Source organism: Enterobacter sp. Bisph1, assembly GCF_000814905.1.
Taxonomy (GTDB): Bacteria; Pseudomonadota; Gammaproteobacteria; order Enterobacterales; family Enterobacteriaceae; genus Kosakonia.
Genome location: NZ_JXAG01000035.1, coordinates 1 through 57,671, shown reverse-complemented (window position 1 = coordinate 57,671; position 57,671 = coordinate 1). Strand labels below are relative to the sequence as shown.

The following is a 57,671-nucleotide window of genomic DNA, read 5'->3' as shown; positions in this document are numbered from 1 at the left end:
TGCTGCGACGGCCATTTCCAGTTCTGAACCTCTGGCAAGTCTTCGCCATATTCGCGGACATACTGATGGTGAGCGGCAATTTTTTGCTGCAAATCTTCCAGAATGTTATCTGCTTTACCCTGTAAAGTGGGCAGGTGCAAAATAGCCGACTGCGCCAGGTGAAAACGATCCAGCTCGTTAAGCACCGTCATGTCGAAAGGCGTGGTGGTGGTACCTTCCTCCATAAAGCCATGAACATGAAAGTTACGTTGATTTTGGCGTGACCAGGTGAGCCGGTGAATCAAACTTGGGTAGCCGTGGAAGGCAAATATCACCGGCTTATCGGCGGTGAAGAGGGCGTCGAATGCCTCATCGCTCAGGCCATGTGGGTGCTGGTGATGCGTTTGTAGTGCCATTAAATCCACCACGTTGACGACCTGAATTCGTAAATCGGGCAGGTAATGACGCAACAAATCGACCGCCGCGAGGGTCTCCATCGTCGGAACATCGCCCGCGCAGGCCATCACCACATCCGGCGTTTCGTTGGGCTTCACGCTACCGGCCCAATACCAGATGCCCAGACCGTCGGCGCAGTGTTGTGCCGCATCAGCGAGATTGAGCCACTGCGGCGCAGGCTGCTTGCCCGCCACGATAACGTTAATGCGATCCCAGGTTTTCAGGCAATGGTCGGCGACACACAGTAGCGTGTTGGCATCCGGAGGCAGGTAAATGCGCACAATATCCGCTTTTTTATTGGCAACATGATCGATAAAACCGGGATCCTGATGGCTATAGCCATTGTGATCCTGACGCCAGACATGAGAAGAGAGCAGATAGTTGAGTGAGGAGATTGGCGCGCGCCAAGGCAGCTTGCGCGTCACCTTGAGCCACTTCGCATGTTGATTAAACATCGAGTCGACAATATGGATAAACGCTTCATAACAGTTAAACAGACCGTGTCGGCCGGTGAGTAGATACCCCTCAAGCCAGCCCTGACACTGATGTTCACTCAAAATCTCCATTACCCGGCCATCGCGAGCCAACTGCTCATCATAGGGCATAAGCGGCTCTTGCCATGTGCGGCTGGTCACTTCAAACACTTTGCTCAACCTGTTCGATGCGGTTTCGTCGGGACCAAAGAGACGGAAATTATCGCGGTTGCGCTGGAAAATCCCCGCCAGGTAATTCCCCAGCGCGGCGGTGGATTCGGCCTGCGTTTCGCCCGCTAAGCGAACTTCCACGGCATAGTGTTGCAGCTCTGGGGTTATCAGCTCTTTTCGCAATCGACCGCCGTTTGCCCACGGCGATGCGCCCATCCGTTTGTCGCCCTTTGGTGCCAGTGCCTGGAGCTCCGCTTTCAGTTGCCCGGATTCATCAAACAGATCTTCCGGCTGATAGCTGCGCATCCACCGTTCCAGCAGTTGCCGGTGTTCCTCGTTTTCGCGACAAGAGAAGACCGGCACCTGGTGGGCGCGCCAGAAATCTTCCACTTTTTTACCGTCTACGGTTTGTGGGCCTGTCCAGCCCTTCGGGCTGCGTAAAATGATCATCGGCCAGCGCGGCAAGGAAGTTTGTGCATTACCGCTACGTGCATGTTGCTGATAAACACCGATGGCGTTCAGGGCCTGCTCCAGGGTTTGCGCCATTTGTCGGTGCATATCGACCGGTTCATGGCCGCTGACAAACAGCGGCTCGTAGCCATAACCGCGAAACAGTTGTTGCAGGTTCTCTTCGCTTGCGCGCCCGAGAATCGTTGGATTGGCAATTTTATATCCGTTGAGGTGCAGGATCGGTAGCACCGCGCCATCGCGGGCGGCATTAAGAAATTTTATGCCATGCCAGCTGGAGGCCAGCGGGCCGGTTTCCGCTTCGCCATCGCCAATCACGCAGGCGGCGATCAGCGACGGGTTGTCAAATACCGCGCCAAAGGCATGAGAAAGGGAATAGCCCAGCTCGCCGCCTTCATTAATCGAACCCGGGGTTTCCGGTGCCGCATGGCTGGGTATGCCGCCGGGGAAGGAGAACTGGCGAAACAGCTTTTTCATGCCCTCGGCATTCTGCGCTATCTGCGGATAAATTTCGCTATAGCTCCCCTCAAGCCAGGTATTCGCCACCATTCCTGGTCCGCCATGACCGGGGCCGCAGATATAAATCATGTCGAGATCGCGCAGGCGAATAGCGCGGTTTAGGTGGGCATAAATGAAGTTTAACCCCGGCGTGGTGCCCCAATGCCCCAGCAGACGCGGCTTGATATGTTCCGCTCTGAGAGGCTCGCGCAGCAAAGGGTTATCCATCAGGTAGATTTGCCCGACCGAGAGATAGTTGGCCGCGCGCCAGTAGCGATCGAGTAGCCCAATGTCGTGGTCAGTAAAAGACGATATCTGTGTCATGCATTCCTCGCGTCGTCAGAAATGGCTTTCGCAGGCCAAAAAATTCCCTTTAAGCCTGGCACATAATATTTTGTGATGACGAAATGAGCGTTGCTGATGTTCTCTATGGGGAAAGGCAAAGCTAAGCGTTGTTCTTCTAGCAGGATCAGCTTACGGATGCGGTGGCGACTGAAGCATACAATTTTGTATAAGCGGTCATGTTTTGCTAACAACTGACTGAGCATGGCACCCGCAGGGAGTAAACTTAAGGTGGCTATGACTCAAGAAAAGGAAGTTTTATATGAAATGGGATAATGTTGCCATACTCATCCTTGATGAAATAGATTCAACGATCGAGTCTACGGTTTTAAGTTGTTTGAGGAGATACCCGAATAGCTACCTGGTCAGTAAATATGAACCCAAAAAAACGTCTCCTTTAAACCATGCCAAAGCAGCAAGTGCAAATATTTTAGAAGCACATCTAACTCTGTTTTCGAAATTAATTATTATTGGACATGGGGCACCACACAGTTGCGCTCGCTATTATCCCGATCGTCTGGCTTACTATCTGCGATGTTTAGGCGTAAGAACGGTGGGTTTAATCTCATTCAAATCATGTGATATTGGTAATAGTATTTTTCTTGAGAACTTCGCTTTTGAATGCGTGAAAGTAAATATCCAACTTGGCTGGTGTATTGGCTATAAAGGAACAGTACATCCTTTCATGGGGCATTTCGTCATTGGTGAAATACCTTTTGATATGTTTTTGCGTTTCGCCACCTGCGGCTGGCTGAAACTACCGGATGCGATGAGAGTAAAAGTGGTTCGCGGTTCAGCAGCAATCCCCAACCCTTTTTACACGAAACTGGGCAAACGTTTTTGAGTCATTGAGTACCGCTTAAGATGGCAGTGATAACCCGCCACACGGCTTCGATCCTTTGTTCAAAAAGAGATGAACGCTACCGATGTCAACTCTTCGCACCCTGCGTCGAGGCGATTTAGACAGTGCCATCGCTTCGTTGGTGACGCGGGCATTGTCTGCCTGGCGATGCCGGGCTGCGTGGTCGGGCATCTTCACTACGGTAACCTTAACGCTGAAGCGATAAAGCCCACATAATTTGTATCAGCGATCATGTTTTGTTCGCGCAATAAATGAAGGTGGGAAAAGGAGAGGCTAGACTTAAAGTCGCTATTTCTTTTGTTCAAAAGGAGATTTGACATGAAATGGAACAGAGTAGTCATACTTATTATTGATATAATAGATAGGGTAATTGAGACGACGGTATTAAACAGTCGAATGAAATATCCTGACAGTTATGTCGTTTGCAAACACGCTCCGGGAGATGAATCGTCATTAGATAATTACGAAGTTGCGAATAAAAAGTGCCTTTCTGAGAGTTTGGATATATATTCAAAGCTCATTATTGTGGCGCATGGAAAACCCTATCGATGTGGTTCATACTCAGCTTCTCGGTTGGCTATTTATCTGAAGTATTTAGGGGTTAAAAATGTAGGGCTTATTTCCTTTAAGTCATGCCATATTGGGGTGGGTAATTTTCTTGAAGAGTTTGAGGCAGAATGTCGAAGGATGTTTATTTTTATTGGATGGTGTTTAGGTTATAAAGGAAGTATGACGCCGTTCAGAGGTCATTTGGTTATAGATGAATTTCCGCTTGATAAACTTTTGCGTTACTCAAGTTGCGATTTGCTAAAATTACCAGACTCCTCAAGGATAAAGGTGATTCGCGGTGCAGCAATTATCCCCAACTGCTTTAGGATAGGCTTGGGCAGGCGTTTTCCTCAAAAGTAACCTGATTTCTTTGCCATATAGTTATGTTTGGTAACTCATAGCTTCTCTCAAGCGCCCTTCCTGATGGGGTCATATCCCCAGTTGAAGGGCACTTTGTTTACTCAGTGCCACAGCGTATTTCCCGCAGGTGCAGAAAGCGTGCTTGCCTGTCTCAGCCCGGTCCTTCGCTGCCTGCCGCAGTAGCGAAACCACCACGTCGCCGACAGGCGTGGCGATGCCGGGCTGCGTGGTCGGGCATCTTCACTACGGTAACCTTAACGCTGAAGCGAAAAAGTGCTTTTATTTTGTCTTAGCGAACTTTTTCTGAATAAAAGTGAGCCTCGAAGAGAGTTCGTCTAAACTTAATGTCGCTATTCATATCGGTGAAAAGGGAGCTTTGACATGAAATGGAATAACGTCGCCATACTTGTGCTCAGTAAAATAGATTTTGCCGTTGAAACTACCGTATTCAATTGCCTGAGAAATTACCCAAGCAGTTATTTGGTAAGCAAATATCCGCCTGAAAAAGGGTCGGCTTTAAAAAATGTTGAGCTGGCCGTTGGCGGTATTTTAACATCAAAACTTACGCTATTCTCCAAGCTGATTATTGTGGCTCATGGCACGCATGATACCTGTGGACTCTATTTTCCGGGCCTGTTAGCTGTTTATCTAAATTATCTGGGTGTCAGGAAGGTGGGTCTGATTTCTTTCAAAGTGTGCAGTATTGGCGAGGGGTTGTTTCTTGAAACCTTTGCTCATGAATGCATAAAATACAATATTGAATTTGGCTGGTGTCTTGGATATCGCGGCTCAGTTCACTCTTACCGCAATCATTTAGCCCTTTGCGATTCCACGATGGATAATATTTTGCGTCTCGTCAGCTTCGGCCAGCTAAAATTATCTGATGATCAGAGAGTAAAGGTGGTTCGCGGTGCTGCTCTGCTCCCGGACCCGTTTTGTGCAAAACTCGGCAGGCGTTTCGCCAATAAATAGCTTATTTCCAGCAGCCTGTCAGGGGGAGGGCATCCCCGCCTGACAGGGCGATCTTTTACTCAATGCCGTAACGCATTTCCCGCAGGTGCAGAAAGCGTGCTTGCCTGTCTCAACCCGGTCCTTCGCTGCCTGCCGCCAGCAGCGGAACCACCACGTCGCTGACAGGCGTGGCGATGCCGTGCCGACGCCCGTAGCGCTGAATCACGCCGTTGCGGATATCCCATTCCAGCGGGCGGTTCGCCTGGCGGTCGGCGAGAATCGAGGTGCCTAAATCTGCCGGCGCACGGTGAAACACCTCCACAATCTCCTGCGCGACGCTATCCGCCAGCTGCGCTCCTTCGGCGCGGGCGACCGTCAGGCATTCACGCAGATAGGCCAGCGCCAGTTCGCTGATATCCGGGCGGGAAAAGATCCCGGCGCGACGATTGGCCAGCACCATCAATCCGGCGACCGCATTTTGCAGCAGCTTGCGCCATGCAACAGTGGTGAAATCCTGTGATAGTTCAACGGCGCAGCGTGTCCCGCTCAGGGCCGCGACAACCTGTTGTGCCTGCGGCACATCCGGCAGCGTCAGGCGCGGGCTGGCGCGTAACCAGACCGATGCGTCCGGTTCACGCTGCGCAGGAAACCACACCACGGACGGCAGCACCGTTGCGCCATTGACCCAGCGCGCAAGCTGATCTTTCTGCTCGACGCCGTTTTGCAGCGCACACACGACAGTGTTGGTATTACACAATGCCGAAAGCCAGGCGGCGCACTCATCCACCTGGGTGGTTTTCACCGCCACAAACAGCAGATCGCACGGTTGGGTAAGGGTATGAGGATCGTTTAACACCGGTCCCGGTACCACAATTTCACCGTCATCATAGCGTAGCGTCAGCTGTGGATGGGCCGTACGCCCACACAGCAGCGGCGTACGGCCAGCCTCATGCAGCACAGCCGCAATGGTGGTGCCGATAGCACCGGGACCCAGAAGTGCAATGGTGGGCGAGTGGGGCATAGCATTCTCCTGATTCTGTAAATGAAAGACAGCCTGGCAAAAATGCGCGAGTTGTTGAATTAGCACCCGCACAATAACGCCAGGTTATTCACGCAGTAAAGTAATCCATTGTACGGCGATAGCGCTCAACAACGGCGCTTCCTGCATTGGTGTGCAGGTAGCGCCTTGACCCGGTGGCTGCGACCAGTATCGGTAGTTTTTGCGGGCAGTGTTTAAATGTTAAGTTCTTACCGCGCCACTTTTTAGACCAGCGATGACTACACTGTTTTTCTCACCCGCGCGGTGAAGGTTGAACGATAAACGTGTGCAGAACGGCGCCGTGACCGCGCTGTTTAGCCGGCAATATTGAGGAGTACGATGGCTAACGTTAACCCTCCGCTGTTAGCGACACCGCTGGCAGCGGGCGACACCATAGGTTTTTTCTCTGCCTCCGCCCCGGCAACCGTCACCGCGGCAAACCGCTTTCAGCGCGGGAAACGCTTTCTTGAACAGAAGGGATTCAGGCTTAAAGCGGGTCAACTGACCGGCAAAACGGATTTCTACCGTTCGGGTTCGATTAAGGAGAGGGCGCAAGAGTTCAATGCGCTGATCCGCGATCCGCAGGTGCGCTGTGTGATGTCAACCATCGGCGGCAGCAACAGCAATGCGCTACTGCCCTATATCGACTATGACGCGTTAATCGCTGATCCCAAAATCATCGTTGGCTACTCCGATACCACCGCCTTGCTGGCGGGGATTTACGCAAAAACGGGGTTAATTACCTTTTATGGGCCTGCGCTGGTGGCCTCTTTAGGTGAATTTCCTCCGCTGGTGGATATCACCTGGACCAGCTTTAGCGATATCGTCACCAAACGCCAGTCGGGGCATTACGCCTATACGCTGCCGGAAAAATGGACCGATGAGCGGCTCAACTGGGATGATACAGAGCCCGTGCGCCCGAAAGTCCTGTACGACAATCAATGTCGGTTTATCGGCAAAGGCATCATTCAGGGCCGGGTAATAGGCGGTAACTTGAATACCTTATCGGGCATTTGGGGCAGCGTTTGGATGCCGGAAATACGTCCGGGCGATATTTTGTTTATCGAAGACAGTTTAAAAGATATTGCCACGGTGGAACGTTCGTTGGTGATGCTGAAATTGAACGGTATTTTCGACAAGGTCTCGGCGATTCTGTTGGGTAAGCACGAGTTGTTCAACGATGCCGGGAGCGGGCGCACGCCCTATGAGGTATTGCGAGAAGTGTTAGACGATACAGACCTTCCTATTGTCGACGGTTTCGACTGCTGCCATACCCATCCCATGCTGACGCTGCCCCTTGGCGCAACGCTCGCCATCGATTTTGACAACTCCACCGTCACACTGGTCGAACCCTGGCTGGCCGCCGACCCGCATCGTCCTTAAGCAAACGGCGCTTATCGCGCCCGTTATGTTATGCGTTTAAACGCCGCGCGGGATGCGCGGCGTAGTACCGGGGCGTTAAGCTTCGTCCACCCAGATGCGCATTTCGCCCTCGCCGCGGTTGGCCCAGCTAAACCACGGGATAAAGGTCAGGGTTTGCGCCTCATGCGTAACAGGCGACCGATCGTACTGCCACAGGGATTGACCGTCGGCGCTGGCGCTGCGCCTTACCCCTTGTGCCTGCAGCAACACCTTATGGGCGAAAATGCCGCTGCCTTCAAAGGTCTTAAACGCGCTTTCAACGGGCAGTAGCAGGTTATGCAACCCGTTGCCGTTATCCGCCTCTTCCAGGCAGTAAACCAACGGCCCGCGCTGGATGGCGACCTTCCCGGCCTGCTGGCGCACCTGCGGGTTGCCATAGACGCGGCGTACCGGCATCGGCAGCGTTAACACCAGCGAATCGCCCTCCTGCCAGTGACGGGACAGATAGAGATAACCTTTACGCACTTCTGCGTTGACCGCTTCGCCATTCAGCGTCAGCTGCGGGCTATCGCACCAGTCCGGCAGGCGCAGCGCCAGGGTATGCGATACGGAAACCGGGGAGGTGATATCGATAATGACCTGTTCCTGCCACGGGTAATTGCCGCTGATCCGCAGCTGTAGCGTGTTATCTCCAACCGGAATGGAGACGCTATTGCCGACATAGAGATTGATAAACAGCGTCTCGGGCTGAGCGGTGTAGATATAATGGCCGAGAGACGTCAGTACGCGGGCGATATTGGGCGGGCAGCAGGCGCAGCCGAACCAGCGCTGGCGCACCGGCTTAACATGATCGTAGATATGATTAAACTTAAGTGCTTTCGGCTGCACTTCCAGCGGATTCACGTAGAAGAAGTGTTTACCATCCAGCGCCATGCCGCCCAACACGGTGTTATATAACGCGCGCTCCATCACGTCGGCATACTGGCTATCCGCTTCCATTTCCAGCATGCGCCGGGCGAACATCATCAGGCCAATCGAGGCGCAGCTCTCGGCATATACCGTATCATTTGGCAGATCGTAGTCGCTACTGAAGGCTTCGCCGCTGCTTTGTGAACCAATGCCGCCGGTAATATAGAGCTGGCGCTGGGCCATGTTTTGCCACAGCCGCAGGCAATCCTGGCGTTTACCTTCGTCATTGCTCAGGCGCGCAAGATGGGCAACGCCGGTCATCAGGTAGACAAAACGCACTGCATGGCCGACGGCAGCGGGCTGCTCTGCCAGCGGCACATGGGCCTGACTGTAGGCTTTGTCTTTCACCATCCATGCCGGACCGTAAGTGTTCCAGTAAGAGGTTCTGCCGCGCTTCTCATATTCGATATCGTAGAAATGCGGCTGCTTGCCCCGCTCCTCCACAAAGTAGTTCGCCAGCGCCAGATAGCGCGGCTCCTGGGTGACATCAAACAGTCGCATCAGCGCCAGTTCAATCTCCGGGTGGCCCGGATAACCCTTGAGCTGCTCCGCACCCGGCCCGAATACGCTATCGATATGGTCCGCCAGCTTGCGCACCACCTCCAGCAGACGACGTTTACCGGTCCCCTGGAACCAGGCCACGCCCGCCTCAATCATATGCCCGGCGCAGTAAAGCTCATGGCACTCCGCCAGATTAGTCCAGCGTTCAGCGGGGGCTTTGAGGGTGAAATAGGTATTTAAATAGCCATCGCTGCACTGGGCTTTGGCAATGATTTCAATAACTTCATCTGCGGTCTTTTCCAGCGCCGCATCGGGCTGTTGGCACAGGGACCAGGCCACCGCCTCCAGCCATTTGGCAACATCGCTATCCTGAAAAACCATGCCGTAAAATTCACCGTGCTCAAGGCCGGCGGCGATACGGAAGTTAGCGATGGCATGGCTCGGCTCGGCTTCGCTAATGCGGTCATTAAGGGCATCCCACTGATAGGGGATCACCACATCACGCACCAGGCGCTGATACTGGCCGAGAAAGGGATCGCTGATTTTAAGCTGATGCAGGTCGGTTTCCATAACGGTCATTCTTTTCTCCTCAGGACTGAACGTGACGCTGACGCAGGTCGGTAGCGATGCGCGCCATCATAGGATTATTAAGTCTGCACCAGCGCAAAGAGACGGCCAGCAGCAGATGAAAAAGGGCAGGCAGCAGAGTTTCCATAGCACCGATCCCCTGTAACGACGCGGGCGTCTGATTCTCGATGCCGGGCTGATAGGCAACGAAAATAAACAGCAGGCTGATAATGCCGGCGCTGGAAGCCCATGCCAGCTTGATAAAAAACAGGTTGAAGGCGAAATTCATGCCTGACGAACGCACGCCGTTTTTCCACTCGCCGTAGTCATCGGCGAAGGCCATTAATGAGAAGTGCAGCGGTAAGGTAAAGCCGAGGATCACACCGTTACCGAGTATCACCGCCAGCCACAACATTTGATGCTGGAGCCCGGCGGGTAAAAACCACATGCCTGCAGCCAGCACTGCCAGCACCAGGTTGGTATATAAGTAGAGTTTTACGGTATCGAGGCGGCGCGACAACGGGTTAACGATCACCGCACCGAGAATAGCCGCAAAGGTCACCATAGTGAAAAACAGCGAGGTGTACGCGGTGCTGCCTTGCAGCACGTAGGTAATAAAGTACATATAACCGCCGCCGCGAATGTTAAAGACATTAATCAGCAGGAACGACATCACCAGCATCAGTAACAGCTGATCGTTTTTACGTAGCCCCTGAAAATGTTCGCGCAGGGTGAATTTGCCCAGCAGCGCCAGCGGTACCCGCTCACGTACCCAGAAAAAACAGCATAAAAACATCGCCACGGCGAGGGTACACAACACGCCGACGCCCATTTGGTAGCCCTGCGCGGTATTCCCTTTTCCAAGCACCACCACCAGCCACGGCAGGCCGACGGAAACCAGAAATCCGGCGATACCGCACAGCACAAAGCGCCACGACTGACAGGAGAGCACCTCCGTATGGCGCGTGGTCATAGTGTTAATCAGCGCGCAATAGGGCACATTGATCGCCGTATAACCGATAGAGAGCAGCAGGTAGGTGCCAAACGCCCAGGCAATTTTCACCCCCATTCCCGCATCGGGAACCGTAAAGGTAAGCACGCCGATAATGCCGATCGGTAGGGCAATCCATAACTGCCACGGCCGGAAGCGCCCCCAGCGGCTTTGCGTGCGGTCGGCAATCACGCCCATTATCGGATCGGAAATCGCATCAAATACCCGCAGCGCGATAAAAAGCGTACCGACCAGCGCGGGCGTGAGGCCGAAAACGTCGGTGTAGAAAAAGGTTAAAAAGTTCATGATAAGGCAGGTGATTACCGTACCGCCCGCGTCGCCCAGCCCATAACCGATCTTTTCGCGAATCGACAGGCGAGCATCTGTTGCTGGTTGTGCAATATCTTGTGTAATCGGAGTTGCAGTCATCGGGTAACTCTCCGTCATTGTTTTTTATAGCGTCATGAAGGTACGTGATTAATTCTGCGCGCAATCCCGATGGCGACAAGGGTAGAGAAAAGTATAAAAAGATAACGATTCCGACCTGATAATCAAAGTGTGATTCCGATCGGGAAAGATGAGTTAAAATCATTAATAATCAATAAGAAGAGCATAAATAGCGGGATTAAATAAGCGAATAACACATGTCGATGCTTGAATTATCCATAACGTTTCCGATCAGAGTGCAAAATGGCGGACTGTTTATTTCCCGCGGCAAGGGGCGGCATCCGGGGCGGAAACTCGACTCATGGGAAATCATCTTTGTTGAAAAAGGGACTTTAACGCTGCGGGAAGAGGAGAAGGAATTTACGGTCAATGCCGGCGAAACGCTGCTGCTTTGGCCGCAGCGTTATCATGTTGGCAGCGAGGATTTCCCGCCGGATTTGCGCTTTTACTGGCTGCATTTCGACATCACCGAGGGCGCTAATGCCCGGCAGGATGCAAAGCCGCTGGCGTTAATACAGCATTGTCGTACTGTCGATCCGCAATATCTCACCTCGCTGTTTCGCCAGTTTCTCACCGAGCAAGAAAAAATAGAGCGCAGCGCGGCGCTTGAATTAATTGTGCTATTGATTCTGCAACAAATGACCCAGGCCGCACGTCAGGAGAAACAGGGTAACGAGGCGGGAATTGCGCTGGCGTGGAAAGCGCAGCAGCTGATTCGCACCCGCTTTCATCTGGCCATCACCACCTCACAGTTGGCGCAGGAGCTGCACTGCAATGCGGACTATCTGGGCCGGGTCTATCGGCGGGTATTCCATTTAACCCTGACGGAAGCCATCCAGCGCCAGCGCGTGCGCGCCGCGGAGAAAATGCTGGTAAGTCACGCCGTCTCCCTCAAAGAGGTCGCCGTCGCCTGCGGATTCAATAACGTGAGTTATTTTCGCCAGATCTTTCGCAGGCATACCGGCTTGACGCCTGCCGTCTGGAAACAGCGATACTGCAAAGAGCATATTAATACGGCGTAACGGCCCTTACTGCTGCGCGGCAGTCAACGAGAAGGGGAAGCCCTGACGGATAAAACGTTGTGCCCTGCCAGCCGCGACAGGGCACGTTTAACCTGTCAGAACGATTCCCAGTCGGCCCCGGTGGTCGCGGCGGCGGCAGGTCTGAGTTTACCCATGCTTTTCATTACCGGTTTTTTCACCGGCGAGGCCCGGTCGTTGCTCAGTTTGAATATTGAAACCAGCTGCGACAGCTGTTCGGCCTGCTGTTCCAGCGACGAGGAGGCCGCAGACGACTCCTGCACCAGCGCCGCGTTCTGCTGGGTCGTCGAATCCAGTTCCGTCACCGCTTTGCCTATCTGATCGATGCCCCGGCTCTGCTCGTCCGACGCATCGGAGATCTCATTCATGATGCCGCTGACGTTGGTCACGGACGAGACAATCTGCTCCATGGTGCTGCCCGCTTTGTTGGCCATTTCTGCACCCGTCAGCACGCGCTGTACGGACTCGTTAATTAAGCCTTCGATCTCTTTTGCCGCCTGCGCGCTGCGCTGGGCCAGGCTTCTCACCTCGCTCGCCACCACGGCAAAGCCGCGGCCTTGTTCACCGGCCCGCGCCGCCTCAACGGCGGCGTTGAGCGCCAGAATATTGGTCTGGAAGGAGATCCCGTTAATCACGCTGATGATTTCGGTGATTTTGTTCGAACTGTCGGTAATATTTTGCATCGTGCTGACCACCTCCCCGACTATCTTACCGCCGGTACGCGCATGTTCAGCGGCCACGCCGGCAAGCTGGCTCGCTTCGCGGGCGTTTTCGGCATTACGCTTCACGGTAGAGGTGAGCTCTTCCATACTGGCCGCCGTTTCGACCACCGCCGCCGACTGCTCTTCGGTTCGCGAGGCCAGGTCGGTATTGCCGGCGGAAATATCAGAAGAGGCACTGGCGACATGGATAACCGACTCTTTAATTTGCGCGATCATCTCACGCAGCTTATCGTTCATCATTCCCATCGCCATGGTCAAACGTCCCAGCTCATCGGTCGACTGCGGTTCGATGACGGCGGTCAGATCTCCCCCGGCAATGCGTTCCGCCAGGGTCAGGTTGTGTTTGATCTGCCGGGTCATCTGGCGGGTCAGCAGCCAGGCGACGAGTAACCCTGTCAGCACGGCGCAGGCGGCAACCAGCGCCATTATCAGCATTACCCGCTGGATAATATCGATATTTTTTTGCGTCTGGCTGTTCACCAGGTTATTGGTCAGGGTATTAATTTTTTCCGCCACCACGGTCAGATCCATAGAGGCTTTTTGCGACGCTTGTAGCCCTGTAGTGTAAGCGTCAATGTTCGCCTGGATACCGTTAAGAAAACCGAGCGCCATCGCTTTATCTTCAGGGGTAATAGTGAGGTTACCGGCCTGCAGGATCTGTAGTGCGTCGCGTCGCTCACGGGCAAAAATCTCTATACCCTGTTTGCCGTTCGTTGATTGGATCTCATACACCGTTATCCAGAGATTATTCAAACGATTCAGTAAAACGAGCTCATCTTTTGTAATACTATCCTGATGGGCTAAACGGTCAGTGAACTGATCCAGCAGCGCTTTTAGCTGTGGGTCGGTTAAGCGATTAAAATTCTCCACGGTGAAGGTTTCCAGCTTAATAAAGTTATCGCGCGAGCTGGCATACAGCGGAATCGTCGTGCGCAATTCATCAAACATCACCTGCGCATCGCTATCCCAGCTAAAATTCATCCCTTCCGTTGCTTTTAGATCCATTTGGGCAATCGCATCGCGGTTCGCCTGCAGCGCCTTTTCATCATGATTAAGCTGGTAGGTCAACCGGTTGCGCCGTGCGGTATTGAGATCGTAACTGATATCACCGATCAATTTGCCTTTTAAGGCGTGATCGCGAATGGTTGACGACTGCTGAATACTGATCAGCGAAGATAAGACGATAATAACTATCAATACTGCAAAACCGCCAAATAACTTGGCGGCAACCGGCAGGTTTTTAATAGCGGGTAATACCTGTGCCATAGAGGAATCCTCAGTAACCGTGACTGGAATTTAAAAAATATTTTTTATTGCCTGTTGAATTGCCGCAATGTGCTTTATTTTCACAAACGCAGGGGCAGCAGTTATCAGGATCCTTATCGTCAGGGTGCATAGTTAATTTAATTTAATCGGTGAGAAAGGTGATCTGTGTAAATATTTTCTCGATTACGCAATTAATATGATATATTCTCCGTTCGTTTATTTCACAAGCCGGATAATAGTTAACCTGTTAATGATATTCAGGCGAAATAAAAAGTCGGCACAAATAAAAATAGTCCGCTTAAACCACGTTTATTCACAATAAAACTCAACCGCAAGCAAACAGTGCCGATACTCTCTTCACCGCAACAATCGATGCTGGAAAGGTGATGAACGCCTCTTTATCACTCGCCCGGCTGATGACGCTGGAAAGAAACGGCGGCACGTAACCCGATGAGACGTCACGCCGGTAGAAACCGTGCGGGCGGCACGATGTTTAAAATGTAATTGTACCCTTCGGGAGCTACCGATTCTTGAAAAGAACCTTTAAAAAACTCTCGTCACCGCTGATGCGCTCTTCACTGGGGCGTAACCTGACGCTATTTTTGTGCATTATTACTTTTGCCGTGGCGGGGTTTAACGCCTGGCTGCTATGGAATAACTGGCAGATAAAGCTGGCGGAGCGCGAGCGCGATGCGGCTAACCTGTCGTTGTCGCTGGCAAAGCAGGCTGAAGGGACCTTTTTGCAGGTCGACATTACCCTTAGCAATGTGGTGCGACAGCTGACGCTACACGGGCAGGCTTACAGCCTGGTGCCCGCCTTTAGCGACGAGCTAAAGCTGCATCAGACTAAGCTGCCTCAACTGCACGGTCTGTTTATTTATGATGCGCGGGGTAACTGGGTTGCCGCGTCGGACAGTAACGTGCTGCCAAACGCCAACGCCGCCGAACCGGAGTACTTTGTCTGGCACAGCAAGCATGAGGATTTGGGCCTGCATATCAGTAAAGTAATGCACAGCCACTCCACCGGCGAGCTGGTGATACCGGTGTCGATGCGATTAAATGATGCGGCAGGTAATTTTGCCGGCGTGGCGCTTGCCACCGTCAAAGTCGATTATTTCCGCCAGTTTTACAATTACTACATGCTGGATAAACGGGATGCGCTGGCGCTGATTCTCGACGACGCGACCATACTCTATACCCGCCCGTATCCTGACGCCTTTATTAACCACACCCTTTCTAACAGCCCGTTATTCCAGACGATGCTGAAAAAATCCGACAGTGGCAACGCCGCGTGGCGCTCAAGTCTTGATGGTGTTGAACGTATTTATGGGTATGCCCGGCTAAAGCAGTATCCGCTGATCGTGACCGCCGGCTATGACCGCGAGGCGATTCGTTCGGAATGGCTCGCAGAAAACATTCTTATTATGCTGCTCAATACCCTGCTGCTGATGGTGATAGCCGGTATGGGCCTCGTTATGCTGCGGCAGGTAAAATCGAACCTGAAAAATCAGTTGGCGGTAATAGCGATGCGGGATGAGTTGACCAGCATCAACCATACGCTGCAGTCGCTGGCGATGGTGGACGGGCTGACGGGGCTTGCCAACCGCAGGCAGTTTGATGCGCTGCTGGAGAAAAACCTTGAGCGCTCAATGAAGTTAAATAAGCCGTTGTCGCTGATTATGCTCGATGTCGATTATTTCAAGCGCTACAACGACACTTACGGTCATGTCGCCGGCGACCGATGTCTGAAAAAAGTGGGCAACGCCCTTAAAAGCCTGCCGCTGCGCAGCGACGATCTGGTGGCGCGCTACGGTGGGGAAGAGTTCGCGATTATTTTGCCCGCCACCGACGCGGACGAGGCGATAAACCTGGCAAGCCTCGCGGTTCAGGCCGTCGTCAATGCCGGGCTGGCGCATAAGAGTACCGACGTGCCCGGCGGCGTGGTGACGATCAGCGCGGGTTGCGCGACGCTGGTGGCGACCGGGCAGGCAGGGGAAGCGGAGATGTTGGAAAAGCGCGCTGACCGTGCCCTGTACAGCGCCAAGCAGAGTGGGCGAAACCAGGCAAAAAGCAGCGCGTGAGCCTTTTGCCGGGCAGCGCATTAAGCAGGTAAGCGCTGGCTGCTTACCTGCGTTTAATGCCACAACGCGGTATTCTACAACGCCTTCTTCGCTATCAACGTCGTGATGACAACGCGGCGGCATCGCTGATGGCGTTAACAAAATCATCGGGGGCTTCTGCGGGGGGATTGTGACCGATATTGCCGCTAAAGATGCGGTGTTGATATGGGCCGCTGAATTTCCCCCGGTAGCTTTCTGCTGCCGGATGCGGCGCACCGTTATTATCGCCCTCGATAGTTATCGTCGGCACCGGGATAACCGGCAGCGTGGCGAGTTTTTGCTCCCAGGCATCATATTTGCGCTCGCCTTTTTCCAGCCCCAGCCGCCAGCGGTAGTTGCTGAGAGTAATTGCCACCTGATCCGGGTTATCCAGCGCCTTAACCGCCTGCTTAAAGGTCGCTTCGCTAAACGTCCAGCCGGGAGACGCCTGCTGCCAGATCAGGCGGGCAAACGCATCCCGGTTCTCTGTATACCCCTGGCGCCCGCGCTCGGTGGCGAAATAGAACTGATACCACCACTGCAGCTCCGCTTTCGGCGGCAGCGGCTTCTGGCCTAACTGTTGGCTGCTAATTAAGTAGCCGCTGACGGAGACCAGCGATTTCACCCGCTCCGGCCACAGTGCGGCGACAATATCCGCGGTGCGTGCGCCCCAGTCGAATCCGCCAATGACCGCCTGTTTGATTTTCAGCGCATCCATCAGCGCCACGACATCCGCCGCCATGGCCGAAGGCTGACCGTTGCGCGGCGTGCTTGCCGATAAAAAGCGCGTGCTGCCGTAGCCGCGAAGATAGGGCACGATAACGCGAAAGCCTTTGGCGGCAAGCTTTGGTGCGACTGCGGCGTAGCTGTGAATATCATAGGGCCAGCCGTGCAGCAGAATGACCACCTGCCCGTCGCGGGGGCCAATATCGGCATACCCGACGTTCAGCACGCCGGCGTTAACGTGCTGAATCTGGTTAAAGGCGGCGGCATAGTCGCTTTCCGACGGCGCGGCAAATGCAGGCGTGGCCGCGCTCAGCGCCAGCACAGCCAGCAGTGACTTACGAAAGAGCCTGGTCATAACGGTTTCCCTGTAGGTTAGTGGCTACCGGCTGCGGCCGGCACGGTGAAGGTAACGGTTTTACTGTCCAGCGGCTTATGGGTGGGGTCGGCGAGAATAATCGTCACCTCATGTTTACCGGCAGGCAGCCCGACCAGAATTACCGGCTCGCCGCTGGCATCCGCCCAGTGCCACGGATTGCCATCGACGCTAACGTGGATATGACCAATGCGCGGCGTCACTTTCAGCGCCTCGGGGCCAAATACCGGCTCAATGCGCAGGTTCTCGGCGCGATACTGAATAAACACCGCCCCTTTACGCAGCGGGCCTGCCAGCGGCGCGTCGACAATCAATTTCGCCGCCGGCTGAGGCGCCTCAAGTGGCGCAACGGCCGCCGGTCCCAGCACCTCAGCGGCGCTTAAATTATCAAGCCTCTCGGCCCAGGCGCAGGTCGCCGAAGCGCCCATCAGTAATGTTGAAATTAACAGTCGTAACATTGCATCGTCTCCGTACAGTGGGTAAGTACGTACAGAAGAACACGGTAATGTAGCGGGGATATGTTGAAAATGACGGGTTATGCAACGGGGTGTATGCGTCGCAGCGGCAGATACATTGGCATACAAAGCGTTAAAATTACCCGCGAAGGGTAAGCGACGATTGATTTTTTTTGTAGGCTGAGCGTAATTGAGAGTGGCGACTTCGCAGGCATATTTAATCAGGCTGGCTGGCGGAGCCTCTTTTATTAATGTCTTGCTTTATCATCAACGTTTAATAACAGCCGCGCGTTATGTCCGTTTAGTTTGCTTGCGGTGTTGGGGAATAAAGTTACCGGCAGGTTTGCCCAACGCGATTCTGCGATGTTGCCCCCTGCAGACATCCATCGCAGAACGCGGGCCAAATACTATTACGGCCCTGTGGCTTCTCTCTCTTTGGCGGAGATTTTCTTATTCGCCTCACCGCTTTCACTCAATGCCTGGCTGGCGGCCTTCTCAGCATGGGCCGCGCTATAGGCCGCCAGATGTGAAATGACGATAGCGTAAATACTCATCAGCGACACCCAGAGTATACTGTTCTTCCACCATATCAGGGTTGGAATAGTCAGAACCGCCCAGACCAGTGCCAGAAACAGATGTAGCCTGGCCATCAGTCGTGCTGTCAGTTTCACTTTCATATTCATTCCTTCATTTTTATACAACAGGGATTAGATCATGATGGTTATGTATAGCAGCTGAATAAAGGGCGGCGGGGTTATTTTGTTACAGTATGTACGGTTGTCTGAAAAACAAACAAATACCTTTAAGTCAAGGGAATTAATATTATCTTAAAGGGGTAGTGAAGGGCGACATACGGTAAAAGGTTGCTGGTGACGTCTACAAAAGCGATGGCGAAGTATCAGCCAAACTTGGTTCAGGAGTGGTTTTAATGACACGGTCAGTCAACGGATAAGAAAGGCATGTGAATATCACGCTTTTTGACAGGGTGCAGCATTAATGAAAAAACTGGTTACCGGGCAGTTGAGTCTGCCGATGACATTTTGGGGATGGGGATTCTGCGGCGGTATTGCCATCGGCGCCATCGGCATGGCGGGCGTTACCGCCGGATATGTTTTATTTGTGCCGCTGGCATGGATATTAAAAACCCTTCTTTTTTGCGCGGTATTATCCGGTATCATTTTTATTCTGCGTAGAAAAATTACGCTTCTGGGCTCACTGGCTTTTTTTGTCATACTGACGCAGGTTATTGCCAGCATTTATATGGTAATAAAAATAGCGGTTCTTTTTGTCGAATAATTATATCAGCGCACGCTGTGAGCAGCGTTTTTAATATCGTGAGGTAATGATGGCCTTGAGGATCCTGTCGGCAGCGCAGGATGGCTAGTTTACTTCCCTGACACGCCTGCCATTACGGCTGCGCAGGGCAGGGTTTCACAGGCCAGTAAATCAGCTCCCGCGCTTAACAGCGCCGCAATGCGCGGCCGATGGAAGGCTTTAAACGCCTCGCGGCTGCAGTGGTAATCTCCCCGGTATTCAGACCCATCGGCCAGATACGCGCCATAAGGCCCGACGGAGCCGGCAATCAGCCGCGCCCCGGCATGGGGATTTTCCCTGCGATACCTCTCTCGCGCCTCTTTTGCCAGTTCGACACTGCGCGCAATCAGCGTTTTCCCTTGCTCCTCATTAAACCACAGGCAGCAAAACCTGCCGCCGTCGCCTGATGGCTCGCAGTAATGGCGATCTGTGCTCCCGCACGGAAGTAGTCGAGATGCACCCTGATATGATCATTTATCCCACACAGTGGAAGGATAAAGTGACTAGTATAAATAAGATGATACGAGTTTGTTATATTTACATAATGGATTGCTTTATAGTAAAACTGATCATTACGAAAATGTATCAACTATAGATAAGTGGAAATGGGTGTGGAAGTAATAAAAATTGATGGTGTTCAAATAAACAGTAAGGCTGATTTTCACCGAATTATAGGCGAAAAGTTAGATTTTGGTCCCTATTATGGGCATAATGCTGATGCGCTTTGGGATATGTTAAGTTCGGGAATGGCTGGTGGGATGGTTATTGTCTGGGAAAATTCTGAACGATCAAAGCAGGTAATGGGTGACGATTTCTACATAATCATCAGAGTTTTTGAGAAAACGAAACAACGATACTTAGGGAAAAGCGACGATCTGGCTTTTGACTATGTTCTCAACTAACCAAGATGATATATTTCGGCTTTTGCAGATTCAACCTATCACTATACCCCGTAACTCAACCCGGAGTGACATTGTTATTCCCAAATTGCTTACCAAAAATCATAATAGCAACTCTACGCTCTACTGATACTCCGGGCCAATCTTGATTGTACTTTTCGTTATTGTTTACCGCCACTAAGTCATTATTATGCCAGGCTCTTTACAACATCCGCTCCTGGCACTTAGCTGCCATAAGATGGTCGAGCAACTCACAGGTCATTTCTTTCTCACAATGAAGGTGCCTTTTCTGCCTTGCGTTAACAGATTTGCCGGTGCCTGGTTTATTACAGCCAGGCACCCAGGATTTGCGTTATTTAACGATGCCGTAACGTTAACCCGCTTTTAGCATTCGTCGAAGTTCATGATCCATATAATCATCTACAGCATTGGCATCAATTCCACCGGCTTTGTACCATACATGGAGTTCTTTAATCGCCAGAGTTCCAAACCTCGCCCAGCCGATGAGGTTCGTTCTCAGGAGGAACTGAATCATTTCTCCTCCTGAACGAAGTGCCGCATCTCCTGCATCCATCAAACACAAGGTCCCATGCGCAACCAGCAACATTCGCCTGAGTTCAGGATTATTTGCAGAAGGTATGCATTCACCCCAGGCCTTTTTATGGTAGCAACGTTGTTTAACCGACCAGGTAATTCGCACAAGCAGCTCAGTAATCAGGACGGGGATCGCCATCGCTAATCCATGCCGTAAGTCGTATCCTTTCTCAAAAACCTGGACGGCAACGGTGGCGAAAGACTGGCGATGCTGACCAAATTCGCCCACGTTAATAAACTGAAGCAATGAAAAGAAAGGAATTGGGATGCCGGAGCCTCTCCCTGCTGCACCGGAAGAACCCGCCATATCAGAGAAAAGGTGGCCCAGCCAGTTTACAAACCCACTGAATACCTTAGAGACGACGTTATTCCCCTTCAGCTCAAAAGTTTCGGTATCTACGGAAACCAGTTTTCCATCTGCCACAAAATGTGCCGTGCTGGTAAATTGGTCAAGGATCGAGAAAAATAAACCGACTAAGTCCGGGGAGTGGGCGAGACTTTTAATATGGTGATTCTTCGTGTTCATCCTGAATAGACCGTCAACATCTCCACCATGCCGATGGTCATAGTTGACCTTGAATTTTCTCTCCAGAAAACCGATAGCGCTTTTTATCGGATCGCTGCTTTCTGAACCGCCTTTCCATCCAAATGCTGAGGCGAATTTCTCAACGGCACCGTCTACTGCATTATCTGCAAGCTGGGTCAGTTTTCCTTCACCTGGTGCGCCTACCAGAAAAATATCGATAAGCCCGCCAATAACGCCACAGGTGCCAGCGATCATGTAATCATATTTGTCGCAGCGGGCAGTCTTTAAGGTAAAGTCTTCCTGAATGCGTTTCTCCAGGGCTATCCTCTGGGTTGGGGACATAAGGGCGCTAAAGGGATCGACCGTTAAATTGATATTGTGTTTATGGGCATAGTGCGTGACGGACTGAGAATAGGTTTCCCAGTCCATATCGCTGGTGAATGCTATTGTTTCTATCATCGACAGCTTACTGATACTGGACGATGACGGGGTCAAACCGGATTCAAGGTAATCAGTGAATTCACTGGAAACCGTTGTGTGGATATGCTCATCAAACGTGATACCTGAGTGTTCCAGAACACCATCCATAGCCAGAATCATTGCATCTAAAGCAGCATCGGTATCAGTTTGCAAAGCGTTAAGCGCTTCCAGAGCGGCATCAAGGTCACCCAATTGACACTCGCTTTGTTCAAGCTGGTGCTTCTGCACCAGCAAGGCCGATACCTGAGTATCCGGTTTTTTCATTATGAGAATAGTCCGGTCAATTTGCCTTTGATAACATCCCCCGCTCTGAAATAACCGATACCTTCAAAGATGGCGGCAAGTTTTTCTAATTGCTGCGTGGATGCGTATTCTTTTATCTTAAGTTTTTTCACTTCAACGCTCTTACCATCGTGCTGCTCTTTAACAATACATTCTTCATAGAATGAAAGAACAATATCATGAAATTGTTTTTTGACTGGTTCTCGGGTCAGCGAACTGAGTTTGGCCTCATCAAGAAATACAGGGCACTTAAGTTTGAGTGCACTGTTTTGCATTTTATTAGACTTCTTATTCAATTCATCCGCCGCGCCGGTTAGTGCATTCATCATTTTTTGGAGTTTTTGAATTTTTTCTGCTTGATGATTATGCGCATCCAGAGCTTCATTAAACTTTCCAGAAATATAATTGAGGTCATTGATCAGGGCAGACAATGTAGATTGGGTCTGCTTGATGACTTCATTAAGCATCAGTTCCCGGCGCTTGGTTTTATCCAGTTCGTTGGCGCCCGTAAGATGGCGGATCCCTTTATAGGCTCCTACACCTAATAACACCGCGACACCGATGCCTGTTGCCATACTGGAAAAACCCAGCACACCGCCAAGTCCAAGTGTTGCGAGGCCAGAAGTGATGCCCGCAGCGGACATACCGATGACAGAGCCAGAGAGATAAACAGCAGCGAGGGGCACACCTACCGCACCTGCTTTTGCCGTAAGCTCTTTCATGCTGCGTTTTAGCGCATCGTCGGAAAAATCTTCCCGCAACAGCTTAAAATCTTGCTGAATAGCCATCACTGCGAGTTCTATTTCTTCATTAGTTACGCCCAGCAAGGGTTGCACTTGCTGCAAAAATGGAAAGTTTTTGTATTCTCCGTTATTAACACTCATGAAAATGCTAATCAGGTCTTTAACAAGAGAGATTTTTATTGATTTGTTATGGCCAGGGACGCATTCCTGGTCAACGATCGCCATTAATTCTTCAACCGGTATCTGACTGGATTCTGCACCGATATAGCTACGCAGCATAAATCGGGATTCAGTCGTTAACTCAAGTCGGGTCATCAATAAGAGAATTTCGGCAAACTCTTTTTTATCAACCTGATCATCATCGGAGAATGCCATGTTCACAATGACTTTTACATAAGCCACTTTGAGCGCTTCTGACATTTCGGCAAGGGTGATGAGCTGATCTTCTTCTTTGAACTCGTCAAAGTCACTGATGGTATGCTCAAGAACGTCGCTCAGCTTTTTGTAGTCGCAATCCATCAAACTTTTGAGTTGTTTTACCTCGCCATTTTTTAGTCTGAGTGAAACAGACTCTGTGCGCTTCTCTTTGCCTTTATCATTTGCCGTAACATCTTCTTTATATTCTACTGCTTCAATATTGCTGTAGAACACGTCATAGGGACTTTCAAAAGTTTCTTTTATGACCAGTTTTTCACCCGTAAAAACGATGCCATCTTTTGCACTGCCAAACACTGTATTGTCATAAATGGCCAGTACCGCATTTAAGTTATCTGCAACATTGAATGCTTTAGCGACGTTATTCAATTTTTTTTCGGGAATGCCTGGCGCAACAAAAACATTTTTACTTACTAAAGGTAAGTTTTCCTTAAGGAAGGTATTGACGTTATTCACAACTTTCTCCTTATTCTTTACAGTGGATCGACGAATAATCGACCGCGGATTATTTCAAGGCGTGATTATCTCAACCTGGAGTGTCACATTTTGTCATTAGTGCATAGGTATATGAGTGGAAATATAAAAAGGATTATGCCATTTGGGCAAGTAAATTATTCACGAAATACTTCAAGGATACATGGGGCTGTTCTACGGTTTGAGTGGCAAAACAGATAACCTATTATTAACTAAAAAACTTAAGTTAAACCTGATGTGAGCGTCACGCGATGCAGCGTGCAGCATCTGCGAATTCTACAGGTGTATTTAATTGGCATTTTGATTATGGAGGGAACGGAGATGCTGTGCGCCGTAGATGTGGGTCAGTACGTAAATCATCCGACTCAACCAACGCCCCAAGGCAAAAAACTACTCTGCTTTTGGTATTAATGAGTCTGAATATTTTCTTTAAGGTGACAATTGGCAATGAGAAAATTTAGACTTCAAAAAAAAGTTGCGCGATTCTTAAAGAATTAGAAATATGCACTTTTCCGGTTTCCTGTCCATAACCAAATTGACCTGCTCCACATAGATTAACACGGTACAATGTTAACAATGTCCACTCACAGCATTTAGCAGGTGTTCGTAGTATTTACATGCTCTACACAGAAATCTCCTGGAAGGGTATGGAGCGGGAAGGGAGGCAGCAGGGATTGTAAGAATGTGGTGTCGGGTAATCTCTCTGGTAGGGGGTACCGATTGCGGGTAATACCACAGCAAACATGCTGGATTTACCGTTGCGTTAAAACCGATATCGCAATCCCTTTTTGCCATTGGGTAACACTTCGGGGTAGAGACCAATGAAATCATTGAGCCGACAAAGTTTTTTTTGGCCTGGCAGTGCGGCATTGCATCTCAGTGAGCATTACAGGGCCTTGCTTATTTATTTAACGTTTTTTGTCCTCACTTAAAATGAAAATAGAAGAATGTTGTACTCATTAATAAATTCATTTTTAAGTGCGTTGTTATGAGATGAGTTGAGACTTTATGAAATGAAAAATCTTCACAGTTGCGTGGTTTTATAAGTTTTTGTGATCGTTACGAGATGTTCTGAAACCCCATAAGACAACTCAGTTTATTTAGACGTTGAAGCGTAAATTATCATTTAATATTTTATATATTATTATTTTGTTATCTTGATTGTACATCATTGACATATCCACTTTTGATATACGTAATTAACCCTACGGCAGGATTTTCTACGAAGGCCTTCCAGGCGCCTACCTATAAGCTTACGGCGCATGCATGAAAGCGATCAAATTCACTATGCCACGACAGAGAGCGGTGCTGGCAAATCGTACTGCTTGGCAACAATAAATATATAGATAGTGTTGATGGACGACCGTAACATTGCTCTTATCCATCACGCTTTCAGATGTTCTTTAAGATCGTCATTTTGCAGTAAATCAGTAGGTTGGTATCATCGCTTTTGAAGCATTTGATATTTTTAAATAAAAATTTGCTATTTTTGAAATCTTCAAATACATTCATTTAAGTGTTATCATTATGTATCATAATATTTTCCTCTGATGGGTTTAGATCACTAACCTATTGACGTAATATACCTATACTTTCAGCTTTCTTATTTCTTTAGCATTACTAATGTCTGCTGGAAAGCAAAGATAGTGCTGTTATTAAATTTCTGTCCACAGCCCTGATGTTTGGTCTTATGGAGTTTGCACGGTGAATACTCAATTAATTGAGCCTATGATGTCAGATTTATATTTTTTGGAGCCATTGAATAAGTTACATGCGCCAAAAATGTATGCGGGGCTATGTGTTGATGATGATTATAAATTTATACCCTCTAATCCTCCGGCAAGCGTTGAAGAGTTGGCAGCACGGTATGAGAGAATATCTCAGCGTCACACTTCAGGTCAGAACGAAATCTGGCTGAATTGGGTCATTATAAGTCGTCAGAGCGCTGACTATATGGGATATGTCCAGGCGACAATTATGCTTGATAAAGAATGCGCGTATATTGCTTACCATGTGTTTGGCAAATATCAAAAACAAAAGGTGGCAAAACAATGCGTGCGTTTGTTGATAAATTATTTATTTAACAATTATAAGTTATCGCATGTCGATGCATTAATAGATACACGTAATCTGGCCTCAATTGGTTTGGCGGAGTCTTTGGAACTAAAAAAAATTAACGAAATAAAAGATGCAGATTATTTCAAGGAAAGCACAAGTAATGAATTTCATTATCGGGTTTTAGTTAGTGATTGGGCTATGAAAGTGTGAGTTTATAGCTTTAATTACCGAGGGTAAAGATGAAAGAAAATTTATCGCTATGGAGAAATGGAACATTCAGTAAATTATGGTCCTCTCAAATCTGTACTCAGTCAGGTACCGAAATATCACTATTCGCTTTGCCAGTTTTTGCCAACGTGACATCAGAGATGCCCAGCTTATGGTAGACCTCCGGCACGGACGTCCCCAGTTCAGTCTGCTTCAGGCAAAAGCAATCTGCTCTGCGGTGAATCGTGATTTTTTAATCAGCCCCCTCCGACCAGGGAGTATAGATTATGTCGGAATTTTGTTTCTGAATTGCCCTGGATTTTGGGTCAGGGTCAATGGTCACACTGGAGCTTCTTCTGAGCCTGTTGTCGGCTTTTGAAGTGGTGATATGGATGACGTATGGCTGCTGTATGAACGACGCCTGAAGGGAAAACCGTACGCTATGAGTATGCGTTCAGTAGGTTAATGCATTCATTTTTAAGTGCGTTGTTATGAGATGAGTTGAGACTTTATCAAATGAAAAATCCACGCAGTTGCGTGGATTTTATAGGTTTTTGCGATTCTTATGAGTTTCGATGAAACCCCATAAGACAACAAATTTTATTTAGACGTTAAACAGGAAGTTCATGACGTCGCCGTCTTTGACGATGTACTCTTTACCTTCCGCACGCATCTTGCCGGCTTCTTTCGCCCCTTGCTCGCCTTTAAACGCAATAAAATCTTCATAAGCGATGGTCTGAGCGCGGATAAAGCCTTTTTCGAAATCGGTGTGGATTTTACCCGCCGCCTGCGGTGCGGTTGCGCCAACAGGAATGGTCCATGCGCGCACTTCTTTCACGCCAGCGGTGAAGTAAGTTTGCAGGTTCAGCAGGGAGTAACCGGCACGGATCACACGGTTCAGCCCCGGCTCTTCGAGGCCCAGCTCGGCCATAAACTCGTCACGCTCCTCGTCATCCAGCTCAGCGATATCGGATTCAACCGCAGCGCATACCGGCACCACGACAGAACCTTCTTTCTCAGCGATAGCGCGAACCTGATCGAGATAGGGGTTGTTTTCAAAACCGTCTTCATTGACGTTGGCAATGTACATGGTCGGCTTCAGCGTCAGGAAGCTCAGATAGCGAATCGCTTCTTTCTCTTCTTTCGTCAGATCTAGCGCGCGCAGCATACCGGCGTTTTCCAGCTGCGGCAGGCATTTTTCCAGCGCCGCCAGCTCGACTTTAGCGTCTTTATCGCCACCTTTGGCCTTTTTCGAAACACGGTGAATCGCGCGTTCGCAGGCTTCGAGATCGGAGAGGGCCAGTTCGGTATTGATAACATCAATATCTTCCGCCGGATCCACTTTACCCGCTACGTGGATGATATTGTCATTCTCAAAGCAGCGCACAACGTGGCCGATAGCTTCGGTTTCACGGATGTTGGTCAAAAACTGGTTACCCAGGCCTTCACCTTTGGAGGCACCTTTTACCAGACCGGCGATATCAACAAACTCCATGGTGGTCGGCAGAATACGCTGCGGCTTGACGATTTCCGCGAGCTTATCCAGACGCGGATCGGGCATTGGTACCACACCGGTGTTCGGCTCAATAGTACAGAACGGGAAGTTAGCCGCTTCAATACCGGCTTTGGTGAGCGCATTGAACAGGGTGGATTTACCCACGTTGGGCAGGCCAACGATACCGCATTTGAATCCCATGATAATTACCTTAATCTCTTGATAAGCAATACGTTTATAAAAACGGATTGTAGAAAAGTGAATAACTTTGCCTATTATACACGTAACCTGCGTTACGCGCGGCAAAAAAGCCGCCGACGCCGCTTACTGCGCCTTGAACGCGTGCAGACGATTGGTGGCTTTGGTTAAACCCTCTTTCAGCCAAATCTCCGTACAGCGCGCCGCTTCGTCTACGGCCTCATCAATCAGCGTCTGCTCGGAAGTGGGTGGTTTTCCCAGTACGAAACCGACAACTTTGTTTTTATCGCCCGGATGACCGATTCCGAGACGTAAGCGGTGAAAATTGGGGTTATTGCCCAGTTTGCTGATGATATCTTTCAGCCCATTATGGCCGCCATGACCGCCGCCAAGCTTAAATTTTGCCACGCCGGGCGGCAAATCAAGCTCATCGTGGGCAACGAGAATTTCGTCCGGGTTGATACGATAAAAGGTTGCCATTGCCGCCACCGCTTTGCCGCTCAGGTTCATAAACGTGGTCGGCACCAGCAGGCGCACATCTTCCCCCGCCAGGTTAATACGCGAGGTATAGCCAAAGAACTTCGGCTCCTCGCGCAGCGGCGCGCGGGCGCGATCCGCCAGTAAGTCTACATACCATGCGCCTGCATTATGGCGCGTCGCGGCATATTCAGCGCCGGGGTTCGCCAGCCCGACAATCAATTTAATCGTCACTTTCTCTTCCTGACCAGGTCAATGTCCGGCGCGTAGTTTACGTTGTACGACGGGGGAAGACAAAATTCTCAGAGTGAAACCCGCAAAACGATAATAATTTCCTGGAGCAACCATTCAAATCCCAAACAGTTCAGAGGTTTATTTGTAAATTTATGTTAGGCGCAGATGTATAATTGTGATCGTGCCCGCAACCGGTAAAAGAGACGCTGTCTATACTTTGTTCACAAGGATTGGGGTTATCCCATCCAACCCGTCGTTCCGGAGGTGACAGATGAAACGCAAAAACGCTTCGTTGCTCGGTAATGGGCTTATGGGGTTGGGGTTAGTAGTGATGGTTGTCGGCGTTGGTTATTCAATTTTAAACCAGCTCCCACAGATTAACCTGCCGCAGTATTTTGCCAGCGGTGCCGTGCTGAGTATTTTTCTTGGCGCCGTTCTCTGGCTGGCTGGAGCCCGCGTAAGTGGACATGAGCAGGTATGCGATAAGTACTGGTGGGTGCGTCATTACGATAAGCGCTGCCGCCGCGATCGCCAGAATCATGGCTGATGGCTCAGTTTCGATAGCGGCCCTTGCGAGGGCCGTTTTTTTGTCTTTTCTCAACCTTTACACACACCTCGCGCTGCATGTTACCAGCGGGCGAGAGAGGTGCGCGCGCATCAGGCTTGCAGATCGGCTAACGCCGCGTCGCGATTGGGGAAGAATGCCAGACGGCCAGGGATAGGCTGGATACCGGCGCGCGCCAGCGTGCGCAGCGGCTGAAACTCTACGTTGCTGACCCGCAGCTCGGTGCCTGCGGGCAGGCGATTGATAAAGCGACGAAACGCATCCAGCCCGCCAGCGTCCAGCACCGGCACCGCATCCCATTTCAGCACCACAATGCGTTTGCCAACGATGCGGCTTTCCAGATCGCTGAAGACATTTTCCGCCGCCGCGAAAAAGAGCGGGCCAATGACCCGTAAAACCAGCACATCATCCGGTACGCTGACGTTGACCGTCGCCAGCCGCGTCATGCTGGCGATACGGCGCATAAAGAGAAGTGAGGCCAGCACAATCCCGACGCTAATGGCGATCACCATATCGAACAGCACCGTCAGCGACATGCAGATAATCATCACCACAATGTCATCCACCGGCGCGCGGCGCAGCAGGTCGATGACCTTGTGCGCTTCGCTCATGTTCCACGCCACCATCAGCAGTAGCGCTGCCATGGCCGACAAGGGCAGCCAGGAGAGAAGAGGCGCCAGCACCAGCAGCGCCATAATTACCAGCAGGGAGTGGATCACGGCTGAAATGGGTGAAGTCGCGCCAGCGCGCACGTTGGCCGCCGAGCGGGCAATCGCCGCCGTCGCGGTGATCCCGCCGAAGAAGGGGGCGGCAATGTTCCCCAGCCCCTGACCAATCAGCTCGCTGTTGGCTTTATGTTTGCTGCCGGTCATCCCGTCCAGCACCACGGCACAGAGCAGGGATTCGATAGCGCCGAGCATCGCCATTGAGAACGCTGCTGGCAGCAGCGCGCGCAGTGAATCCCAGCTTAAGGTGAATGACGAACCCGGCAGATCCCACGGCAAAATCAATTGCGGCAGAAGCTGCGGAATACCGCTTCCCTGTGAACCGTCTGCCAGAACGTAGTGAAACTGCGAGCCAATAGTGGCGACGTGGCCGCCGAGTAAATTGACCACCAGCATGACTGCGCAGCCCGCCAGCAGGGCGGGTAAATGCCCCGGCAGGCGCAAACGCAGACGCGGCCACAGTACCAGCGTAGCAAGGGTAACAATACCAATGGCGGCATCGCCGGGATTCACCGTTGGCAGTGCCATTACCAGCGCGCCCACTTTTTGCAAATAGTGTTCCGGGACATGGGTCAGCTGCAGGCCGAGGAAATCTTTAACCTGCATGGTGGCAATGGTAATGCCGATACCGGAGGTAAAGCCGAGGGTCACGGAAAGGGGAATGTATTCGATCAGTCGACCAAACCGTGCCAGCCCAAACAGAATCAGAAACACGCCGGACATCAGCGTCGCCACCAGCAGGCCCGCGAGGCCAAACTGCTGCGATACCGGATAGAGGATCACCACAAACGCCGCGGTCGGGCCGGAGACGCTATAGCGTGAACCGCCGCTTAGGGCGATAACGATACCGGCAACCGCCGCGGTGTAAAGCCCGTATTGCGGGGCAACGCCGCTGCCAATGGCCAGCGCCATTGCCAGCGGGATAGCAATAATGCCCACCGTTATGCCAGCGATTAAATCGCGGGTAAAGCGGGCGGTGGTGTATTTTTCTTTCCAGCACGCGTCAATCAGCGCGCGAAAAGGCATGATATGCGGTGAGAACAGCTTATTCACCATGATCTCGGGTCCCCAGGGGCTGCAACGGATAACGGATTAATAAATCATACAAATAAAATTCAGCGCTAAAAAAACCCGCCTGAGCGGGTTTTTTATGCAGCAACAATTAATGTTCGAACATCGCAGAGATGGACTCTTCATTGCTGATACGACGAATAGCTTCAGCCAGCATGCCGGACAGCGTCAGCGTACGGACGTTCGGCAGCGCTTTGATCTCATCGCTCAGCGGAATGGTGTCGCAGACCACCACTTCGTCGATCACGGAGTTGCGCAGGTTGTTGACCGCATTACCGGAGAAAATCGGGTGGGTGGCATAGGCGAAGACGCGTTTCGCGCCGCGTTCTTTCAGCGCTTCGGCCGCTTTACACAGGGTGCCGCCGGTGTCGATCATATCATCAACCAGCACGCAGTCGCGGTTGGCAACGTCACCGATGATATGCATCACCTGAGAGACGTTAGCGCGCGGACGGCGTTTATCAATGATCGCCATATCGGTATCGTTCAGCAGTTTGGCAATCGCACGGGCACGAACCACGCCGCCGATATCCGGGGAAACCACGATCGGGTTGTCCAGGTTCAGCTGCAGCATATCTTCGAGCAGAATCGGGCTACCAAACACGTTATCCACCGGCACATCGAAGAAGCCCTGGATCTGTTCAGCATGCAGGTCAACGGTCAGTACGCGGTCAACGCCAACGCTCGAGAGAAAATCGGCAACCACTTTTGCGGTAATCGGTACGCGGGCGGAGCGCACGCGGCGGTCCTGACGGGCATAGCCAAAATAAGGAATGACTGCGGTGATACGGCCTGCGGAAGCACGGCGCAGGGCATCGACCATGACAACCAGTTCCATCAGATTGTCGTTGGTGGGGGCACAAGTGGACTGGATGATGAAAATATCACCACCGCGTACATTTTCATTGATTTGTACGCTGACTTCGCCGTCGCTAAAGCGACCTACGGCGGCGTCGCCGAGAGAAGTGTACAGGCGGTTGGCAATACGTTGTGCTAGTTCCGGGGTGGCGTTACCAGCAAAAAGCTTCATATCAGGCACGAGAAGAACCTCAGGCATGCGTCCAGTGGTGGATAGAATCGGCCAAAATGTGCGGTCGGGGCAAAATTCTATCCATGCGGTGTATTAAAGAGCGCGATGCAACGTCTGGAACAGGTGTGACGTTGTCACCAATGCTCAGCTTGCCCGGCGATGGTCTGCGCCAGCGGCGAGAGGTTGACGCCTCGCGCGACAAAACCATGCAGCCATTCCGGGGCTTGCTCAAGCACCTGACGAGCGGCGGATTCAGTGTCAAATTCGGCAAAGACACAGGCTCCTGTGCCAGTCAGGCGCGACGGCGCGTATTCTAACAGCCAGGAAAGCGCGGCATCAACCTCGCGAAAACGTTTTCTTGCGATAACCTCGCAATCATTGACAAAATCACCTGTTAATAAGCAATCGATTGACCTTTTCTGCGTGTTTCTTGGCAGTTCTGGATCGTTAAAAATCACCGGCGTCGGAATGCTCACCCCCGGATGCGCCACCAGATACCACTTCTCCGGCGGGTTCGCCGGGGTGAGAATTTCGCCCACCCCTTCGGCGAAAGCCGCATGGCCGCGCACAAATACCGGCACATCGGCACCTAAGCGCAGGCCAAGTGCGGCTAGCTCATCCACAGACAGTTTGCAGCCCCACAGGTGATTAAGCGCCACCAGCACCGTCGCCGCATTGGATGAACCGCCGCCGAGGCCACCGCCCATTGGCAGGCGTTTATCGATAGCGATGTCCGCGCCGCTGCCCGCAGGCAAACGACCGCTTTCTTGTGCGCGCTGCATCAGCAGACGCGCAGCGCGCACAATCAGGTTCTCTTCATCCGGCACGCCAGCGACCGGCGTTAACAGGCGAATTTGCCCGTCGTTACGCAGCTCGATGGTCAGCGTGTCGCCGTAATCAAGAAACTGAAACAGCGTCTGCAGTTCATGATAGCCGTCGGCGCGCTGGCCGGTAATGTAGAGAAACAGGTTCAGTTTCGCCGGAGCGGGCCAGATGCTCATTTGACGATCCAGTTATCCATTTTCAGCTTGATGCGCTGTTTGCCATCGTTCAGTTCCATATTGGCGGGCAGGGAAGGCTGGCTGTTGTCATACCCGCCATACACCACTTTCCACGACTTGCCGCCGGTGCTGTAGTTCAGCTCGCTCAGGCGATACTGGGAATCCAGTTTATAATCCGTGGCATCGCCAGGCAGACCGAGGATCCACTGACGCAGGCTGTTAAGGGGGATCGGCATTCCGGTCAGTTTGCCAATCATCTCCTCGGCGTCGTCAGCGGTATAGCGCTTGCCTTTATTGTCCAGTAACTGCACGTTGCCAGGCTCGGCTTTCAGTTCAAGTTCGGTGCTGCCCAGCGGGTTGGTCAACAGCAGGCGATAGCGATCCTGCCCGGTTTGCTGCCAGAAAAAGCGCGCATAGACTTTTTGTTCATCGGAGAGGTAAGCAAATGCGCCGCGCGTCTGGTACTGGTTCAGGTTGCGCACCTGCTGCTGGTGCTCACGCCACTGCGGCGCATCGGGGCTTTTGCCCGGTCCTTTCGGCGCATTGAGGGTACAGGCGGTTAGCACGAGGCTTGCGAGGGGCAGCAAGCGAATAAGACGAACGTCCGAAAGAGTCATACGTGGGCAAATCCTTGTGATTTTGCGGTAATCGCTTAATGCTAGCGTTGCTGTGTAACAGCGTCTACTTTCAAGTTGTCATAAATCATGAAATTACCGATTACTCCGAAAGGGTAGTCTCTCTTTTATTGACCTCGCTCATCCTGTATGATGCGTACAGTCTAACCTTATCAACGTTGGTACTACTCCCGCGCTCATGACCCTTTTAGCTCTTGGCATCAACCATAAAACGGCTCCCGTTTCCCTGCGAGAACGCATTGCTTTTTCGCCGGAAACCCTTGACCAGGCATTAGAAAGCCTGCTGTCACAGCCTATGGTGCAAGGCGGAGTGGTCCTGTCAACCTGTAACCGCACTGAACTCTATCTCAGCGTTGAAGAGCGGGAAAATCTGCAGCAAGCGCTGGTGCGCTGGCTGTGTGATTATCACCAGTTACCGGAAGAAGAAGTGCGCCAGAGCCTGTACTGGCACCAGGATAACGACGCCGTCAGCCATTTAATGCGCGTGGCGAGCGGTCTGGATTCGCTGGTATTGGGCGAGCCGCAAATCTTAGGCCAGGTGAAAAAGGCCTTCGCCGATTCCCAACGCGGGCATCTTAACGCCAGCGATCTGGAGCGTATGTTCCAGAAATCCTTCTCCGTTGCCAAACGGGTGCGTACGGAAACCGATATTGGCGCCAGCGCGGTTTCCGTCGCGTTTGCTGCCTGTACCCTGGCGCGGCAAATCTTTGAATCTCTCTCGCAGGTGACCGTGCTGCTGGTGGGCGCGGGCGAAACCATTGAACTGGTTGCCCGTCACCTGCGTGAACATAAAGTACAGAAAATGATCATCGCCAACCGCACGCGCGAACGTGCGCAGCTGCTGGCGGATGAAGTAGGCGCGGAAGTTATCTCCTTAAGCGAGATTGACGAGCGCCTGAAAGATGCCGATATCGTGATCAGCTCCACCGCCAGCCCGCTGCCGATTATCGGTAAGGGCATGATGGAGCGGGCGATGAAAGCGCGGCGTAACCAGCCGGTGCTGCTGGTGGATATCGCGGTTCCCCGCGATGTCGAACCGGAAGTCGGCAAAGTGGCAAACGCCTATCTCTACAGCGTTGACGATCTGCAAAGTATTATTCAGCACAACCTGGCGCAGCGGAAAGCTGCGGCGGTACAGGCGGAAAGTATCGTCGCCCAGGAAACCAACGAGTTTATGGCCTGGCTGCGCGCGCAAAGCGCCAGCGAGACAATTCGTGAATACCGCAGCAAGTCTGAAGCGGTGCGCGACGAGCTGAGTGCTAAAGCCATCGCCGCACTGTCGCAGGGTGGCGATCCGCAGGCCATTATGCAAGACCTTGCGTGGAAACTGACCAACCGCCTGATCCACGCCCCAACCAAATCTCTTCAGCAGGCTGCCCGTGATGGGGACGATGAACGCCTGCATATTCTGCGCAACAGCCTCGGGCTGGATTAGCACAACACTCTCTTATTATTAAAAGGTGCATTTACGCCTATGAAGCCTTCTATCGTTGCCAAACTGGAAGCCCTGCACGAGCGTCATGAAGAAGTCCAGGCGCTGCTCGGTGACGCACAAACCATCGCCGATCAGGACAAATTCCGTGCCCTGTCGCGGGAGTACGCACAGCTGAGCGATGTGTCACGCTGCTTTACTGACTGGCGACAGCTTCAGGAAGATATCGAAACCGCACAGCTGCTGCTCGAGGACCCGGAAATGCGCGATATGGCGCAGGACGAGCTGCGCGATGCGAAAGAGAAGGGCGAACAGCTAGAGCAACAATTGCAGCTGCTGTTGCTGCCAAAAGATCCCGATGATGAACGCAATGCCTTTGTCGAAGTCCGCGCTGGTACTGGCGGTGACGAAGCTGCACTGTTTGCCGGCGATCTGTTCCGTATGTACAGCCGCTATGCCGAATCCCGCCGCTGGCGCGTCGAGATCATGAGCGCCAACGAGGGCGAGCACGGCGGCTTTAAAGAGGTGATTGCTAAAATCAGCGGCGAGGGTGTTTACGGTCGGCTGAAATTTGAATCCGGCGGCCATCGCGTACAGCGCGTACCGGCCACGGAATCCCAGGGGCGAATTCACACTTCAGCCTGTACCGTCGCGGTAATGCCGGAACTGCCGGAAGCGGAAATGCCGGATATCAACCCGGCGGATCTGCGTATTGATACCTTCCGCTCCTCCGGCGCAGGCGGTCAACACGTTAACACCACCGACTCCGCAATCCGTATTACCCACTTGCCGACCGGTATTGTGGTGGAGTGTCAGGATGAACGTTCCCAGCATAAAAACAAAGCCAAAGCGCTGTCGGTGCTCGGGGCGCGTATTCGCGCTGCGGAAACGGCGAAACGCCAGCAGGCGGAGGCCTCCACGCGGCGTAACCTGCTGGGCAGCGGCGATCGCAGCGACCGTAACCGCACCTATAACTTCCCCCAGGGGCGCGTAACGGATCACCGTATCAACGTTACGCTTTACCGGCTGGATGAAGTGATGGAAGGCAAGCTGGATATGCTGATCGAACCGATTGTGCAGGAATACCAGGCCGACCAGTTAGCGGCGCTTTCAGAGCAGGAATAATGGATTATCAACAGTGGTTGCGTCAGGCCATCGGCGCCCTTACGGCAAGTGACAGCCCGCGTCGCGATGCGGAGATTTTGTTGGGCTTTGTTACCGGCAAATCGCGCACCTATATTCTGGCGTTTGGCGAAACCCTGTTGCCCGCAGAGCAGCTGCAACAGCTGAATGGGCTGCTGGCGCGCCGGGCGAACGGCGAACCGGTGGCGCATCTGATTGGCGTACGCGAATTCTGGTCGCTGCCGCTGTTTGTCTCTCCCGCCACGCTTATTCCGCGCCCGGACACCGAATGTCTGGTGGAGCAGGCGCTGGCGCGTTTGCCCGCTCAACCCTGTCGCATCCTCGATTTAGGCACCGGTACCGGTGCTATCGCCCTTGCGTTGGCCAGTGAACGGCCGGATTGCCATGTTACCGCCGTCGATCTGGTGCCGGATGCGGTTGCGCTGGCGCAGCGCAATGCCGGGCATTTAGGTATTCAGAATATAGAGATTGTGCAAAGCCGCTGGTTTAGCGCGCTGGCAGGAAAGCAGTTTGATCTCATCGTCAGTAATCCACCCTATATTGATGAGCAGGATCCGCATCTGGCGCAGGGCGATGTACGCTTTGAGCCATTGAGCGCACTGGTGGCCGCCGACGGCGGGCTTGCGGATTTACGCGCGCTAATTGACGAGGCGCGCCGCTTTATCCTGCCGGGCGGCTGGTTACTGCTGGAGCACGGCTGGCAACAGGGCGCGACTGTTCGCACACTGTTTAACGATTACGGCTGGCAGCAGGTGGCAACCTGTCGCGATTATGGCGGTAACGAGCGGGTGACCCTTGGGCAATGGACGCGGCAAGAGTGACGCAGAATGCATCTCTTTAACATCCTGATTATATTGCATTTGACCTGCGTCGCGCTGACCGTTAGCCTGTTTGTTTTACGCTTCTGGTGGCGCTGGTCCGGCAATTCTCGCCTCAACGCGCATTGGGTACGGGTGATCCCGCACCTGGTTGACACGCTATTACTGCTCAGCGGGGCCGCTTTAATGTGGGTAACAGGTTATTTGCCGTTTACTGCTAAAGGCGCATGGCTGACTGAAAAGCTGTTTGGCGTTATCATCTACATCGTTTTGGGTTTTATTGCGCTCGGGCGACATCGTCCGCGCAGCCAGCAAACCGGTTTTATCGCCTTTTTGCTGGGGCTGGTGGTGCTGTACATCATCATTAAACTCGCCGCCACAAAAGTACCGATACTGGGGTAAGACATGAGGTCGTTAGCTGATTTCGAATTTAACAACGCGCCATTATGCGACGGGATGATCCTTGTTACCGAGCTGATCCGCGATGATTTCTCTTCACAATTTGTCCAGGATGAACTGGACAATTTGCTCCGTCTGGCACGTGAAGAGATTGGTCAGGCAAAGCCTCAGGACTGGCAGCTGGAAAAACTTGTTGAGCTGTTTTATGGCGAATGGGGCTTTAAAGATAGCCGCGGCGTTTACCGTCTATCCGACGCGCTGTGGCTGGATAAAGTCCTGCAAAACCGTCAGGGCAGCGCCGTATCGTTGGGAGCGATTTTGCTGTGGGTGGCCGGTCAGCTGAATATTCCGCTCACACCGGTTATCTTCCCGACCCAGCTTATCCTGCGTGCCGAGTGGCTGGATGGCGAAATGTGGCTGATTAACCCGTTTAACGGCGATACGCTGGATGAGCACACGCTGGAAGTGTGGCTGAAAGGCAATATCAGCCCGGTTGCCGAACTGTTTAATGAAGATCTCGATGAAGCCGACAATGCCGAAGTGATCCGTAAGCTGCTGGATACGCTGAAGTCGGCGTTGATGGAAGAGCAGCAGATGGAGCTGGCCCTGCGCGTCAGCGAAGCACTGCTGCAGTTTAACCCGGAAGATCCTTACGAGATCCGCGACCGCGGGCTGATTTACGCCCAGCTGGAATGCGACCATGTGGCACTCAACGATCTGAGCTACTTTGTAGAGCAGTGCCCGGAGGATCCGATTAGCGAGATGATCCGCGCGCAGATCAATTCGATTGCGCATAAACAGATTACCCTGCATTAACGTTTTGTTCCGATTCACACTTGATAAGGCGATTTTATGAAACAAAAAGTGGTTAGCATTGGCGATATTAACGTCGCGAACGATCTGCCGTTTGTCCTCTTTGGGGGGATGAACGTGCTGGAATCCCGCGATTTAGCGATGCGCATTTGCGAACACTACGTCACCGTGACCCAAAAACTGGGCATCCCGTACGTGTTTAAAGCCTCTTTTGACAAAGCCAACCGTTCTTCCATCAAGTCCTATCGCGGACCGGGTCTGGAAGAGGGGATGAAAATTTTCCAGGAACTGAAACAGACCTTTGGGGTGAAAGTGATCACCGACGTCCATGAAGCGTCACAGGCGCAGCCGGTGGCCGACGTGGTTGATGTGATCCAGCTTCCGGCGTTCCTCGCTCGCCAGACCGATCTGGTTGAAGCGATGGCGAAAACCGGCGCGGTCATCAACGTGAAAAAACCGCAGTTTGTCAGCCCCGGCCAGATGGGCAATATCGTTGATAAATTCCGCGAAGGCGGCAATGACAAAGTGATTCTGTGCGACCGCGGCGCCAACTTCGGCTATGACAACCTGGTGGTTGATATGCTGGGCTTTGGCGTGATGAAGAAAGTCTCTAACAACTCACCGGTGATTTTCGACGTGACCCATGCGCTGCAGTGCCGCGACCCGTTTGGCGCGGCCTCCGGCGGCCGTCGTTCGCAGGTCACCGAGCTTGCGCGCGCGGGCATGGCAACCGGCCTTGCCGGGCTGTTTATTGAAGCGCATCCGGATCCGGACAACGCGAAATGCGACGGTCCTTCCGCGCTGCCGCTGGCGAAGCTTGAAGCGTTCCTGAAACAGATCAAAGCGATTGATGATTTAGTGAAAAGCTTCGACGAACTCGATACCGAGTAAGCAAACAAACCCCGCGCTGCGGGGTTTTTTTTAGGCCAGCTCAGGCAAATATGGTCATCAGATAGGCCGCAAACAGCGCCAGATGCGCCGCACCGTTAAGGACATTGGTACGACCGGTCGAAAAGGATATCTGGCACAGCGCCAGCGAGGCGACCATCACAATCATTTCCGGCGCTTCGAGGCCAAACACCAGACGATTGCCGGTTAACCAGGCAATCAATGTCACCACCGGCACCGTCAGCGAGATAGTGGCCAGTACCGAACCGAAGAACAGATTCATCGCCCGTTGGACCTGATTATTCAGCACCGCTTTTAACGCGCCCAGCCCTTCCGGCGAGAGAATCAGTAACGCCACCAGGAAACCGGTAAAGGCCACCGGCGCGTTCATTTCCGTCAGCAATGTCTCCAGCGGATGGGCATTCATTTTTGTTACGCCAATCACCGCGATCAAATGCACAATCAGCCATGCCGTATGCCACACATTGCCGTGGGCGGAGGGTTTACCATGATGCGGATCGTCATCGTCGCCCTCATCTTCATGTTCATAGACAAACAGGCTTTGGTGGGTTTTGGTCTGAATAAGCAGGAAGACGCCATACATGGCGGCGGAGATCAACGCTACCAGCAGCGACTGACCGATGGTGAAATTGGCGTCCGGCAGCGACATCGGGAAAACCAACACAATGATCGCCAGCGGGAACAGAGCTATCAAATACTGTTTAATGCCGAACAGGTTCATATACTGGGTCGCGAACTTACGCCCGCCAAGTAACAGCGAAAAACCCACCAGCCCGCCGGTGACGATCATGATGATCGAGTAGAGCGTGTCGCGCATTAATGTTGGCGCGGCATCGCCCGTCGCCATTAAGGCCGAAATCAGACTAACTTCAAGAATAACCACCGACAGGCTGAGGATCAGCGAACCGTAGGGCTCGCCCAGTCGATGGGCTAAAACGTCCGCGTGGCGCACCACGCTAAATGCGCTAAACAGGATCCCCACCAGCGCCAGGGCATTGATGCCAATCACCACCGGCAGCGACTGCGATTCTCCCCAGAACAGCAGTACGGCCAGTGCTAACAGCGGAAAAATAAGCGAAGACTCCTTATGACGGGTTTTAACCGTCTCGTGCGTTGTTGTCATTATGGTGTTCCATTATTGAGCAGGTGAATATGAGGTATTTATATATAAAGAGCGGCTATAAAATAGCAAAGATTGCGATTTATGTGGGGATTTTTACCCAGTTTTACCGTTATCTTTTCATTTTGTTATTAGTTCGCTGAAACTCTGTGTTTTACGCTATTTCGTGATGTTTTACATATAGATAAATTACAGTTTTATAATTAATTACCTTGCGCTGGCACAGCGGGCGTTTCTCGTCCAGGCTTACTTCTTTAAGCCAAAAGGAGCCGTAAGATGCCTTATAAATCGAAATCCGATCTGCCCGACAGCGTGCAGCATGTCCTGCCGGCGCACGCGCAGGAAATTTATAAAGAGGCGTTTAACAGCGCCTGGGATCAATATAAGGACAAAGAGGATCGCCGGGATGATGCCAGCCGCGAGGAGACCGCGCATCGCGTGGCCTGGGCAGCGGTAAAAAATGAGTATCAAAAAGGCGACGACGATAAGTGGCATAAAAAGAAATAACCCAGAGAAATTATGGCTTTTCGTAATTTATAGCTTTAATCGATGGATTGACGCTATTGCCAGCGGCCTGTGAATCTCATAAGGTCGTACTAAGCTGCGCTTAAAGCAGCATATGCCGGGAAGGCAGCAGTAAAGCAGTCGCAGGGAAGCAGGCAGTGGCGGAGGTAAAAGATGTTAACGCGTGATTTCTTGCGAACGGCGGATTGTAAAACGGCCTTTGGCGATATAGAAGAGTCCCTGCTGTGGTCGGCGGAGCAGCGAGCGGCGTCTCTTGCGGCGACGCTGGCGTGTCGCCCCGATGACGGCCCGGTGTGGATTTTTGGCTACGGTTCGCTGATGTGGAACCCGGCGCTGGAGTTTGTTGAATCCTGTACCGGTACGCTTACGGGCTGGCACCGGGCATTCTGCCTGCGCTTGACCGCCGGTCGTGGCACAACATGTCAACCCGGACGCATGCTGGCGTTAAAAGAGGGCGGTCGCACTACGGGCGTGGCGTATCGTTTGGCGGAAGAGAGCTTATTTGATGAGCTGACGCTGCTGTGGAAACGCGAAATGATCACCGGGTGTTATCTGCCAAGCTGGTGCAAACTCACCCTCGACGATGGCCGGTCCATTAATGCACTGGTGTTTATCATGGATCCGCGCCATGCCCTTTATGAATCTGATACGCGGGCGCAGACCATCGCGCCGCTGATTGCCGCCGCCAGCGGGCCGCTTGGCACCAATGCGCAATACCTTTTCTCCCTGGAGCAGGAGCTGATTAAGCTCGGTATGCAGGATGATTGTTTAAACGATCTGGTGGGGAAAGTGCGATTGCTGCTGGAAGGTGAAAAACCAGGCCCGGATCTGCAGCCTGGTTTTGCCTGCTAAGAGCCGTTATGCGGCAACGTAGCTGATCGAGTGCTCCAGCGACTGGCTGTGGCTATCGATCAGCACGCTCCACACGCCGCTGTATGGCACCGCTAAATAGGCGCTTGCGCGATTCTGTACGCTCAGAATATCGGTCTGCGCCTGGCGTTTCTCGCTCATCAAATGAATATGACAATTCTCCGAACAACGCACCACAACCGTATCGCCACCAAATAACTTCAGACTTGCTTTTACCACCGCCATCTTCATTAACCCCGTAGTTTTTTAACAACGCGATCCGTGCGGGAAGAGTCCTTAAGAGTGATATTGTTCACACTTTACTCACTGCATAACACCAAAGGGCAGGGGGAAGAATGCTGATTTTGATCAACTAATGACGTAACGATTAAACAAAAATGACATTGTGCGGCGGGGTAAGAAGACGGCGCGTAAAACCGTGGTTAAAACGCGCCTAAAGAAAATTAAATGCGGAAATGACCGGCGGTTTCAGCAAGCTCCGTCGCCTGCGAGCGCAGCGCTCCGGCGGCAGCGGTGGATTCCACCACCAGCTCGGCGTTTTGCTGCACCATACGGTCAAGATCGAGCACCGCATGGTTGATTTCCTGGATACCTTTCATCTGCTCGCTGGTGGCGACGGTAATCTCGCGCATAATCACCGACACGCTGTCGATGCTGTCGACGATCTCCGTCATGCTCTCGCCCGCCAGCCGCACGAAGCGGGAGCCGGTCGCCACGCTTTCGGTGGTCGAATCGATCAGCGTTTTGATCTCCTTCGCCGCCTGCGCGCTGCGGCTCGCCAGATTGCGCACTTCACCTGCGACCACCGCGAAACCGCGGCCCTGTTCGCCCGCGCGCGCGGCTTCCACCGAGGCGTTAAGTGCCAGGATATTGGTCTGGAACGCAATGCCATCAATCACGCTGGTAATGTCGCCGATTTTTGCCGACGCCACTTCAATCGACTGCATGGTATTAATCGCCTGCGTCACCACCTGACCGCCGCGTGAGGCTGCCTGCGAAGCCGCATGCGCCTGATCGTTAGCCTGTGCCGCCGCGTCCGTTGATTGCGCCACCGAAGCGGTGATCTGCTCAACGGCGCTGGCGGTGCCGCGCAGACTGGAAGCCGCCTGTTCCGTACGACCTGAGAGATCCTGGTTACCCGCCGCAATCTCCTGTGCCGCCAGCTGCACCGAACTGCTGGAGTCGCGCAGTTTCGCCATCACCACCGACAGCTTGTCGCTAAACGCGTTAAAAGCATGGGCTATCTGCGACACTTCGTCATTACCATCCACCGGCAAACGCTGGGACAGATCGTTGGTGCCGCTACTGATGGCGTTCATTGCATCGCGCACCGTCAGTAGCCGTTTCAGCATGGTCGACACCAGCCACTGCATTACGGCTCCGGCAATGACGACTAACACCACTAAAGACAAGGCAGAGACATGCAGCTGCGCGCGCAACCCGGCGGTAGAATCATCGCTATCAAGGGCCACCGCCAGCAGCCAGTTGGTGCCTTTAACCGGGCTCGCCAGCAAGGCTTTATCGTCACCGGCATAATAGCCATCGACCCGTTTCCCGGCACGCAGCTGGTCAAAGCTGACGCCGCTTATGACGTCGGTAAAAGGCTTAAGGGTTAATTTATCGTTAGCGGAGGCGATCACCGAACCGTCGCTCGCCAGCAGCATGCCGGTACTGTTCGGCGTGGGGCTGATACCGCGTACGTTGGCAACAACGCTATCCATCGACACGTCGCCTGCGACCACCGCTTTCAGCGTACCGTTCTCTTTGACCGGAACCGCGAATGTTACCACCAGCGCACCGGTGCTGGCGTCAACGTAAGGTGCGGTAACCACCGGCGCATCGGCCTTCACCACTTGCTGATACCACGGGCGAATGGTCGGGTCATAATCGGGCGGCACGCCGCCCGGATCGGAGAATTTCGCTGTTTTAGTGGCATAGCCCGCGTAAACGTTGATAAATCCCCCGGCGCGGGCGATCTGCGCGAAAACCGGTATTGGATCGTCGGTTAATGCCACGCTTTGCAGCGAGGCAATCATTGTCATTTTTGAAGAGACCCAGTCGGCAATCGCAATACTGTGGCTGGCACTGGTACTGGACAGAATATCCTGCTGAGTTTGCTGGCTGTGGTGGCTGGTAACCTGATAGTTAATAACGGTGTTAAGCAGTAATGCGCTGGCGAGACACCCCGCTGTTGCTGCGATAATACGGGACTTGATCGATCTGAACATAATTATAGTACCTGCTGTGTTGTCTTTAAGTGCTATCGGCAACACCGCAGGTAAACTTGACGACGTAACGCCGCCCATAAGAAAAATATATTACGTTCGCCGCAATATTAGAAAGTTAATACTTTATCCGCTGCCAGCGTCCACTGCGCCAGTTCAACAAGCGTACCGATTTCGACACCGTCAATTAGCGGCAGCGCGCTAATGCCGCGCCCGTCGGTGCAGGTTTTACACAATTTCACCGCCACGTTTTGCGCGGTAAGAATCTCCAGCATTTGCTGAATGTTGTAGCCCTCGGCGGGTTTCTGCCCGCGCAGCCCAGCGGTAACCGCGTCGGACATTAAAAACAACCGCAGGTCAATTTCACCCGCCTGCTCGCGCAGGGCAATGGCCAACCGCAAACTGTTAAACAGCGATTCGCTGCCGTAAGCTGCGCCGTTAGCGATAATGACTACCTTTTGCATCTTCATTCCTTGGATAAAAAGTGGTGCCGTCTATGCTACTGCGCCGTTGCGTCGGGCGAAAGCGATGGCGTAATAATTACTGACCAAAGCGGCCAATCAGCCCGGCGGCGGCAAGGGTATGGCCTTTCAGTTTGGCGAACAGATCATCACGCGTCAGCCCCTCGGGAAGCGTGGGCGGCAGGGAGGTAGCAATCAGCGTAAAAGTATAGTGATGCGCGCCGCTGCCCGGCGGTGGGCAAGGGCCGTGCCAGCGAAAATTCCCCGGCGTGTTTTTCCCGCCGGTAAAGCCTTTACCGTCGCGCAGATCGTTTTGCCCGAAGCCGGTTGCCGACGGGGGAATGTTGTAAGCCACCAGGTGCGTCACCCCAAGCCCGTTTGCGCCTTCGGGATCGTGAACCACCAGCGCGAAGCTTTTTGTTTCGGCAGGGGGATTGTTCCACACCAGCGAAGGCGACAAATTTTCACCGGTGCAGTTCGGGTTATTGCTGGCGTTACCGGCGAATTTTTTCTCCATCAATGCGTTATCGGAAAAAGCCGGGGATTGCAGGGTAAAAAGCGCGTTCGCGCCGCTTTGCGCGGCGTAAAACAACATCGCACTCGCAAAAAGTTTGTACGTTATGTTCATAAGGACGCTCCGCTGTGTAGTGCATTAACTGTAGTGCAGCGCGGGGCAGGGATAAGGTTTTTCCTGATATTTTGTCTATCGCTGTTAAGGGCAGGTAAAACCGTTAAACTTAACAGTATGAATTATTCTCTTCTCACCCTCCTGCTGTTGTCACTGGTCAGCGGCGTCGCCGGTGCCCGGCAAAACAGCTTCGTTCAGCAAGCGGAAAACCCCTTCGATAATGACGGTGACGGTCTACCGGATCTCGGTATGGCCGCGGAAACGGGCGCGCAGGAGAAGCATTTTGCTGAGATGGCGAAAGCCTTTGGCGAGGCCAGCATGACCGATAATGGCCTGACGGCCGGTCAGCAGGCGCGACAGTTTGCCTTTGGCAAGCTGCGGGATGTGGTGAGTGAAGAAGTGAATCAGCACGTTGAATCCTGGCTCTCGCCGTGGGGCAGCGCCACGGTCGATCTGAAAGTGGACAACGAGGGCGGATTTACCGGCAGTCATGGCGACTGGTTTGTCCCGCTGCAGGACAATCATCACTATCTGACCTGGAGCCAGCTTGGCTTAACACAGCAGGATGCCGGACTGGTGGGGAACGTGGGGGTAGGTCAGCGTTGGGTGGCCGGTGACTGGCTGCTGGGTTACAACACCTTTTACGACAATTTAGTAGAGGAAAACCTCGGTCGCGCCGGATTGGGAGCAGAAGCCTGGGGCGAATATCTGCGCTTTTCCGCTAACTACTATCAGCCGGTAAATAGCTGGGAGTACCAAAACGCGACGCTGCAGCAGCGCATGGCGCGGGGCTATGATGTTACGGCGCAGGCGCGCTTACCTTTTTATCAGCAGCTCAATACCAGCGTCAGCGTCGAGCAATATTTTGGTGACAGCGTTGATCTGTTTGATACCGGTACCGGTTATCGCAATCCTGTGGCCGTTAAGCTGGGGGTGAATTATACACCCGTGCCGCTGGTGACCTTGACCGCCGAACATAAGCAGGGGGAAAACGGCGTCAGTCAAAACGATTTAGGCCTGAAATTGAATTATCGCTTTGGCGTACCGCTGGCAAAACAGCTCTCCGCCAGTGAAGTGGCCGGGAGCCGCTCGCTGCGCGGTAGCCGTTATGACAGCCCGACGCGCAACAACGCGCCGGTGTTTGAGCATCGTCAGCGTAAAACGTTGTCGGTATTCCTTGCCACACCGCCGTGGGATTTACAGCCCGGCGAGACGGTGGCGCTGAAGCTGCAAATTAACAGCATCCACGGCGTGCGTTCAATAACCTGGCAGGGCGATACGCAGGCATTAAGCCTGACGCCGCCTGCCAACGGACGCAGTAGCGAAGGCTGGACGCTAATTATGCCGCGCTGGAATAGCGATGAGGGAGCAACAAACAGCTGGACGCTGTCGGCGCTGGTAGAAGATGAAAAAGGGCAGCGTGTTGAATCAAATACCATCGAACTGAAGCTGACGGAGCCGGTGGTTCCGCCAGCCGATTACAGCCAGCCGGGCTGGTCGCTGCCAGCCTCGTTGCCTTAGAAAATGCGTTCCTGATGTACCCAGACGGCGGCTTCGACGCGGGATTTAAGCTTCATTTTCTTCAGCATATGCTTAACGTGCACTTTCACCGTGCTTTCGGTGATATCCAGCCGGCGGGCGATCATTTTGTTCGGCAACCCCTGGGCAATCAGCTTGAGAATGTCGCGTTCGCGCGGCGTCAGCTGCGTGATATCGCGATCGGTAGTGGCGCGGTTAGCGCGCAGGCTTGCGGCCAGTACCGGGGTAAGGGCTTCGGAAAGCACCATTTCCCCGGCGGCGGCCTGCTGCAGCGCTTTGAGCAGATCTTCCGGCTCCATATCCTTCAGCAGGTAGCCGTCCGCGCCGCGTTTCAGCGCGGTGACCACATCTTCTTCATGGTTAGAAACGCTAAACACAACCACCCGCCCGGAGAGGCTCTTTTCACGCAGTTTATCCAACGTCTCCAGCCCGTTCATCCCCGGCATATTCAGATCCAGCAAAATCAGATCCGGGTCCAGCGCTTCCGCCAGTTCAATGCCTTGCTCCCCGTTGCTGGCTTCGCCGACCACGGTGATATCGTGGGCCATGCTAATCAACTGCTTCACGCCGGTGCGCAGCATTGGATGGTCGTCGATCAGCAGAATGGTTGCCGGATCCTGATTACTCATGGGTATCTCCTTGCATGGATGAGACAAATGTCTCTGGGATAAACGTAACGACGACCTCGGTACCGCCCGATGCTCCGGGACGAACCAGGCAATCGCCGCGCAGGCTTTGCGCGCGGTCACGCATAATTATCAATCCATAATGGTTGGTCCTTTCAGCATTCCCCGGGATGCCGCAGCCGTTATCGGCGACGCGCAAAATAACCCGCTTTTCCTGCTGGTGCACTGCGACGCTGACCGCGGTAGCGCCGGAGTGTTTTAATGCATTGCTTAGCGCCTCGCGGGCGATTTGCAACAGGTGAATCGCCTGATGCGCAGGCACCAGCCGAGGAGGAAGCTGGTAATCCAGACGCACCTGAAAACCGAAACGGCCGCTGTACTCCTGGCAACTGGACTCCAGCGCCGGACGCAGCCCTGGTTCGGTCAGTTGTAAACGAAACGTGGTAAGCAGTTCACGCAGCTGTGCCCATGAGGTATTCAGCTCATTGCGGATCTGCCCGAGCAATTGCTGGCTATTTGGCGGCAACGCATCGCCCTGCATTTGCAGGCAGCTGACCTGCATTTTCATACAGGAGAGGGACTGGGCGATAGAGTCGTGCAGTTCGCGGGCAATCGTGGCGCGCTCTTCCATCACCATCAACTGCTGCTGGCGATCCTGATGCCTGTCCAGCGCAAGGGTGGCAGTGATCTGCTCGACCAGCGTATCCACCAACTGCTGCTGGTCGTGGCTCAAATGGCGTCCCGGCGGCAGTTTCGCTAACAGCAAACCGTACTGCATATGCGCATCCGCCAGCCGCCATTTCAGCGTGGTGCCGCCCGCGGTAGATTCGTTTAGGATGCCGTTGCGTGGGCATAAATGGCAGCCTTTGTCATCACAGCTGAGATCGGACTGGCAGCTAAAATCCTGATGATTTTCTTCATCTTCCAGATCGTAAACCCGTAGCTCGATATCATGCAGCAGGGTTAAATTCTTTAAACCGTTAAGCACCGGGGAAAGACGTTCGCACATCGGGATACGCGAATGCAGCCGGTGGTTGGCCTGCCATAAAAAGGAGAGGATCTGGTTTTTTTGCTCAAGCCCGGCGGTCTTCTCCTGCACCCGTTGTTCAAGCACTGCGTAGCTTTCACCCAGTTCAGCAGACATATTATTTAGCGCCTCGCCAAGGGTTGCCATCTCATTACGGCCATTAATCTGCGCGCGCTGGGTGAAATCACGTTGGCTGACGGCGCGCGCCATGCTTAATAACTGCTGCCACGGACGGAGTAGACGAGCCCGCAACCACACCACGGCAAACAGCAACAACAGGCCCATCACAATGACCATTGAGCGCTGCATGATGACCACCTGTTCAATGCGGTATTCAGTGCTGCGGTCAAAAGAGGTCACCAGATTGTCGATGCGCCCGACGAAAATAGCGATGGTGTCGGCCACTTCAGCCGGTTGATGGGCATTTTTTATCGCCGGAATTACCTCGGTGTGCCAGTAGTTTTGCAGCGCGTTGAGCTGTGCTTGCTGGCCGTCACGGGTGGCAGCCTGCGCCAGATCCGTGCTGAACGCCGTATACTCCATTTCATCCAGCAGATACTGCTCGTGAGCGTCGAGCGGAATAGCCGACAGCAGGCGATAGCTCTGCATCCGCAGTGAACCGGCTTTGTTAATGGCATGGGCACTGCCCTGAATGCCATGCACCAGCCAGCCGGAAATTGCCATGCCCGTTACGCCGATCACCGTCGACAGCAGCATCAATAACGCCAGTTGGTTAACCAGCGAGATCGGCGAAAAAAGGCGTTTTAACATACGGTTTCAGGCTCCTCGGCCGCCAGGGGGCGGATGGCGCTATTGTCAGACATCCTCAGGGGTATACCCATACCCCTAAAGGACTACCTCTTTATTGCCAGTGAGTCGACATCAATGGGCACATTCTGAGTACAGCAGGTCAGGGTCGTGAAAAACCACACCTTTTTTGCCGGTAATCGCTACTCACAAATGAGCATGGTTATTTTTTGCCCGGCAACTGAGCCGCTTTTCCTTTGATTTATATCAACTTAACTGGCGCTGTAGAAACTAATGTGGCTGCATCAAACCGAACTACAGAGGTGTATATGCAGCACTCAACCATTACGGATAAAAGTTCGTCAGAGCGGGTTATTACCGACTGGCGTCCTGAAGATCCTGCTTTCTGGCAACAACAGGGTCATAAAATTGCGAGCCGCAATTTATGGATTTCCGTGCCCTGTCTTCTTCTGGCGTTCTGCGTATGGATGCTTTTTAGCGCAGTGGCCGTCAACCTTCCGAAAGTGGGCTTCCAGTTTACCACCGACCAACTGTTTATGCTGACCGCATTGCCTTCCGTTTCCGGCGCGCTGTTACGCGTACCTTACTCCTTTATGGTGCCGGTATTCGGCGGTCGTCGCTGGACTGCCTTCAGCACCGGGATCCTGATTATTCCCTGCGTCTGGCTCGGCTTTGCCGTCCAGGATCTCAGTACGCCGTTTAGTACCTTTATCATTATTTCGCTGCTGTGCGGTTTTGCCGGCGCTAACTTCGCCTCCAGTATGGCCAATATCAGCTTCTTTTTTCCCAAACAGAAGCAGGGCGGCGCGCTCGGGATCAACGGCGGGTTCGGTAATCTCGGCGTCAGCGTGATGCAGTTGTTAGCGCCGCTGGCGATCTCCTTTTCCATTTTTGCTGCCTTTGGCGGTACCGGCGTTGCACAGCCTGACGGCTCAATGCTGTATCTGGAAAATGCCGCCTGGGTGTGGGTGCCGTTACTGGCGGTATTTACCCTGGCAGCCTGGTTTGGCATGAACGAACTGGCGACATCGAAAGCGTCCCTTAGCGCGCAGCTGCCGGTGTTGAAGCGTTCCCACCTGTGGATCATGAGCTTCCTATACCTGGCGACCTTCGGTTCGTTTATCGGCTTCTCCGCCGGGTTTGCCATGTTGTCGAAAACCCAGTTCCCTAACGTGCAAATCCTGCATTTCGCCTTCTTTGGTCCGCTGGTAGGCGCGCTGGCGCGCTCGGCAGGCGGCGCCATCTCTGACCGTCTGGGCGGAACGCGCGTCACGCTGGTCAACTTTATGGTGATGGCTTTGTTCAGTGCTTTACTGTTCCTCACCTTACCGACAGATGGCGAAGGCGGTAATTTCATCGCATTCTTCGGCGTTTTCCTGATGCTGTTCCTGACGGCCGGGCTGGGGAGTGGATCCACCTTCCAGATGATTTCGGTGATTTTCCGCAAAATGGCCATGGAACGAGCGAAGAAAAACGGTGGTACCGAGAGCGATGCAATGCGCGAAGCGGCTACGGAAACCGCGGCGGCGCTCGGCTTCATCTCAGCCATTGGTGCCATTGGTGGTTTCTTTATTCCTAAAGCATTCGGCACGTCACTAGCGTTAACCGGCTCTCCGGCCGGCGCGATGAAAGTGTTTCTGGTGTTCTATATTGCCTGCGTGGCTATCACATGGGCGATATACGGGCGTAAAAAACAATAAGAGTAAATTGTTGATTATCCTTGCGCGGTGCATACCGCGCTTTTTTTATCCCTTTATTAGTTACAACATACTTTGAAGCGGCCGACCCTGCCTGCTGCCCAAACCACTGTGACAGCCATCACTTAGCAGAGACATCTACCCCTTAATACCTCTGTCCGGTTAATTTTTGGTGTTTTTTTACGTTTTTATGAATAAAAACATTATATTTCAATTGGTTATAAAGTAAAAATCAGTAACTCTTTGTGGGTACTCCATTCGTGAGGCAGTAAAAGGATGCTTTTGCGGCTTGATCATCATCAATTCTCGAACGCCTGACGGGGTTTAACGTCGCGACAAATGCAGCAATGTCGATTTACCAAGAGAGCCAGACAGGCTCCAACAGGAGAACCCCGATGAGTAAATTCCTGGACCGGTTTCGCTACTTCAAACAGAAAGGCGAAACCTTTGCCGAAGGGCACGGCCAGCTCTTAAACACCAACCGGGACTGGGAGGATGGATACCGCAGCCGCTGGCAGCACGATAAAGTCGTGCGCTCCACCCACGGCGTAAACTGTACCGGCTCATGCAGCTGGCAGATTTTCGTAAAAAATGGCCTGGTTACCTGGGAAACCCAGCAGACTGACTATCCGCGTACCCGTCCGGATATGCCGAACCACGAACCGCGTGGCTGCCCGCGCGGTGCCAGCTACTCCTGGTATCTCTATAGCGCCAACCGTCTGAAATACCCGTTGATGCGTAAGCGCCTGATCAAACTCTGGCGCGAAGCGAAAGCGCAGCATAGCGATCCGGTTAACGCCTGGGCGTCGATTATTGAAGATGCCGATAAAGCGAAAAGCTTCAAACAGGCGCGCGGTCGCGGTGGTTTTGTCCGCTCCTCATGGCAGGAAGTGAACGAACTGATTGCGGCATCGAACGTCTATACCGTCAAAACCTACGGCCCGGACCGCGTGGCGGGTTTCTCGCCGATCCCGGCAATGTCGATGGTCTCTTACGCTTCCGGTGCGCGTTACCTCTCGCTGCTCGGCGGAACCTGCCTGAGTTTCTACGACTGGTATTGCGATTTACCACCTGCTTCGCCGCAAACCTGGGGCGAGCAGACCGACGTGCCGGAATCCGCCGACTGGTACAACTCCAGCTATATCATCGCCTGGGGCTCTAACGTTCCGCAGACCCGTACCCCGGATGCCCACTTCTTTACCGAAGTGCGCTACAAAGGGACCAAAACCGTGGCGGTAACGCCAGATTACGCAGAAATCGCCAAGCTGTGCGATCTGTGGCTGGCACCGAAGCAGGGCACCGATGCGGCAATGGCGATGGCCATGGGCCACGTGATGCTGCGCGAATTCCACCTCGATAAACCGAGCCAGTACTTTACCGATTACGTACGTCGTTATACCGACATGCCGATGCTGGTGATGCTCGAAGAGCGTGACGGTTACTACGCCGCCGGTCGTATGCTGCGTGCCGCCGATCTGGTCGATGCGCTGGGTCAGGAAAACAACCCGGAATGGAAAACCGTCGCTCACGACAGTGAAGGCAACCTGACCGTACCGAACGGCTCTATCGGCTTCCGCTGGGGCGAAAAAGGTAAATGGAACCTTGAGCAACGCGACGGCAGCAATGGCGCGGATGTTGAGCTGAACCTGAGCCTTCTCGGCAAACATGACGATATCGCGCAGGTTGGCTTCCCCTATTTTGGCGGTGATAACACCGAGCATTTCGCCGGGGTAAAACTCGACAATGTACTGATGCACAAACTGCCGGTGAAACGTGTGCAGCTCGCCGACGGCTCCAGCGTGCTGGTGGCAACCGTCTACGATCTGACCATGGCGAACTACGGCCTCGATCGCGGTCTCGGTGATGAGAACTGCGCGACCCGTTATGACGAAATTAAAGCTTATACGCCAGCCTGGGCGGAGAAAGTGACCGGCGTTGCCCAGTCACAAATTATCCGTATCGCCCGCGAATTCGCCGATAACGCCGACAAAACCCATGGCCGTTCGATGGTCATCATCGGCGCGGGGATGAACCACTGGTATCACCTCGATATGAACTACCGCGGCATTATCAATATGCTGATCTTCTGCGGTTGCGTGGGTCAAAGCGGCGGCGGCTGGGCGCACTATGTCGGCCAGGAAAAACTGCGTCCGCAAACCGGCTGGCAGCCGCTGGCGTTCGCCCTCGACTGGCAGCGTCCGGCGCGTCATATGAACAGTACCTCGTACTTCTATAATCACTCCAGCCAGTGGCGTTATGAGACGGTGACGGCGCAGGAGTTTCTTTCACCGTTAGCGGACAAATCCCGCTATACCGGGCATCTGATCGACTTTAACGTCCGTGCTGAGCGTATGGGCTGGCTGCCGTCTGCACCGCAGTTGGGCACCAACCCGCTGCGTATTGCCGCCGAAGCGGAAAAAGCAGGCATGAGCGCGGTGGATTACACGGTGAAATCCCTGAAAGAGGGATCGCTCCGTTTCGCGGCGGAACAGCCGGAAAACGGCAAAAACCATCCGCGTAACCTGTTTATCTGGCGTTCCAACCTGCTGGGTTCTTCCGGTAAAGGTCACGAGTTTATGCTCAAGTACCTGCTGGGCACCGAACACGGTATTCAGGGGAAAGATCTCGGTAAACAGGGCGGCGTGAAACCGGAAGAGGTGGAGTGGCACGATAACGGTCTCGACGGCAAACTGGATCTGGTGGTCACTCTCGACTTCCGTCTCTCCAGTACCTGCCTCTATTCGGATATCGTACTGCCAACCGCGACCTGGTATGAAAAAGACGATATGAATACTTCGGATATGCATCCGTTTATTCATCCGCTTTCTGCTGCTGTCGATCCGGCATGGGAATCGAAAAGCGACTGGGAAATTTATAAAGGCATCGCCAAATCCTTCTCGGAAATCTGCGTCGGACACTTGGGTAAAGAGACCGATGTCGTGACGCTGCCAATCCAGCACGACTCTGCTGCCGAACTGGCGCAGCCGCTGGGGGTGAAAGACTGGAAAAAAGGCGAGTGTGAGCTGATCCCTGGTAAAACCGCGCCGCACATTATTCCGGTGGAACGCGACTACCCGGCCACCTATGAGCGCTTTACCTCTATCGGTCCGCTGATGGAGAAAATCGGCAACGGTGGCAAAGGCATCGCGTGGAATACCCAGAGCGAAATGGATCTGCTGCGTAAGCTGAACTACACCAAAGCGGACGGTCCGGCGAAAGGCCAGCCGATGCTCAATACCGCCATTGATGCTGCAGAGATGATCCTGACGCTGGCACCGGAAACCAACGGTAGCGTAGCGGTAAAAGCCTGGGCTGCCCTCAGCGAATTTACCGGCCGCGACCATACCCATCTGGCGACCAATAAGCAGGAAGAGAAGATTCGCTTCCGCGATATTCAGGCCCAGCCGCGCAAGATTATCTCCAGCCCAACCTGGTCAGGTCTGGAAGATGAACATGTTTCTTACAACGCCGGTTACACCAACGTTCACGAGCTGATTCCATGGCGTACGCTCTCCGGCCGCCAGCAGCTGTATCAGGATCATCAGTGGATGCGTGACTTTGGTGAAAGCCTGCTGGTTTACCGTCCGCCGATCGATACCCATTCGGTTAAAGAAGTCATGGGCGTGAAATCTAACGGCAATCCGGAAAAAGCGCTCAACTTCCTGACGCCGCACCAGAAATGGGGCATTCACTCGACCTACAGCGATAACCTGCTGATGTTGACGCTGGGACGCGGTGGTCCGGTGGTGTGGATGAGCGATAAAGACGCCAAAGAGATCGGCATTGAAGATAACGACTGGATTGAAGTCTTTAACGCCAACGGTGCGCTGACCGCCCGTGCGATTGTCAGCCAGCGTGTGCCGGCCGGGATGACCATGATGTACCACGCGCAGGAACGTATTGTGAACCTGCCGGGCTCAGAAATTACCGGGCAGCGCGGCGGGATCCATAACTCCGTCACCCGTATTACCCCAAAACCGACCCATATGATCGGCGGCTATGCCCAGCTGGCTTATGGCTTTAACTACTACGGCACGGTGGGTTCCAACCGCGATGAGTTCGTAGTGGTACGTAAGATGAAGAACATTAACTGGTTGGATGGCGAAGGCAATGACCAGGTACAGGAGAGCGCAAAATGAAAATTCGTTCACAAGTCGGCATGGTGCTGAATCTCGATAAGTGCATCGGCTGTCATACCTGTTCCGTGACCTGTAAAAACGTCTGGACCAGTCGTGAAGGTATGGAATATGCCTGGTTTAACAACGTCGAAACCAAACCGGGCACCGGCTTCCCAACCAACTGGGAAGACCAGGAAAAATGGAAGGGCGGCTGGATCCGCAAAATCAACGGCAAACTGCAGCCACGCATGGGTAACCGCGCGCTGCTGCTGGGTAAAATCTTCGCCAACCCGCATATGCCGGAAATCGACGATTACTACGAACCTTTTGATTTCGATTACCAGAACCTGCATAACGCGCCGGAAAGCAAACATCAGCCGATTGCCCGCCCGCGCTCGCTGATCACCGGTCAGCGGATGGACAAAATCACCGCCGGCCCGAACTGGGAAGACGATTTAGGCGGTGAGTTCGACAAGCTGAGCAAAGATAAAAACTTCGAGAACATGCAGAAGGCGATGTACGGCCAGTTCGAAAACACCTTTATGATGTATTTGCCGCGCCTGTGCGAACACTGCCTGAATCCGGCCTGTGTTGCGACCTGCCCGAGCGGTGCAATCTACAAGCGTGAAGAAGATGGCATTGTGCTGATCGATCAGGATAAATGCCGCGGCTGGCGCATGTGCGTTACCGGCTGCCCGTACAAAAAAATCTACTTCAACTGGAAAAGCGGTAAATCCGAGAAGTGCATCTTCTGTTACCCACGTATCGAAGCGGGCATGCCGACAGTCTGTGCGGAAACCTGCGTGGGTCGTATTCGCTACCTCGGCGTGCTGCTGTATGACGCAGATGCAATTGAGAATGCTGCCAGCACCGAAAACGAGAAAGATCTCTACCAGCGTCAGCTGGATGTGTTCCTCGATCCGAATGACCCGGCGGTGATCGCTCAGGCGCTGGCTGATGGCGTGCCGCAGAGCGTTATCGATGCGGCGCAAAAATCCCCGGTTTACAAAATGGCGATGGACTGGAAGCTGGCGCTGCCGCTGCACCCGGAATACCGCACGCTGCCGATGGTCTGGTATGTGCCGCCTCTGTCACCGATCCAGTCTGCTGCTGACGCGGGTGAGCTGGGCAGCAACGGTATCCTGCCGGATGTCGATAGCCTGCGCATTCCGGTGCAATTTCTTGCCAACCTGCTGACCGCCGGTGATACCGCTCCGGTGCTGCTGGCCCTTAAACGTATGCTGGCGATGCGCCACTTCAAACGTGCGGAAACCGTTGACGGCGTGGAAGATACCCGCGCGCTGGAAGAAGTCGGTCTGACGAAAGCCCAGGCGCAGGAGATGTACCGCTATCTGGCGATTGCCAACTACGAAGACCGTTTCGTGGTGCCGTCGAGCCACCGTGAGCTGGCGCGTGAAGCCTTCCCGGAGAAAAGCGGTTGTGGCTTTAGCTTCGGTGATGGCTGCCACGGCTCGGACAGCAATTTCAACCTGTTCAACAGCCGCCGCATCGATGCGGTAGATGTAACAGTGAAAACGGAGCCGCACCCATGATTGAACTGGTGGTTATTTCCCGCTTACTCGAATACCCGGATGCTGCCTTATGGCAGCATCAGCAGGAGGTTTTCGATGCGCTGGCGGCCGGTGAAAATCTGGCGCAGTCAGACGCCCGGCAGATTGGTGAGTTTCTGCGTCAGTTGACATCTCAGGATCTGCTCGATGCGCAAGCGAACTACAGCGAGCTGTTTGACCGTGGTCGCGCGACGTCGCTGCTGCTGTTTGAACATGTGCATGGCGAATCCCGCGACCGCGGCCAGGCGATGGTCGATCTGCTGGCGCAGTACGAACGCCACGGTTTAGCGCTTGACAGCCGTGAGCTGCCGGATCATCTGCCGCTTTATCTGGAGTATCTGGCGCAGCTGCCACACGCCGAGGCGATTGGCGGTTTACAGGATATCGCGCCGATTCTGGCGCTGTTAAAAGCGCGTTTAGCCCAGCGTGAAAGTCGTTATGCGGCGCTGTTCGACGCGCTGTTATCCCTGGCGAATACCCAGGTGGATGACACGCAGGTGGCTGAGAAAATCGCTGGTGAAGCGCGCGATGATACGCCGCAGGCGCTGGATGCCGTGTGGGAAGAAGAGCAGGTGAAATTCTTCGCCGAACAGGGCTGCGGTGAATCTGATATCACCGCGCACCAGCGTCGCTTTGCGGGCGCCGTCGCGCCGCAGTATCTGAATATCACAACAGGAGGAGAGCGCTAATGCACTTCCTTAATATGTTCTTCTTTGATATCTACCCGTACCTCGCCGGAGCCATTTTTTTGATTGGCAGCTGGCTGCGCTATGACTACGGTCAGTACAGCTGGCGAGCAGGTTCCAGCCAGATGCTGGATCGCAAAGGGATGACGCTGGCCTCGAACCTGTTCCATCTTGGTATTCTGGGTATCTTTGCCGGCCACTTCCTCGGGATGTTAACGCCGCACTGGATGTATGAATCCTTCCTGCCGATTGAAGTGAAGCAGAAGATGGCGATGATTGGCGGCGGTGCCAGCGGCGTACTGTGCCTTGTCGGCGGTCTGCTGCTGCTGAAACGTCGTCTGTTTAACCCGCGTATTCGTGCCACCTCAACGGCGGCGGACATTCTGATTATGTCCCTGCTGATGGTGCAGTGTACGCTGGGCCTGCTGACCATTCCTTTCTCTGCGCAACATATGGATGGTAGCGAAATGATGAAGCTGGTGGCCTGGGCGCAGTCGGTGGTGACCTTCCACGTTGGCGCATCTGAACATCTTAATGGCGTGGCTTTTATCTACCGCGTGCATCTGGTGCTGGGCATGACGCTGTTTGTGCTGTTCCCCTTCTCGCGACTGGTGCATATCTGGAGCGCGCCGGTTGAATATCTGACGCGCAAATATCAGATAGTTCGCGCACGTCGCTGATAACGAAAAACCCCGCGCTGCGGGGTTTTTTATGGGCGCGAAGGGCAGTTTGCCGACGCGCTTTTTTTGTTTGTTAAACGCTGAAATGTGTCCTTCGGCAGTTAGCAGGACTATCCCACCACAGGTTATCTGTTAGGTATTCAACGCACATTTAAATGCAGGTAAGAGAGATTTGAAAAGGACGTACGGATTAATTTAAGAAGATGTTGGTGGGGGAAGGATGATTCGGCGCTAAAGCGCCTCACCCTTCGGGTCGTTGCCTGCGGCAACGCTCTCTCGCTACGCTCGAGTCGAACCTTGGTCGAAGGTTCTCGTCCTTCCCCGATCGGCGGTTTATACAATTAAGAGAGATTCGAAAAGGAAGTACGGATTAATCTAAGAAGATGGTGGTGGGGGAAGGATGATTCGGCGCTAAAGCGCCTCACCCTTCGGGTCGTTGCCTGTGGCAACGCTCTCTCGCTACGCTCGAGTCGAACCTTAGTCGAAGGTTCTCGTCCTTCCCCGAAC

Annotated in this window: 47 protein-coding genes, 2 other RNA genes and 3 pseudogenes (1 of these 52 running past the window's edge); 25 read left to right on the top strand and 27 right to left on the bottom strand. The window is 53.1% G+C overall.

Annotation, left to right across the window (positions count from 1 at the left end; genetic code table 11):
- Nucleotides 1–2,369: the 5' portion of a phosphoketolase family protein gene (locus tag RW65_RS09555; protein WP_039056497.1), read on the bottom strand. It extends 25 nt beyond the left edge of the window; only the first 2,369 of its 2,394 coding nucleotides appear in the window; the start codon lies at nt 2,367–2,369; the stop codon falls past the left edge of the window.
- Nucleotides 2,370–2,649: 280 nt separating this feature from the next.
- Here RW65_RS09555 and RW65_RS22635 point away from each other — a divergent pair, with 280 nt between their 5' ends.
- The 3 genes from RW65_RS22635 to RW65_RS09540 all read left to right on the top strand — a co-directional run bounded on the left by RW65_RS22635 (nt 2,650) and on the right by RW65_RS09540 (nt 5,130).
- Nucleotides 2,650–3,231, top strand: a complete 582-nt coding sequence (locus RW65_RS22635; protein WP_156123988.1) for a hypothetical protein — start codon at nt 2,650–2,652, stop codon at nt 3,229–3,231.
- Nucleotides 3,232–3,567: 336 nt separating this feature from the next.
- Nucleotides 3,568–4,158 carry a hypothetical protein gene (locus RW65_RS09545; protein ID WP_039056494.1) on the top strand — a complete coding sequence of 197 codons (591 nt, stop codon included), beginning with the start codon at nt 3,568–3,570 and terminating at the stop codon, nt 4,156–4,158.
- 381 nt (nt 4,159–4,539) lie between these two features.
- Nucleotides 4,540–5,130, top strand: coding sequence for a hypothetical protein (locus tag RW65_RS09540; RefSeq protein WP_039056493.1), 591 nt, complete (start codon nt 4,540–4,542; stop codon nt 5,128–5,130).
- A 109-nt stretch (nt 5,131–5,239) separates the two neighbouring features.
- Here RW65_RS09540 and RW65_RS09535 read toward each other — a convergent pair whose 3' ends face one another.
- Complete coding sequence (locus tag RW65_RS09535; protein WP_039056492.1) at nt 5,240–6,130, bottom strand: oxidoreductase; 891 nt, start codon at nt 6,128–6,130, stop codon at nt 5,240–5,242.
- Nucleotides 6,131–6,487: 357 nt separating this feature from the next.
- Here RW65_RS09535 and RW65_RS09530 point away from each other — a divergent pair, with 357 nt between their 5' ends.
- Nucleotides 6,488–7,531 carry a S66 family peptidase gene (locus RW65_RS09530; protein ID WP_197058877.1) on the top strand — a complete coding sequence of 348 codons (1,044 nt, stop codon included), beginning with the start codon at nt 6,488–6,490 and terminating at the stop codon, nt 7,529–7,531.
- A 75-nt stretch (nt 7,532–7,606) separates the two neighbouring features.
- On the opposite strand, the gene RW65_RS09525 is transcribed toward RW65_RS09530, so the two are convergent.
- Both RW65_RS09525 and RW65_RS09520 read right to left on the bottom strand, forming a co-directional pair.
- Nucleotides 7,607–9,559 (bottom strand): glycoside hydrolase family 127 protein, encoded by a 1,953-nt coding sequence (locus RW65_RS09525; RefSeq protein ID WP_039056490.1) that lies wholly within the window; start codon nt 9,557–9,559, stop codon nt 7,607–7,609.
- A gap of 10 nt (nt 9,560–9,569) precedes the next feature.
- Entirely contained in the window at nt 9,570–10,967 is a 1,398-nt protein-coding gene (locus RW65_RS09520; protein WP_039056489.1) for an MFS transporter, read from the bottom strand.
- A gap of 221 nt (nt 10,968–11,188) precedes the next feature.
- Between RW65_RS09520 and RW65_RS09515 the strand changes: the two genes are divergently transcribed.
- The gene (locus RW65_RS09515) at nt 11,189–12,007 is read left to right on the top strand and encodes an AraC family transcriptional regulator (protein ID WP_039056706.1); all 819 of its coding nucleotides are present in this window, start codon (nt 11,189–11,191) and stop codon (nt 12,005–12,007) included.
- A 95-nt stretch (nt 12,008–12,102) separates the two neighbouring features.
- On the opposite strand, the gene RW65_RS09510 is transcribed toward RW65_RS09515, so the two are convergent.
- Nucleotides 12,103–14,013, bottom strand: a complete 1,911-nt coding sequence (locus RW65_RS09510; protein WP_039056488.1) for a methyl-accepting chemotaxis protein — start codon at nt 14,011–14,013, stop codon at nt 12,103–12,105.
- A 530-nt stretch (nt 14,014–14,543) separates the two neighbouring features.
- Here RW65_RS09510 and RW65_RS09505 point away from each other — a divergent pair.
- Nucleotides 14,544–16,094 (top strand): sensor domain-containing diguanylate cyclase, encoded by a 1,551-nt coding sequence (locus RW65_RS09505; protein WP_353598698.1) that lies wholly within the window; start codon nt 14,544–14,546, stop codon nt 16,092–16,094.
- 94 nt (nt 16,095–16,188) lie between these two features.
- On the opposite strand, the gene RW65_RS09500 is transcribed toward RW65_RS09505, so the two are convergent.
- From RW65_RS09500 to RW65_RS09490, 3 genes are all read right to left on the bottom strand, one after another.
- The gene (locus tag RW65_RS09500; protein ID WP_039056487.1) at nt 16,189–17,193 is read right to left on the bottom strand and encodes an alpha/beta fold hydrolase; all 1,005 of its coding nucleotides are present in this window, start codon (nt 17,191–17,193) and stop codon (nt 16,189–16,191) included.
- Between the two features lie 17 nt (nt 17,194–17,210).
- Complete coding sequence (locus RW65_RS09495) at nt 17,211–17,639, bottom strand: DUF6130 family protein (RefSeq protein ID WP_039056704.1); 429 nt, start codon at nt 17,637–17,639, stop codon at nt 17,211–17,213.
- 437 nt (nt 17,640–18,076) lie between these two features.
- Entirely contained in the window at nt 18,077–18,337 is a 261-nt protein-coding gene (locus tag RW65_RS09490; RefSeq protein ID WP_231564380.1) for a monooxygenase, read from the bottom strand.
- Between the two features lie 325 nt (nt 18,338–18,662).
- On the opposite strand from RW65_RS09490, the gene RW65_RS09485 reads away from it, so the two are divergent.
- Nucleotides 18,663–18,962, top strand: coding sequence for a hypothetical protein (locus tag RW65_RS09485; RefSeq protein WP_039056485.1), 300 nt, complete (start codon nt 18,663–18,665; stop codon nt 18,960–18,962).
- A gap of 125 nt (nt 18,963–19,087) precedes the next feature.
- Here RW65_RS09485 and RW65_RS21845 read toward each other — a convergent pair.
- A pseudogene (locus tag RW65_RS21845) lies at nt 19,088–19,440 on the bottom strand (homocysteine S-methyltransferase family protein); the annotation flags it as partial.
- A gap of 151 nt (nt 19,441–19,591) precedes the next feature.
- Between RW65_RS21845 and RW65_RS09470 the strand changes: the two are divergent.
- Nucleotides 19,592–19,882: a barstar family protein gene (locus tag RW65_RS09470; RefSeq protein WP_502685551.1), complete on the top strand. Its 291-nt coding sequence runs from the start codon at nt 19,592–19,594 to the stop codon at nt 19,880–19,882.
- Nucleotides 19,883–20,252: 370 nt separating this feature from the next.
- On the opposite strand, the gene RW65_RS09465 is transcribed toward RW65_RS09470, so the two are convergent.
- The 3 genes and pseudogenes from RW65_RS09465 to RW65_RS23035 form a co-directional block, all read right to left on the bottom strand.
- Nucleotides 20,253–21,743 carry a hypothetical protein gene (locus RW65_RS09465; protein WP_039056481.1) on the bottom strand — a complete coding sequence of 497 codons (1,491 nt, stop codon included), beginning with the start codon at nt 21,741–21,743 and terminating at the stop codon, nt 20,253–20,255.
- Nucleotides 21,743–23,395 carry a hypothetical protein gene (locus RW65_RS09460; protein ID WP_039056480.1) on the bottom strand — a complete coding sequence of 551 codons (1,653 nt, stop codon included), beginning with the start codon at nt 23,393–23,395 and terminating at the stop codon, nt 21,743–21,745. The genes RW65_RS09465 and RW65_RS09460 overlap by 1 nt, the downstream gene beginning before the upstream one ends.
- Nucleotides 23,396–24,179: 784 nt before the next feature.
- Nucleotides 24,180–24,300: pseudogene (locus RW65_RS23035) on the bottom strand (tyrosine-type recombinase/integrase); the annotation flags it as partial.
- A gap of 817 nt (nt 24,301–25,117) precedes the next feature.
- Here RW65_RS23035 and RW65_RS09455 point away from each other — a divergent pair.
- The gene (locus tag RW65_RS09455) at nt 25,118–25,681 is read left to right on the top strand and encodes a GNAT family N-acetyltransferase (protein WP_039056479.1); all 564 of its coding nucleotides are present in this window, start codon (nt 25,118–25,120) and stop codon (nt 25,679–25,681) included.
- A 305-nt stretch (nt 25,682–25,986) separates the two neighbouring features.
- Nucleotides 25,987–26,132, top strand: a pseudogene (locus RW65_RS23030) (IS1 family transposase); the annotation flags it as partial.
- A 150-nt stretch (nt 26,133–26,282) separates the two neighbouring features.
- On the opposite strand, the gene ychF reads toward RW65_RS23030, so the two are convergent.
- Complete coding sequence (gene ychF / locus RW65_RS09450) at nt 26,283–27,374, bottom strand: redox-regulated ATPase YchF (RefSeq protein WP_039056478.1); 1,092 nt, start codon at nt 27,372–27,374, stop codon at nt 26,283–26,285.
- A gap of 123 nt (nt 27,375–27,497) precedes the next feature.
- Nucleotides 27,498–28,082, bottom strand: coding sequence for an aminoacyl-tRNA hydrolase (gene pth / locus RW65_RS09445; RefSeq protein WP_039056477.1), 585 nt, complete (start codon nt 28,080–28,082; stop codon nt 27,498–27,500).
- Between the two features lie 271 nt (nt 28,083–28,353).
- Between pth and ychH the strand changes: the two genes are divergently transcribed.
- Complete coding sequence (gene ychH, locus RW65_RS09440; protein ID WP_039056476.1) at nt 28,354–28,629, top strand: stress-induced protein YchH; 276 nt, start codon at nt 28,354–28,356, stop codon at nt 28,627–28,629.
- 110 nt (nt 28,630–28,739) lie between these two features.
- Here ychH and dauA read toward each other — a convergent pair whose 3' ends face one another.
- The 4 genes from dauA to lolB all read right to left on the bottom strand — a co-directional run bounded on the left by dauA (nt 28,740) and on the right by lolB (nt 33,091).
- Nucleotides 28,740–30,428 carry a C4-dicarboxylic acid transporter DauA gene (dauA, locus tag RW65_RS09435; RefSeq protein WP_502685550.1) on the bottom strand — a complete coding sequence of 563 codons (1,689 nt, stop codon included), beginning with the start codon at nt 30,426–30,428 and terminating at the stop codon, nt 28,740–28,742.
- A gap of 106 nt (nt 30,429–30,534) precedes the next feature.
- A complete protein-coding gene (gene prs, locus RW65_RS09430) occupies nt 30,535–31,482 on the bottom strand; it encodes a ribose-phosphate diphosphokinase (RefSeq protein ID WP_017457137.1) in 948 nt (315 codons plus the stop codon).
- 125 nt (nt 31,483–31,607) lie between these two features.
- On the bottom strand, nt 31,608–32,474 hold the full coding sequence (gene ispE, locus RW65_RS09425) for a 4-(cytidine 5'-diphospho)-2-C-methyl-D-erythritol kinase (RefSeq protein ID WP_039056474.1): 867 nt from the start codon (nt 32,472–32,474) through the stop codon (nt 31,608–31,610).
- Nucleotides 32,471–33,091 (bottom strand): lipoprotein insertase outer membrane protein LolB, encoded by a 621-nt coding sequence (lolB, locus tag RW65_RS09420; RefSeq protein WP_039056473.1) that lies wholly within the window; start codon nt 33,089–33,091, stop codon nt 32,471–32,473. Before lolB ends, ispE begins: the two co-directional genes overlap by 4 nt.
- A 196-nt stretch (nt 33,092–33,287) precedes the next feature.
- Here lolB and hemA point away from each other — a divergent pair, with 196 nt between their 5' ends.
- From hemA to kdsA, 6 genes are read left to right on the top strand one after another with little or no spacing between them, the layout of a single operon-like run.
- On the top strand, nt 33,288–34,544 hold the full coding sequence (gene hemA / locus RW65_RS09415) for a glutamyl-tRNA reductase (protein WP_039056472.1): 1,257 nt from the start codon (nt 33,288–33,290) through the stop codon (nt 34,542–34,544).
- A 39-nt stretch (nt 34,545–34,583) separates the two neighbouring features.
- Nucleotides 34,584–35,666, top strand: coding sequence for a peptide chain release factor 1 (prfA, locus tag RW65_RS09410; RefSeq protein WP_039056471.1), 1,083 nt, complete (start codon nt 34,584–34,586; stop codon nt 35,664–35,666).
- Complete coding sequence (gene prmC, locus RW65_RS09405) at nt 35,666–36,505, top strand: peptide chain release factor N(5)-glutamine methyltransferase (protein WP_039056470.1); 840 nt, start codon at nt 35,666–35,668, stop codon at nt 36,503–36,505. Before prfA ends, prmC begins: the two co-directional genes overlap by 1 nt.
- Nucleotides 36,506–36,511: 6 nt before the next feature.
- Nucleotides 36,512–36,904 (top strand): invasion regulator SirB2, encoded by a 393-nt coding sequence (gene sirB2 / locus RW65_RS09400; protein ID WP_039056469.1) that lies wholly within the window; start codon nt 36,512–36,514, stop codon nt 36,902–36,904.
- 3 nt (nt 36,905–36,907) lie between these two features.
- The gene (gene sirB1, locus RW65_RS09395; protein WP_039056468.1) at nt 36,908–37,717 is read left to right on the top strand and encodes an invasion regulator SirB1; all 810 of its coding nucleotides are present in this window, start codon (nt 36,908–36,910) and stop codon (nt 37,715–37,717) included.
- A gap of 36 nt (nt 37,718–37,753) precedes the next feature.
- Entirely contained in the window at nt 37,754–38,605 is an 852-nt protein-coding gene (gene kdsA, locus RW65_RS09390; RefSeq protein ID WP_039056467.1) for a 3-deoxy-8-phosphooctulonate synthase, read from the top strand.
- A 40-nt stretch (nt 38,606–38,645) separates the two neighbouring features.
- Here the strand turns inward: kdsA and chaA are convergent, their stop codons facing one another.
- Complete coding sequence (gene chaA / locus RW65_RS09385; RefSeq protein ID WP_039056466.1) at nt 38,646–39,746, bottom strand: sodium-potassium/proton antiporter ChaA; 1,101 nt, start codon at nt 39,744–39,746, stop codon at nt 38,646–38,648.
- 273 nt (nt 39,747–40,019) lie between these two features.
- Here chaA and chaB point away from each other — a divergent pair, with 273 nt between their 5' ends.
- On the top strand, nt 40,020–40,250 hold the full coding sequence (gene chaB / locus RW65_RS09380) for a putative cation transport regulator ChaB (protein WP_039056465.1): 231 nt from the start codon (nt 40,020–40,022) through the stop codon (nt 40,248–40,250).
- Nucleotides 40,251–40,421: 171 nt separating this feature from the next.
- A complete protein-coding gene (locus RW65_RS09375; RefSeq protein WP_039056464.1) occupies nt 40,422–41,120 on the top strand; it encodes a gamma-glutamylcyclotransferase in 699 nt (232 codons plus the stop codon).
- Between the two features lie 6 nt (nt 41,121–41,126).
- Here the strand turns inward: RW65_RS09375 and RW65_RS09370 are convergent, their stop codons facing one another.
- The 4 genes from RW65_RS09370 to RW65_RS09355 all read right to left on the bottom strand — a co-directional run bounded on the left by RW65_RS09370 (nt 41,127) and on the right by RW65_RS09355 (nt 44,419).
- Nucleotides 41,127–41,363 carry a DUF1883 domain-containing protein gene (locus RW65_RS09370; protein WP_039056463.1) on the bottom strand — a complete coding sequence of 79 codons (237 nt, stop codon included), beginning with the start codon at nt 41,361–41,363 and terminating at the stop codon, nt 41,127–41,129.
- 218 nt (nt 41,364–41,581) lie between these two features.
- On the bottom strand, nt 41,582–43,366 hold the full coding sequence (locus RW65_RS09365) for a methyl-accepting chemotaxis protein (RefSeq protein WP_039056462.1): 1,785 nt from the start codon (nt 43,364–43,366) through the stop codon (nt 41,582–41,584).
- 107 nt (nt 43,367–43,473) lie between these two features.
- Complete coding sequence (locus tag RW65_RS09360) at nt 43,474–43,827, bottom strand: DsrE/DsrF/TusD sulfur relay family protein (RefSeq protein WP_039056461.1); 354 nt, start codon at nt 43,825–43,827, stop codon at nt 43,474–43,476.
- 76 nt (nt 43,828–43,903) lie between these two features.
- Nucleotides 43,904–44,419 (bottom strand): YbhB/YbcL family Raf kinase inhibitor-like protein, encoded by a 516-nt coding sequence (locus RW65_RS09355; RefSeq protein WP_502685552.1) that lies wholly within the window; start codon nt 44,417–44,419, stop codon nt 43,904–43,906.
- 150 nt (nt 44,420–44,569) lie between these two features.
- Between RW65_RS09355 and RW65_RS09350 the strand changes: the two genes are divergently transcribed.
- Nucleotides 44,570–45,973 (top strand): YchO/YchP family invasin, encoded by a 1,404-nt coding sequence (locus RW65_RS09350; RefSeq protein ID WP_052250294.1) that lies wholly within the window; start codon nt 44,570–44,572, stop codon nt 45,971–45,973.
- Here RW65_RS09350 and narL read toward each other — a convergent pair.
- A complete protein-coding gene (narL, locus tag RW65_RS09345) occupies nt 45,970–46,620 on the bottom strand; it encodes a two-component system response regulator NarL (protein ID WP_039056459.1) in 651 nt (216 codons plus the stop codon). The two genes, RW65_RS09350 and narL, sit on opposite strands and share 4 nt — an antisense overlap.
- Nucleotides 46,613–48,415: a nitrate/nitrite two-component system sensor histidine kinase NarX gene (gene narX, locus RW65_RS09340; RefSeq protein ID WP_039056458.1), complete on the bottom strand. Its 1,803-nt coding sequence runs from the start codon at nt 48,413–48,415 to the stop codon at nt 46,613–46,615. Before narX ends, narL begins: the two co-directional genes overlap by 8 nt.
- 305 nt (nt 48,416–48,720) lie before the next feature.
- Between narX and RW65_RS09335 the strand changes: the two genes are divergently transcribed.
- From RW65_RS09335 to narI, 5 genes are all read left to right on the top strand, one after another.
- Nucleotides 48,721–50,112: a NarK family nitrate/nitrite MFS transporter gene (locus tag RW65_RS09335; RefSeq protein WP_039056457.1), complete on the top strand. Its 1,392-nt coding sequence runs from the start codon at nt 48,721–48,723 to the stop codon at nt 50,110–50,112.
- A gap of 392 nt (nt 50,113–50,504) precedes the next feature.
- A complete protein-coding gene (locus RW65_RS09330) occupies nt 50,505–54,248 on the top strand; it encodes a nitrate reductase subunit alpha (protein WP_039056456.1) in 3,744 nt (1,247 codons plus the stop codon).
- Nucleotides 54,245–55,780: a nitrate reductase subunit beta gene (narH, locus tag RW65_RS09325; RefSeq protein WP_039056455.1), complete on the top strand. Its 1,536-nt coding sequence runs from the start codon at nt 54,245–54,247 to the stop codon at nt 55,778–55,780. Before RW65_RS09330 ends, narH begins: the two co-directional genes overlap by 4 nt.
- On the top strand, nt 55,777–56,487 hold the full coding sequence (narJ, locus tag RW65_RS09320; protein WP_039056454.1) for a nitrate reductase molybdenum cofactor assembly chaperone: 711 nt from the start codon (nt 55,777–55,779) through the stop codon (nt 56,485–56,487). Before narH ends, narJ begins: the two co-directional genes overlap by 4 nt.
- Nucleotides 56,487–57,164 (top strand): respiratory nitrate reductase subunit gamma, encoded by a 678-nt coding sequence (narI, locus tag RW65_RS09315; RefSeq protein WP_039056453.1) that lies wholly within the window; start codon nt 56,487–56,489, stop codon nt 57,162–57,164. The genes narJ and narI overlap by 1 nt, the downstream gene beginning before the upstream one ends.
- A gap of 204 nt (nt 57,165–57,368) precedes the next feature.
- Here the strand turns inward: narI and RW65_RS21840 are convergent.
- Together RW65_RS21840 and RW65_RS21835 are read right to left on the bottom strand one after the other, a co-directional pair.
- Nucleotides 57,369–57,500: non-coding RNA, RtT sRNA (locus tag RW65_RS21840), on the bottom strand.
- A 48-nt stretch (nt 57,501–57,548) separates the two neighbouring features.
- A non-coding RNA gene (locus tag RW65_RS21835) (RtT sRNA) lies at nt 57,549–57,667 on the bottom strand.
- Nucleotides 57,668–57,671 lie beyond the last annotated feature (4 nt).

What these genes read in the sequence shown, in the direction of transcription:
- RW65_RS22635 (WP_156123988.1), top strand. Translation starts at nt 2,650, where the DNA reads ATGAAATGGGATAATGTTGCCATACTCATCCTTGATGAAATAGATTCA.
- RW65_RS09545 (WP_039056494.1), top strand. Translation starts at nt 3,568, where the DNA reads ATGAAATGGAACAGAGTAGTCATACTTATTATTGATATAATAGATAGG.
- RW65_RS09540 (WP_039056493.1), top strand. Translation starts at nt 4,540, where the DNA reads ATGAAATGGAATAACGTCGCCATACTTGTGCTCAGTAAAATAGATTTT.
- RW65_RS09535 (WP_039056492.1), bottom strand. Translation starts at nt 6,130, where the DNA reads ATGCCCCACTCGCCCACCATTGCACTTCTGGGTCCCGGTGCTATCGGC.
- RW65_RS09530 (WP_197058877.1), top strand. Translation starts at nt 6,488, where the DNA reads ATGGCTAACGTTAACCCTCCGCTGTTAGCGACACCGCTGGCAGCGGGC.
- RW65_RS09525 (WP_039056490.1), bottom strand. Translation starts at nt 9,559, where the DNA reads ATGACCGTTATGGAAACCGACCTGCATCAGCTTAAAATCAGCGATCCC.
- RW65_RS09520 (WP_039056489.1), bottom strand. Translation starts at nt 10,967, where the DNA reads ATGACTGCAACTCCGATTACACAAGATATTGCACAACCAGCAACAGAT.
- RW65_RS09515 (WP_039056706.1), top strand. Translation starts at nt 11,189, where the DNA reads ATGCTTGAATTATCCATAACGTTTCCGATCAGAGTGCAAAATGGCGGA.
- RW65_RS09510 (WP_039056488.1), bottom strand. Translation starts at nt 14,013, where the DNA reads ATGGCACAGGTATTACCCGCTATTAAAAACCTGCCGGTTGCCGCCAAG.
- RW65_RS09500 (WP_039056487.1), bottom strand. Translation starts at nt 17,193, where the DNA reads ATGACCAGGCTCTTTCGTAAGTCACTGCTGGCTGTGCTGGCGCTGAGC.
- RW65_RS09495 (WP_039056704.1), bottom strand. Translation starts at nt 17,639, where the DNA reads ATGGGCGCTTCGGCGACCTGCGCCTGGGCCGAGAGGCTTGATAATTTA.
- RW65_RS09485 (WP_039056485.1), top strand. Translation starts at nt 18,663, where the DNA reads ATGAAAAAACTGGTTACCGGGCAGTTGAGTCTGCCGATGACATTTTGG.
- RW65_RS09465 (WP_039056481.1), bottom strand. Translation starts at nt 21,743, where the DNA reads ATGAAAAAACCGGATACTCAGGTATCGGCCTTGCTGGTGCAGAAGCAC.
- ychF (WP_039056478.1), bottom strand. Translation starts at nt 27,374, where the DNA reads ATGGGATTCAAATGCGGTATCGTTGGCCTGCCCAACGTGGGTAAATCC.
- ychH (WP_039056476.1), top strand. Translation starts at nt 28,354, where the DNA reads ATGAAACGCAAAAACGCTTCGTTGCTCGGTAATGGGCTTATGGGGTTG.
- dauA (WP_502685550.1), bottom strand. Translation starts at nt 30,428, where the DNA reads ATGGTGAATAAGCTGTTCTCACCGCATATCATGCCTTTTCGCGCGCTG.
- ispE (WP_039056474.1), bottom strand. Translation starts at nt 32,474, where the DNA reads ATGAGCATCTGGCCCGCTCCGGCGAAACTGAACCTGTTTCTCTACATT.
- lolB (WP_039056473.1), bottom strand. Translation starts at nt 33,091, where the DNA reads ATGACTCTTTCGGACGTTCGTCTTATTCGCTTGCTGCCCCTCGCAAGC.
- hemA (WP_039056472.1), top strand. Translation starts at nt 33,288, where the DNA reads ATGACCCTTTTAGCTCTTGGCATCAACCATAAAACGGCTCCCGTTTCC.
- prfA (WP_039056471.1), top strand. Translation starts at nt 34,584, where the DNA reads ATGAAGCCTTCTATCGTTGCCAAACTGGAAGCCCTGCACGAGCGTCAT.
- prmC (WP_039056470.1), top strand. Translation starts at nt 35,666, where the DNA reads ATGGATTATCAACAGTGGTTGCGTCAGGCCATCGGCGCCCTTACGGCA.
- sirB2 (WP_039056469.1), top strand. Translation starts at nt 36,512, where the DNA reads ATGCATCTCTTTAACATCCTGATTATATTGCATTTGACCTGCGTCGCG.
- sirB1 (WP_039056468.1), top strand. Translation starts at nt 36,908, where the DNA reads ATGAGGTCGTTAGCTGATTTCGAATTTAACAACGCGCCATTATGCGAC.
- kdsA (WP_039056467.1), top strand. Translation starts at nt 37,754, where the DNA reads ATGAAACAAAAAGTGGTTAGCATTGGCGATATTAACGTCGCGAACGAT.
- chaA (WP_039056466.1), bottom strand. Translation starts at nt 39,746, where the DNA reads ATGACAACAACGCACGAGACGGTTAAAACCCGTCATAAGGAGTCTTCG.
- chaB (WP_039056465.1), top strand. Translation starts at nt 40,020, where the DNA reads ATGCCTTATAAATCGAAATCCGATCTGCCCGACAGCGTGCAGCATGTC.
- RW65_RS09375 (WP_039056464.1), top strand. Translation starts at nt 40,422, where the DNA reads ATGTTAACGCGTGATTTCTTGCGAACGGCGGATTGTAAAACGGCCTTT.
- RW65_RS09370 (WP_039056463.1), bottom strand. Translation starts at nt 41,363, where the DNA reads ATGGCGGTGGTAAAAGCAAGTCTGAAGTTATTTGGTGGCGATACGGTT.
- RW65_RS09365 (WP_039056462.1), bottom strand. Translation starts at nt 43,366, where the DNA reads ATGTTCAGATCGATCAAGTCCCGTATTATCGCAGCAACAGCGGGGTGT.
- RW65_RS09360 (WP_039056461.1), bottom strand. Translation starts at nt 43,827, where the DNA reads ATGCAAAAGGTAGTCATTATCGCTAACGGCGCAGCTTACGGCAGCGAA.
- RW65_RS09355 (WP_502685552.1), bottom strand. Translation starts at nt 44,419, where the DNA reads ATGTTGTTTTACGCCGCGCAAAGCGGCGCGAACGCGCTTTTTACCCTG.
- RW65_RS09350 (WP_052250294.1), top strand. Translation starts at nt 44,570, where the DNA reads ATGAATTATTCTCTTCTCACCCTCCTGCTGTTGTCACTGGTCAGCGGC.
- narL (WP_039056459.1), bottom strand. Translation starts at nt 46,620, where the DNA reads ATGAGTAATCAGGATCCGGCAACCATTCTGCTGATCGACGACCATCCA.
- narX (WP_039056458.1), bottom strand. Translation starts at nt 48,415, where the DNA reads ATGTTAAAACGCCTTTTTTCGCCGATCTCGCTGGTTAACCAACTGGCG.
- RW65_RS09335 (WP_039056457.1), top strand. Translation starts at nt 48,721, where the DNA reads ATGCAGCACTCAACCATTACGGATAAAAGTTCGTCAGAGCGGGTTATT.
- RW65_RS09330 (WP_039056456.1), top strand. Translation starts at nt 50,505, where the DNA reads ATGAGTAAATTCCTGGACCGGTTTCGCTACTTCAAACAGAAAGGCGAA.
- narH (WP_039056455.1), top strand. Translation starts at nt 54,245, where the DNA reads ATGAAAATTCGTTCACAAGTCGGCATGGTGCTGAATCTCGATAAGTGC.
- narJ (WP_039056454.1), top strand. Translation starts at nt 55,777, where the DNA reads ATGATTGAACTGGTGGTTATTTCCCGCTTACTCGAATACCCGGATGCT.
- narI (WP_039056453.1), top strand. Translation starts at nt 56,487, where the DNA reads ATGCACTTCCTTAATATGTTCTTCTTTGATATCTACCCGTACCTCGCC.